The sequence below is a fragment of the Pseudomonas sp. FSL W5-0203 genome (assembly GCF_001896155.1).
Classification (GTDB): domain Bacteria; phylum Pseudomonadota; class Gammaproteobacteria; order Pseudomonadales; family Pseudomonadaceae; genus Aquipseudomonas; species Aquipseudomonas paracarnis.
The window spans coordinates 113,021-170,691 of the sequence record NZ_MPOR01000007.1 but is presented as its reverse complement, the minus strand read 5'-3'; the positions used below and the strand labels follow the sequence as shown (position 1 = coordinate 170,691).

Genomic DNA, 57,671 nt, shown 5'->3' with positions numbered 1-57,671 from the left:
TCCCGGTGGACTACGTAAAGATCGACCAGGCCTTTATTCGCGGGCTTGGCCAGGGGCGCGAGGATGCGGCAATCACCCGTGCGATCATCGCCATGGCCCACGGGTTGGCGCTCATGGTAGTGGCCGAAGGCGTGGAGGATCAGCAGCAGCTGGATTTCCTGCGCGGCGAGCAGTGTGACGAGGTACAGGGTTACCTGATCAGCCCGCCCATGCGGGCCGAGGGGCTGGCAGATTTGTTACGTAAAAATGCAGATTTTTCTTAGCGCAGCGTAGGCCGCCTTTATGGCTACATAGCGCCTGCCCGCTGAATCAGGGGGGAGTAGGGCGATTTAGTGATGCATCACACGGGCAAAACGACAATTCTTGTAGTATAACTACAAGCTTGCTACATCCCTGGCGCCTGCCAATAACAAGAGTCCTGCCCTTTGAACCTGTTGCAACATATCGCCCAGTCGCGCCACCTGTTACGCAAATCGGAACTCAAGGTTGCCGATCATGTGCTGCTTGACCCTGCGGCCGTGATGCACAGTTCCATGGCCGACCTGGCCCACAGCGTGGGCATCAGTGAGCCGACCATCGTGCGCTTCTGTCGCGCCATTGGGTGCTCCGGGTTTCAGGATCTGAAACTCAAGCTGGCGCAAAGCCTGGCTGCTGGTGCGAGCTTCGGCCAGTTTGCAATCCATGAAGACGACTCCGTCGCCGACTACAGCCTGAAAATCTTCGACACCACCTTGCACACCTTGATGGAAGTGCGCGAGAAGCTCGACCCGGTGGAGCTGCAAAAGGCCGTGACCGCGATGTCCCAGGCCCAGCGCGTCGAGTTCTACGGCTTCGGTGCGTCCGGCGCGGTGGCGGCCGATGCCCAGCACAAGTTCTTCCGCCTGCTGCTGACCGCCGCGGCCTACAGCGACCCGCACATGCAGGCGATGTCGGCGGTGACCTTGAAGCCCACAGACGTGGCCATCTGCATTTCCCAATCAGGTCGTTCCAAAGACCTGCTGATCACCGCCAACCTGGTGCGTGAAAGCGGCGCTTCGCTGATCACTCTGTGCCCAAGCCAGACGCCATTGGCGGAGCTCTCCACGGTGAACCTGGCGATCGACGTGCATGAAGACACCGAAATCTACACGCCGCTGACCTCGCGCATTGCCCACCTGGTGGTCATCGACGTGTTGGCAATGGGCGTGGCCATGGCCCGTGGCCCGAGCCTGGTCAACCACCTCAAGAGCGTGAAGCGCAGTTTGCGCAGCCTTCGCCTCTCGCCAAAATCCGTCAAAGCCCTCGACGACTGAGGGTCTGTGGGAGCTGGCTTGCCTGCGATAGCGGTCTGCCAGTTACCCTCTTCATTGCCTGATACACCGCCATCGCAGGCAAGCCAGCTCCCACATGGATTTGCGCCAGCTTCGCAAGATTCATCATCCTGTAACCCCCGCGCCGCCAAACCGTCATCCCCCGCGCCCATCCTGTACTCCCCGTACTCGCATTGGGAGACTCCAAATGACCCGGCCCTACGAAGACAGCAACAGCACCGTCAAGACCCGTCGTCAGCAGGAAGACCAGCGCCGCATGGCGTTCCGTCGCGCCATCGAAGATCGTTGCGAGGAGCGCCAGTTGCTCCAGAGCATCAGTGACTACCCGGAACTGCATTGGCAGGCACCCGTGGCTGCCCAGCGAAACGCTCAGCCAACGCGCTGATCTGCACCCGTTCGCTGCGAATAAAGCCCAGGAACGCATGGGCCACCGGTGACAGGCGTTTAGCCTTGGCCTGCACCAGGCACCAACTGCGGTACAGCGGCAGTTCTTCCACCGGCAGCTCCTTGAGCCCGCCGGTGGCCAGCTCCAGGTTCAAGGCGTGGCGCGTCAGCAGGGCCACGCCCAACCCTGCCGCCACACACTCACGCTGCGCCTCCGCCGAGGCCACTTCTACCGTTTGGGTGAAGTGCACGCGTTTTTCCTTGAAGTATTCTTCGCAGGCCAGCCGCGTGCCAGAGCCCGGTTCGCGGATGAGCAGGGTATAAGGCTCCAGGTCTTGCAGGCGCAGCGGCCCTTGCAGGCTCAAGGGATGATCCGGCAATGCCACGGCCACAATCGGGTTGTTGAGAAACGGCAGGAACTCCAGGCCCATGTCCTGGGGCACCATGGACATGATCACCAGGTCATCACGGTTGTCCGAGAGCCGGCGGATTACCTGGGCACGGTTGACCACCGTGAGCTGCAATTGCACTTCCGGATGCTGGCGCTTGAAGGCGGCGAACAGGTGCGGCACGAAATACTTGGCGCTGGACTCCACCGCCAGTTTCAGTTGGCCTTGCAGTGAACCCTGCATGTCCGACAGCTGCATATCGAGGTTTTCCAGGCGCCCGAAAATATCGCGGCTGGCCCGTTGCAAGGCTTCGGCGGCCTCGGTCATGTAGAGTTTTTTGCCGACATAGTCGAACAGCGGCTGGCCGACCAGTTCTTCCAGCTGGCGAATTTGCAGGCTGACCGCCGGTTGGGTGAGTGACATTTCCTCGGCGGCACGGCTGTAGGAACGCAAATCACACACTTCATTGAAGATCTGCAATTGACGCAATGTCATACGCATCAATGACTTACGCATTTTATAAGCCCTTGGCTCTTCGGTCGTCCGGCCAACTATAAGTCTTTACTTATACACAACCCAATAATTATTGATTTTTGTTAATTCTCCTGTGCGCATAGTGTGTGTCTCGCGACTGTCATGAAACATTTGGTCACGCGCCGACCCGCCTCAAGCGGGTCGAAGAACGCAGCAATCGGCTCAAGGGAATTTCCAAGTGATAAAAAAGATCCTGATCGCCAACCGTGGTGAAATTGCCGTACGAATCGTGCGTGCCTGCGCCGAGATGGGCATTCGCTCGGTCGCGGTTTATTCGGACGCCGACCGCCACGCGTTGCACGTCAAGCGTGCCGACGAAGCCCACAGCATCGGTGCCGAGCCACTGGCCGGTTACCTGAACCCGCGCAAGCTGGTGAACCTGGCGGTGGAAACCGGCTGCGATGCGCTACACCCCGGCTACGGCTTCCTGTCGGAAAACGCCGAATTGGCAGATATCTGTGCCGAGCGCGGCATCAAGTTCATCGGCCCGTCGGCAGAAGTGATTCGCCGCATGGGCGACAAGACCGAAGCGCGCCGCAGCATGATCAAGGCCGGTGTGCCAGTCACGCCGGGCACCGAAGGCAACGTTGCCGACATCCATGAAGCCCTCACCGAAGGCGACCGTATCGGTTACCCGGTGATGCTCAAGGCCACCTCCGGTGGTGGCGGCCGTGGCATTCGTCGTTGCAACAGTCGCGAAGAACTCGAGCAAGCCTTCCCCCGCGTGATTTCCGAAGCCACCAAGGCCTTCGGTTCGGCGGAAGTGTTCCTGGAAAAATGCATCGTCAATCCCAAGCACATCGAGGCGCAGATCCTCGGTGACAGCTTTGGCAACGTGGTGCACCTGTTCGAGCGTGATTGCTCGATCCAGCGTCGCAACCAGAAGCTGATCGAAATTGCCCCCAGCCCACAGCTGACCCCCGAACAGCGCGCCTACATCGGCGACCTGTCGGTGCGCGCGGCCAAGGCTGTGGGCTACGAGAACGCCGGTACCGTGGAGTTCCTGCTCGCCGAGGGCGAGGTGTACTTCATGGAGATGAACACGCGGGTGCAGGTGGAACACACCATCACCGAAGAAATCACCGGCATCGATATCGTTCGCGAGCAAATCCGCATCGCCTCCGGCCTGCCGTTGTCGGTCAAGCAGGAAGACATCCAGCACCGGGGTTTCGCGTTGCAGTTTCGTATCAACGCCGAAGACCCGAAGAACAACTTCCTCCCAAGCTTCGGCAAGATCACCCGTTACTACGCCCCCGGCGGTCCCGGCGTGCGGACTGACACGGCGATCTACACCGGTTACACCATCCCGCCGTTCTACGACTCCATGTGCCTGAAACTGGTGGTGTGGGCGTTGACCTGGGAAGAAGCCATGGACCGCGGCCTGCGTGCCCTGGACGACATGCGCCTGCAAGGCGTGAAGACGACCGCCGCCTACTACCAGGAAATCTTGCGCAACCCGGAATTCCGTAGCGGCCAGTTCAATACAAGCTTTGTGGAAAGCCACCCTGAGCTGACCAACTACTCGATCAAGCGCAAACCCGAAGAGCTGGCCCTGGCCATCGCCGCCGCCATCGCCGCCCACGCAGGCCTGTGAGGAATATAACAATGAGCAAGAAGATCTTCGTAACCGACACCATCCTGCGCGACGCCCACCAATCGTTGCTGGCCACCCGCATGCGCACCGACGACATGCTGCCGATCTGCGACAAGCTCGACAAAGTCGGCTACTGGTCCCTGGAAGTCTGGGGCGGCGCAACCTTCGACGCCTGTGTGCGCTTCCTCAAGGAAGACCCGTGGGAGCGCCTGCGCCAACTGCGCGCCGCACTGCCCAACACGCGCCTGCAAATGCTGCTGCGCGGCCAGAACCTGCTGGGCTACCGCCATTACAGCGACGACGTGGTCAAGGCCTTCGTGGCCAAGGCGGCGGTCAACGGTATCGACGTGTTCCGCATTTTCGATGCGATGAACGATGTGCGTAACCTGCGCGTGGCCATTGAAGCGGTCAAGGCCGCTGGCAAACATGCACAAGGCACCATCGCCTACACCACCAGCCCAGTGCATACCGTGGAAGCGTTCGTGGCCCAGGCCAAGCAATTGGAAGCCATGGGCTGCGACTCCATCGCGATCAAGGACATGGCCGGCCTGCTCACGCCCTACGCCACTGGCGAACTGGTCAAGGCACTCAAAGCCGAGCAGAATCTGCCGGTCTTCATCCACTCCCACGACACCGCCGGTCTGGCCGCGATGTGCCAACTCAAGGCCATCGAAAACGGTGCCGACCATATCGACACGGCCATCTCCAGCTTTGCCTGGGGCACCAGCCATCCGGGCACCGAGTCGATGGTAGCGGCCCTTAAAGGCAGCGAGTTCGACACCGGCCTCGACCTGGAACTGCTGCAAGAGATCGGCCTGTACTTCTACGCCGTGCGCAAGAAGTACCACCAGTTCGAGAGCGAATTCACCGCCGTCGACACCCGTGTGCAAGTCAACCAAGTGCCGGGCGGGATGATCTCCAACCTGGCCAACCAGCTCAAAGAGCAGGGCGCTCTTAACCGCATGAGTGAAGTGTTGGCCGAGATTCCACGAGTGCGTGAAGACCTTGGCTTCCCGCCGCTGGTAACGCCGACCTCGCAGATCGTCGGTACCCAGGCGTTCTTCAACGTGCTGGCCGGTGAGCGCTACAAGACCATCACCAACGAAGTGAAGCTCTATCTGCAAGGCGGTTACGGCAAGGCGCCGGGCACGGTGAATGAAAAACTGCGTCGCCAGGCCATCGGCAGCGAAGACGTGATCGACGTGCGCCCGGCGGATTTGCTCAAGCCGGAAATGACCAAGCTGCGCGGTGAAATCGGCGCATTGGCCAAGTCCGAAGAAGACGTGCTGACCTACGCCATGTTCCCGGACATCGGGCGCAAGTTCCTCGAAGAGCGCGACGCCGGCACCTTGGCTCCTGAAGTGCTGTTGCCGATCCCTGAAGCGGGCGGCGTGGCCCGTGCTGGCGGCGAAGGCGTACCGACCGAATTCGTTATCGACGTGCACGGCGAAAGCTACCGCGTGGATATCACCGGTGTCGGCGTGAAGGCCGAAGGCAAGCGTCACTTCTACCTGTCCATCGACGGCATGCCGGAAGAAGTGGTGTTCGAACCGCTCAACGAGTTTGTCAGCAGCGGCGGCAGCAAGCGCAAGCATGCCACCGAACCGGGCCATGTCAGCACGGCGATGCCGGGCAATATCGTCGATGTGCTGGTCAAGGTCGGCGACGTGGTCAAGGCCGGCCAGGCCGTGCTGATTACCGAAGCCATGAAGATGGAAACCGAAGTGCAGGCAGCGATTGCCGGCAAGGTGAGCGCTGTACATGTGGCCAAGGGCGACCGGGTGAATCCTGGCGAAATCCTGATTGAGATCGAAGGCTGATCACAGCCTTCGAGACTGACGTTTAATCCTCGGGGGGGCAGGTGCTCCCCTTTTTTTTCGCCTGAAATTCAGGCGTTCCCGGGCTTAGAAGCTCATTTTCCACTGGCCCATCAGGCCTTGGTCGTGGCCATGGTTGCCGGCTTGGCTGGTATAGGTCAGGCCGACGCTGTGTTGGGTGGACAAGGCAAGGTCCAGGCCTGCTTGCAAGTCAAAGCTATCGCGGTCCAGGGCGGTGCCAGTGATGGTGTAACCGTCGATCAGGCCTGGCGCATAGCGCGAGGTTTGGCGGACCTGGCTATTGACGTCGCCATACAGGTGCTTCCAGCTCGTACTTAGGTGAGGCGTGAGGCTCATGTTGTTGTCGAAGCGATACAGCGTTGCCAGGCGCAGGCCAAAGGTGCTGTTCAAGTTTCGCTGGGTTTGTGGGCCGACGTTCAATGCGGTTACGCCGCCGCTCTCTTTGAAACGGTCGCGCTGATAGCGTTGGTAGCCGAGGCCGACGAAGGGTTCGACAGTGGAATCACCGCTGCCCAATTGATAGCCGAGTTCGGAGAACAGTGTCTGGCTGCTGGCGTTGTATTTGCTTTTGAGCGAGTCGTGGTAATTGAGCAGGCTGACGCTGCGTTTGTTCTGCCCGGCATGGTTGCTGTAGATCGCCCCCAGGCGCAGGGCGAAGGGGCCGTCCTGGCGCACGGCGTAGCCGCCCAAGTGCCAGCTGTCCAGGTTGGCGGCATAACGCGGGGCATCGAAGTGGCTGGAGGTCTTGGCGCCCATGACACCCACCCGCCAGGCATGGTCGAGCGCCCAGTCGGCGCCCAGCAACAGGCCTTGGGTATCGTGCTTCAAGCCGGCGCTGCCGTGTTGTGCGTCTAGGCTGCCGCCGTTGCCCAGGCCTTGCACCCAGAAGTGGCCGTCGTCGTCAGTAGGCAGTGTGCGCAGGGTGGCGAGCAATTGGCGGCTCAGGTGCTGGGTGGTGGCCTGGGTTGCGGTGGCCAGGTTGGCGTTTTGGCTGGCGGCCAGTTGCTCAAGGGCTGCGCCGATCCCTCCGGGTTGCTTGCTCAATTGCTCAAGTGATTTTTGCAGCTCCTTGAGGTCTTCCGAGTCCAACTCGCCGGAGGCCACCAGTTGAATCACTGCCGGCTCCAGCACCTTGGCGACCTGCAGGCCGTTGTGCGAAGTGGCCTGCTGGGTGAGGAATCCGTCGAAGGGCGGTGGAATGGGCGGCGCTTCGAACTTGGGTATAAACGCCCCGCTATAGTCGGTGGCGTCGTAGGGATGGTTCTCATAGGGCTTGTATTCGATATCGCCTCGCGCGTGGGCGGGCTGAAAACTCGCGGCCACTGCCAGGCCGATGACGATTGCGGTTCTTTGAAGTGTAAAGGGCATGAATTCCCAACCTCTGATGAATGAGGCCGGGAATTTAGGCGAGGTGCGGGGGGATAACTGTCAGGCTATCGACCACCGTTTTGCGGGAGTTGTCTCTAGTACGGTGCGATTAAAAACTCATCTGCCATTGGCCGGTCAGCGCATGGTTGCGGCTGTTGCTGCCCACTTCGCCGGTATAGCCCAGGCCCAGGCGATGACGGACGGATAAGCCTACGTCCAGGCCCGCTTCGAGCAACAGGCTGTCCCGATCCAGCACACTGCCTTGCACATTGAAGACGGTGCCACCGGCCAGGAAAGCCTGGCGTGTGGTGCTGTCGACATCGCCATAGGTGTGCTTCCAGCCAAGGCTGGCGCGGGGTGTGAGGCTGACGCCGTTGTCCAGCTGGCTCAGGTGCGCCAGGCGAAGGCCGAAGGTGCTGCTGAAGTTGTCCTGGGTCTGGCCCTCGACATGCAACGCAGCGGCGCCGCCTTTTTCGTTATAGCCGTCGCGTTGGTAGCGCTGGTAGCCGAGGTTGGCGAACGGTTCTGCGCTCAAGCGGCCACTACCCATGGCGTAGCCCAGTTCAGCGAAAGCCTGCTGGCTGTTGGCGTCATAGTCGCCCTTGGGGCGGTCGTTAAAGCCGTTGAAGGCCACCGTGCGTTTACTGTCGCCCTGATGCCCGCTGTAGGCCGCACCCAGGCGCAAGGCCAGTGGGCCGCTCTGGCGCAGGGCATAGACGCCGGCGTGCCAGCTGTCGACGCTGCCGTCCACACCGGTGGTGTCCAGGTCGGTCTTGGAGTAACCGCCCAGCACACCCAGGCGCCAGTCACTATCCAGCGCCCAATCGGCGCCGAGCACTGTGCCTTTGGTGCGTTGGGTCAAGCCGTTGCTGCCGTGCTCGCCATCGAGCTTGCCGTAGCTGCCGATGCCTTGCAGCCACAGGCGGCCGCGCGCGTTCGGGTCATTGAGGTTGCGCACCTCGGCGGGCACGCCGGTGGCGGCCAGTACCGGCGTATCTTGGTCATTGAGCCCCACCAGCAGTCCCGCACCGCCACCCACCTGGTGCATGGCGGCGAGCATGCTGTGGCCCACTTGCGCACTGGCATTGAGGGTGGCGCTGGTGAGGTTGGCGGTGCTACTGCCCGCCAGTTGCTCGATGGCTGCCCCGGCTGTGGCGGTGGTGGTATTGAGCAGGGCGTTGTACAGCGGGTTGTTCGTGCCCAGGCCTGCCAGGCTGTTGGCGGCGCTGGCGCCATTGCCGGTGCTGGCGAATTGGTTGAAGGCGATGTCGTTACGGGTGTATGTAAGGCCGACCTGAGTGGCGCTGTAATCCAGGGTTGGGGTCAGGAAGGCGTAGTCGCTGGTGACCTTGCCAAACGTGCCATTGATGCTGCCGGCTTGCAGCACGCTGTAATGGCTTTGCCAGGGGTAGGTGCCTTCGCCGGGGTTGACCGCCAGGGTCGCGCCATTGAGGTAAGCGGTGCCGCCGACCTTGATCGGCGCGCTGCTGCCGTCGGCGTTGACGCCATAGGCCAGGGTCGAGCCGCTGCCCATGCGCAAGTCGCGGTTGATGGTGGCGGTGCCCAACGCGGTGTTGGTCTGCAGGGTGCCGTTCACCACCAGGCTGCCCACCGAGCCGCCGCCGGCATACACACCGCCTGTGTCGACCGTCACGTTACCGGTAATCCCGCCTTGGTTGACCAGCTTGGCACCGCTGGAAATCTTGCCGCCGTCGCTGAAATCACCCTGGCCGGTCAACGTCCAGGTACCTTGCTTGACCTCCAGCCATTCAAGGTTGCGGCTGTCGCCAAAACTGCCCCCTGCGACGTCGTCCAGGGTCAGTCGGTCGTAACCGCTGCTGCCGTCCACCGTGCCGATAAAGCGGCTGCCGTTGCGCAAGATCAGCTGGTCATCGCCGCCGCCCAAATCCAGGGCCAGGCCATTACTGCCGCTGATGGTGCCGCTATTGATAACCGTGTCGGCATAGTTGCCGACGAACTTCACGCCAAAGCCATCCAGGCCCTGAATCGTGCCGTGGTTCTCCAGGATGGTAGCCGCGAGCCCCGGCCCGTCGCTGCCGTCGTCCACCAGGATGGCATTGTTGGCACCACTGACCAACGCGCCTTTGGCGTTGTAGAGAGAGCCACCGCCCAGGGCGATCCCTTCGCTGCCGTTGGCAAAGCCGTTCTTGTCGACACCCCCGGCGCCGACACCCTGGATGACGCCGTAGTTTTCGATATGGGCGATCTTGTCGATGTCCACGCCGTCACCGTCGCCATCCGGTTGCAGCCCGGAGAACGCGCCGGTGATGGTGCCGTGGTTGATCACAGTGCCGTCGCCATCGGAACCAAAGCCCGAGCCGTTGCGGCCGATCACCGTGCCGTAGTTGGTCAGCGTGGCGCCCTCGTCCGTGGTGATGCCATGGCGGCCACCGGAAATCAGGCCATAGTTGGTCACCGTCACGCCGCTGGCGGAGTCGATGTCCACGCCATCGAACTTGTCATCGCGGGAGAAGGTGTTGCCGGTGGAGATCTCACCGTAGTTAGTGATAGAGGCGTTGGCGCCAGTCTTCATGCCGTCGCTGGCCTCCCCGCGAATCAAGCCACCGGCACGGTTGATGATCGTGGTGGTGACGTTGCTGCTGCGCAGCGCATCCAGGTCCAGCCCTTGGCCGGTGGCCGAGCGAAGGGTGCCGCTGTTGTCGATCAGCACGCTGCCGCTGACAACGTTACTGTTGATGCGCAACGCATCATTGGCACCTTGAATCACCCCACCGGCAAGGTTGTAAATGCTGTACCTGCGCTCCCCGCTGACGTTCCCCGAACTGTCGATACCCCGACCGCCACTGGAGACCAGCTTGCCCGCGTTAGTCACCACCACCCCCGCACCGCGGGTGCCGTCCTTGAGCGTCACCGCCACCCCGGAGGTTGTAATGCTGCCAGGCGCCGACGTGGTCAACGTATCACTGCCACCCAGGGTTTGCCCCTGTGTCGTAGGCGTGTCGATCTGCAGGGTCTTGGCTGCGGCTGCTTCAATGAAACCGCCGCTGGCCAACAGGGTGATGGCGAGCGCGAGGCGTTGTGGACACGGGGGCATGCTGGGCGACCTTGTTATGGCAAGCGAGTCGACTGGTATAGCGCAAGGTCGTTGCAGAAATGTGTCGCAGTGATGACGGTCAAGTCGTATGCATTAAATTGCATATCTCCAGGTCTTTCCCCTCCATATCTGCATTTTAATGCATATATAAAGACACTCTATGAGTGAAAAATGCACTATATTGCATGTGTTGCTCTCATCACTGCTTAGCTGGTGCACTAAATTGCAGAAAGACACCGCTTACTCTTTGACGCTGCAAATTTTCACCGCCGGGCACTGGCATGATGCTATGCGGCTTGAATTTCCTGAACCGCAACGGGGTTTTGTCGGGCCCTGCAGGTTTCATTACCGCCAGGATTATCTGGCCGATCACCTCGAAGAGATCCAGCAGCCTTTTTGCTACGCGGCCAGTGCCCGGTTCCCGCTGGATTGGGACGTTACGGTGCTCAAGTCAGCCCCCGCTTTTTTGCACGATATCGCGCCAGCCGGCGCGGCCAAGCGCTTTTTGATGCAGCGTCTTGGTCGTGAGAAACCCCAGGCCATCGATGACGACTTGTTCTTGCTGGGGCGCAGTACGTCGGCGCCGATTGGCAACATGCGGATCAAGGAGTCCATCCAAGCCCTGGGCGGTGAAACCCCGATGGGGTTTGCACGACATGAGGTCGTCAGTCGCGATAGCCGTTTCCTGGAATATGCCTATGAACAAGGTGCTGCCATCGGCGGTGCTACCGGAGCAGGGGGCGAGGCACCGAAATTGTTGATGACCCAAGGCGTAGATGGCTTGCTGTATCCAGACGCGATCCTGAATGACGCTGACGTCGCTCAGCACTGGTTCATCAAGTTCGCGCGCAACCAGGCTACGCAGACTGATCAAGATATCCTGCGAAGTGAGTACCACTATTACCGGGCGCTTGAGTCTCTTGGCATCGAAACGGTCGCCACCCAAGGGCTGGCGCTGGAAGAGGCGACAAAACCCAGCCTGTGGATGCATCGTTTTGATCGCAGGCTGGGTGAGGGCGGTGTTGAACGGCTGGCCGTCGAGTCGATCTATTCCTTGGCCGGTGTGACCACCCCTGGCAGCTACATGGATCATCTGGAGGTGGTGAGGCTGTTGGTCGATCAATGGCGAGCAGTGGGACAAGAGGACCACGTCGCAGATCTGGTCGCAGAGTACCTGCGCCGGGATTTGCTGAATAAAGTGCTGGGTAATTCGGATAACCACGGCCGCAATACATCGATCATCCGCGAGCCCAAGGCGCTGCGCCTGGCCCCCATTTATGATTTGGCACCCATGGTAATGGACGCTGAAGCCGTCACTCGAACCACCAAATGGCCCAAACCCTTGGAAATCGCCGGGGATATCAATTGGCGAGCGGTATGCGAGGCTCTGGCCGACCTCGTCGACCCCGAGCAAAGCTTTGAACGCCTGCGACAAACAGCCGAGCACCTGCGTGCATTACCGGATCTTCTGGTGGCCAGTGGCGTGCCCGCTGTGACCTTGAATCACCCAAGCATCCCATTAGGGAAACTGGACCTGCGTCTCAGGCAGTGGGGGTTGAGATGACGATTAGCATGGATGCTCGTGCGTTGTTGATCGACAGCGTCGAACAAGGCTTGGCCGGTGGCTCGCTTGAGCTGGGCTCCGCCGTACGCCGCCTGCGCATCGAAGTGACCGGCCTGCACCAAAGCCAGTTCGCCAGAATGTGCAAAATTTCGGTGCGTACCCTGGTGCATATCGAACATGGCGATGGCAACCCAACCCTGAAATCGCTGAATGCCGTGTTTCGGCCCTTCGGTTTGCAGATGGGCGTGGTCAAGGTGCGGCGCAACAGGCCCTGACCGTCAACCGCGCCGCACGTAGCCCTTGCCGAAATGCCGCTCCATCCGCGCCTGGATCAATTCGAGCCCCAGGGACATCACCCAATAAATGATCGCCGCCGTCGTGAGCATCTCGATATAGCGGTAGCTTGAGCGGCCATAGGACTGCGCCAGAAACATCACTTCCCACACGCCCATCACCGAGATCAGGGAGGAGTCCTTGAGCATCGAGATGAACTGGTTGGTGGCCGGCGGGATGATGGTGCGCATGGCCTGGGGCAGGGTCACGTGCCAGAAGATCGCCCTGTCGCGCATGCCCAGGGCCAGCGCGGCCTCGCGTTGGCCGTGGGGCACGCCGAGGATGCCGGCGCGGAAAATCTCGCTCAGGTAGGCGCCGTAATTCAGTGACAACGCGATGATCCCGGCGACGATGGCGCCTGGCACCAGCCCCAATTGCGGCAGGCCCAGGTAGATCAACAGGATCTGGATCAGCAGCGGCGTGCCGCGAAAGAACGAGGCGTAGAAACTGGCGATGCCGAACGCCACGGCACTTTTGGACAGGCGCCCCAACGCGGTGATAAAGCCCAGCACCGACGACGCGACAATGGCGCACAGGCACAAGAACAGTGTCAGCGCCGCGCCTTGCAGGAAGCCGTTGGGCGCAAGGTGCAGGCCGACCAGGTTGGGCAGCTTGTTGAGGATGATCGAGAACTTCAGGTCAAAGCTCAGGAAGAAACTCGCAAACAGCGCGAACAGCGCCGCCCAGGTCAGGTAAAGCCGTAGGCGAAAACTCATCGGCTGATATCGGCGCCGATCCATTTTTGCGACAGCGCGCTCAAGGTTCCGTCCTGCTTGAGCTGGGCGAAGACCTCACGCACTTTGCTGTCCCACTGCGGGTCGCCTTTCTCGATGGCCACCGAGTTGGGCTCCGAGTACAGCGGCGCACCGGCGAGCTTGAAACGCTTGTCCTGGGTCAGGCGCGGCTGCGCGGTGACCAGGTTGGTGAGGATCGCATCCAGGCGCACGCCAGCGCCCAGGCCCAGATCCTGAAACGCCACGTTGTCGGTGTCGTACGGGGCGATCTGCACCTCCTCGAACGGGTACTGCAACTGCGTGTCTTCGGCGCCTTCGATCACCAGGTTCTTGTTCAGGTAGCTTTCGTAGCTAGAGGCGCTAGTGAGGCCGACTTTCTTGCCGCTCAGGTCCCGGGCGTCGTGGATGCGGTCGTCCTTGGCATTGACCACAATCACGGCGGGCGAGGCGTAGTACTCCACCGGGAAGTCGAACACCTCGGCGCGTGCCTTGCTTGGGGTCATGGAACAGATGCAGATGTCGTAGCGCCCGCTCCAGCGGCCGGCGGCGATCACGTCCCAGGACGGAGTTTCCAGGCGCAACTTCACGCCCAGTTTTTGTGCCACGGCCTTGGCCACGTCCACGTCGAAACCGTCGAGCTGGTTCTGGTCATTGAGAAATGAAAACGGTGGATAGCTTTCCATCAGCACGCCGACCAGTTCTTTTTTCTGCTCGACACGATCCAACGTGGCACCGCCAAAGGCTTGGGTTGAAGCAGCCAACATCGTCAGGCCCAGGGCCAACAGCGGTCTGAATTTCAAAATCGAACACCTGAATAAAAAAGAGGTTGTTATTAACCGAACGGTACGCATTAAATAGTTATAAGAACGACTCTCATAGTGAGTTATTTTCATAAGCATATGAGTAAAAAGCATATGGGCGCAGTAAGCACAGTAATTCTCGATGGTGGCATGGGCCGTGAACTGCAACGCCGTGGGGCGCCGTTCCGTCAGCCGGAATGGTCGGCACTGGCCTTGAGCGAAGCGCCGCAAGCGGTGGAGGCGGTGCACGCGGCCTACATCGACAGCGGCGCCAATGTGATCACCAGCAACAGTTACGCGGTGGTGCCGTTCCATATCGGCGAAGCGCGGTTCGCCCAAGAAGGGCAGGCGCTCGCCGCCCTGGCCGGTGAGTTGGCGCGACGGGCGGTGCAGGCCTCCGGTAAAGCCGTGCAGGTAGCCGGCTCACTGCCGCCGCTATTTGGCTCTTATCGCCCAGATCTGTTCCAGGCCGAGCGCGTCAGTGAGTTGCTCACCCCCTTGGTGAACGGCCTGGCCCCGCATGTCGATCTGTGGCTGGCGGAAACCCAGAGCTCAATCGCTGAAGCACGGGCGATCCATGCCGGGCTGCCTAAGGATGGCAAGCCGTTCTGGCTGTCGTTTACCTTGAAAGACGAAGACACCGACGAGGTGCCGCGCCTGCGCTCCGGCGAACCGGTGGCGGACGCAGCCGAGGCGGCGGCGCAACTGGGGGTGCAGGTATTGCTGTTCAACTGCAGCCAGCCGGAAGTGATCGGCGCGGCGATTGACGCTGCCCGCCAGACCTTCGACCGTTTGGGTGTAGCGATTCAGATCGGCGCCTACGCCAACGCTTTCCCGCCGCAACCCAAGGAAGCCACGGCCAACGATGGCCTGGACCCGTTGCGCGATGACCTCGACCCACCCGGCTACTTGCAATGGGCGGCCGATTGGCAAGCGCGCGGCGCTAGCCATCTGGGTGGATGCTGCGGCATCGGACCGGAGCATATTGCGGTGCTGGCGCAGCGCCTGACCGACTGATTCACCGCTAGTCAAACCTGTGGGAGCTGGCTTGCCTGCGATGGCATCAACTGGTTTTGCCTGATACACCGAGGTGTCTGTATCGCAGGCAAGCCAGCTCCCACACATGTGAGTATTAACCCCGACACTCTGTGAGTGTCTTCAACTGGCCCGACCCACTCTGGTTCGCCTGCGACAACCACGCCTCAAACCCGGCACCGACCTTCGGCCATTCCGAATCCAGGATCGAATACCACGCCGTATCGCGGTTCTGCCCTTTGACCACCATGTGCTGGCGGAACACCCCTTCAAAACTGAACCCCAAGCGCTCGGCTGCGTACTTGGACCGCGCGTTGCCGTTGTTGCACTTCCACTCCAGCCGACGGTAGCCCTGCTCGAACGCATATTTGGCCAGCAGGTACACCGCTTCGGTGCTTTTCGGCGAGCGCTGCATCGGTGCGCCGAAGGTGACGTGGCCGATTTCGATACGGCCTTGCGCCGGGACGATGGACATCAGGCTGAGGATGCCCTGAACCTGGCCCGTTGCGCGGTCGATCACGCTGAAAAAGTACGGGTCGCTGTGGGCGGCGTGGTTGTTCAACCAGGCGTCGAAGGCACTGCGCTCGGTGAACGGGCCGTAGGGCAAGTAATCCCACAGCTTCGGGTCGGCCCCTGGGCCTTCAAGGGCTTGCCACAGTTGATCGGCATGGCGCGCCGGGTCGAGCTTTTCCAAGTGGATAAAACGCCCTTCAAGCAGTTGCGCTGTCGGCGCCGGGACGCCTTTCCAATCAGCGAGGGAAGTGATCATGCTGTGCTCCTTAAAGACCTTTGCGAAATTGGATGAAGCCTGGGCGTTCGGCGATGCGCTCGTAGAGTTGGATCGCGGTGGCGTTGGTCTCGTGGGTCAACCAGTGCACTTTGCAGCAGCCATCGGCCTTGGCGGTGGCGTAGACGAATTCGATCAGCTTGCGACCTACGCCCGTGCCACGTTGGGTCGGGTCCACCAGCAAATCCTGCAGGTAGCAGGAGTTCTCGATGCTCCAGTTGGAGCGATGGTAGATGAAGTTGACCATGCCCACCGCCTTGCCGTCCTGCCAGGCCAGTGCCGAATGGGTCGGCTCGCGGGGGTCGATCAGGCGTTGCCAGGTGCTTTGGCTGACGGCGTCCGGCAGTTCGGTGTTGTAGAACGCCAAGTAGGCCTGCCACAGCGGCAGCCAGGCGGCTTGGTCGGCGGCTGTAACCTGGCGAATGTCGATCAAGCTCATTCTGAAACTCCTTGGGGAATAAAGCGGGCGAGGGTCTGGTCACGTACATCGGCACTGGCGGCCAGGCCGTCACGCACACCGGCCATGTCGGCGGCGCTGCGGTTCTGGCTGAGCTTGCGTTTGCCCACCAGGCGCTCGATCGGCAGGGCAAAGCCGACGATGGCCTTGAGCATGCCGTCAATGTAGTCCGCCGGTGCGTCGCTGACACGCCAGGGTTGGGCGCGGCCGCTTTCATGGCGGTCGGTGAGGGCGGTGACCACCTTGAGCAAGCGCTCGGCGTCGCTGAATACCGCAGGCGTGCCATAGGCGTGCACGGCGATGTAGTTCCAGGTCGGGACCACTTTGCCGTGCTCGGCCTTGGCGGGGTAAAACGCCGGGCTGATATAGGCGTCGGCACCGGCGAAGATCACCAGCGCTTCACCGCCATTTTGCAGCTCGCGCCATTGCGGGTTGGCTTTGGCCAAGTGACCGTACAGCGTGCCATTGGGCCCTTCATCGGGGTTGAGCAGCAAGGGCAAGTGGCTGGCTTGCAGGCCGTTTTCACCCACGGTTACCAACTGCGCCAGACGGGTGTGCTGGATCAGTTGCTGGATTTCGGGCAAGTCATCGAGAGCAAAGGCGCGGGGTGTGTACATGGAGATTTTCCTTGGCGAATGCCTGCATCCTAGGCAGGCTATTGGTTCGTTGTAAGAGCCATCTAGCGCTATTTTTATAGGTCCAATATGCCGCCTGTTTCGCCACCGTTGTCCTTCAACCCCGCCGGTATCGAGCTGGACCGCCGCCAGGGCCTCACGCGCCAGCTGTATGAGGCCCTGCGCCAGCGGGTATTGGATGGGCGATTGGTCAGTGGCACGCGGCTGCCCGCTACCCGTGATCTGGCGGCGGCCTTGTCGATTTCCCGCAACAGCGTGGTGCGCGCCTACGATCAGCTGTACGCGGAGGGGTTTATCGAAAGCCGGGTCGGTGATGGCACCTATGTTGCCCAATTGCCGATGGCCGAAAAACTATCCACAAAAGTATCCACAGGGTTGTCAACAGGCTTATCCCCAGGCTTATCCACAAAATGGGCGAATTTGCCCGAGGATTTAGATGACGAAGTTATCCACAGCGCCGGTTTGGCACGGGTAAAAGACCATCATCTGCCTCAGCCGCCGTTGGGACCGCCCCGGGCATTTCGCGTGGGCGTACCCGCCTTCGATCTGTTCCCGTTTGAGGTATGGGCCAAGCTGAATGGGGCGTTCTGGCGCAAACCCGACCTGGAACAGCTGTGCTATGGCGACCCGGCCGGTGACGGTCGCCTGCGCGGTTTGATCGCCGCGTACCTGCGCAGCTCGCGCGGCATGCAATGCACGGCTGAACAAATTGTGATCACCAGCGGCGCACAGCAGGCCATTAGCCTTTGTGCACAGTTGCTGGTGGAGCCTGGGGATGGCGTGGCGGTGGAAAACCCTGGCTATCGCGCGGCCGGCCATGCATTCGCTTTGGCCGGCGGGCGACTGCATGGCGTGCCGGTCGACGGCGAGGGCATGGATTGCCAGGTGCTCAGTACCCTCAATGATTGCCGCGTGGCGTATGTCACGCCTTCCCATCAGTACCCGCTGGGCGTGGTGATGAGCCTGGCTCGGCGCCTGGAATTGCTGGCCTGGGCCGAACGTTCAGGCGGTTGGATCGTGGAAGACGATTACGACGGCGAGTACCGCTACAGCGGCGCGCCGCTGTCACCGTTGGCCGCGCTGGATCGCAGTGGCCGCGTGCTGTATGTGGGCACCTTCGGCAAGGTGGCGTTCCCGGCGTTGCGCCTGGGTTACCTGGTGTTGCCACCAAGCCTGGTGCAAGCCTTCACCCGGCGCCGCGCCGTGGACGTGCGTCACTCCGAAGTCAGCACCCAGGCGGTGATGGCCGAGTTCATGGCGGCGGGGCACTTCCAGCGCCACATTCGTCGGATGCGTCGTGCCGCGCTCAGCCGGCGCAATGCGTTGTTGGCCGGATGGCCCACCGGGTTGCCCGGGGTCGGCGCGTTGCCAAATGCCGCGGCGGGTTTGCACATCACGGTGCGGGTGGACAGCCTGGCCCGGGAGCAGGCGTTGCTCGCTCAGGCCCGTGCAGTGGATGTCGAGATCAATGGTTTGAGCAGCTATTGGCTGGCTGGCACACGCCCGCCACCGGACCAGCATGCTGGCCTGGTGATGGGGTTTGCCGCCGTGCCGGAGGCGGCCATTGCGCAGGCGCTGGCGCGTTTGCGTCAAGCGTGGAAGGCGTAGCCGATCAGTTCTTGAAGAACAGCGACTTGGCCAGTTGCTCACCGATACTGCGGCGGTGGATTTCTATGATGTCCCAGTCACTGGGCCCGGTACGTTGGTGGGCGCCGCCGAGCCGATGTTGTTCGCGGGTCTTGAGATGATCCTTGGTGAAATTCTCCAATGCAGCGTTCTTGGTTTCATAGTGAAAGTGCGCGTACCACAGCGCCGTGCCATTCTCGTTATCGCGAATCTCGTACTCGTCCAGAAAGTCCTTTCTGGGCCCCTTGAGGGCACGCCGAGTGATGACCTTGACGATGGTGATCAGCCCCTGGCTGTGCAGCCAGTTCACCCGTTCCGCGGTTGGGGGCTGGCGCTTGATCATGTCGATGTAGGTTTCTTTGCCCTGCCGATAGAAACGTTGTGCCGCGTCTTTGAGATGACGATTGGTCACAGCAGCGGAGGTATGTTCGCTTTCTGTGAGATTGCGCTGGGTCAGCGCTTCTTCGATGTTCTTCGACGCGTCTTCCAGCGTCTTCGCATAGTCATCGAACATATCTTGAATGTCTTGCGGAGCATGCCAGGGCTTTGTTGAGAAACCCTTGTATTTGCGAATTTCGGCGTGTTCGCCCTCCAATAGCGTTTGCCCAGCGTTGATGCTGGTGTCCAGGTCCACCGAAACAGGCACGGGTGGGTGCAGCGCAGTTTTGTGCCGTGTGACCCACACCCCTGGCGACTTTTCATGGAATGTGGCGATCACCTTGCCGGTCATGCCGGCCCTGACGTCTACCAGGGAACTGTCGGTTTCACGCGGTTCACCCATTACCAAGCCGTGATGGCGTGTTTTGATTACTTTGCGCCGCGGGCGGGGCTCGGTCTTCGAGCTGCCGGGCTTGGGCTCCAGGGCTTTCTTCGTTCGCAGCAATTGCGCCAGGTCGTGCACGGCCCTTTGGCTGAACTCGCCAATCTGTTGGCGGAAACTTTCCAGGCGGCTTTTGTGCAAGTGTTGTGGGTAATCGGCGTGAAGATCGAGCAGGCGCTGGTCGGCACTGGAAAATTGCTCTACCAGGCTGTTGAGTACATCGATGCGCTCATCCAGTGATGCGCCATTACCGCGTTCCACAATCTCATTGAAACTCTCGACGTTCAGTTCGGCGCTATCGACGATCTGGCCCATCCGCTCGCGCAGCGTGGCGGGGATCTGGCGTTGCTCTTCATCGATACACAAGTAGCGGCCCAGGATGATCTCCAGGGATTTGAGTTCAGTGAGGGTCAGCTGTGGCAACTCCCCGATGGTTTTACGAATGACGGCTGCACCCTCATCTCCCAATGCTCTGAGATCGTTGAAACGGTCGTTGATGAACTGCAGGCGCTTGATGATTGCCTGGTTCAGGGTGGACAGGTCTTGGGCGCTGCGAGCCTGGTTTTTATAGTCGATGTCCACCTCGGCGTCGAGGATTGGGGACGACGACTTCAGGGCCTCCCTATAACTCACCACTTGTTGCTCCAAAGCGATCTGAGTCAGTTGCAATTGCTGTTTCAGGTAACCGCTCATAGTGCTCTGGTAGGTGGGCACCGTGTCGATGATGCTCAAGGACTTCAGTTGGCTGATCGCTTCGTCATACGCCGCCAGCCGGCTGTCGACTTTACCGATGAACGTTGTACGTCGCAGGTCCGTGGACGGGCCAGGGGCAGCGTCCAGCGCAGGCTTTGCCTCAAGCACGTCCAGCTGTTGGCGGGCGGCGACCGCGTCGAAGGCGTTGAGTTGAGTCATAAGTGCCGCAATGCGCGCCGGCTGATCGATCTTGACCGCACGCCGCCGGTTTCGAAGACCGCCGCCGCGTAGCCGCAAACGGACATCGACAAACCATTGCCCCGCGAGGTTGCCGATCAGCGGTGGGCCGGTACGCGAAGGTTCCTTCGGGTCGATGATGACGACGCTGTCGTTGTCATCCACCGTGACCTCGAACCAACGCTCGCTGACCGGTGCGTACCACTTATCTGCAAGCGGATAGAGATTGAGATGGTGACCGGGGTTTTTATTTTGTTCACCGAGTTTTTCGGGCTTGGCGACCTTGAAGCTGTCGAGCGTCTTGGCCAGTCCGAGGCGGCTGTGACTGAGGGCTCCGCGAGTGTGCACGGGGCCTTGATGCTTGGCTGAAAGTTGGCTGTCGGAAATAGTGGCCTGTTGGACTGAAGTAAATGTCTTCTCGGTAACGGACGGCCTGCCTACCGTTTCAATCGTCGTTTTCGTGGGTTCAGTGCCGACCCTGGGGGAAGCGGATCGCTTGGACGCTCGAGGGTGGCGCAGGGCGATGTGCAGCGTTAGGGCCATGCCGAGGTTGAGGAAGACATCCACCAACGCTGTCCAGGAGGCGGGCTGGTCACTCTTGTTCACGGCCTCCTCAGCGGCCTGCAGGTCGTCCATGATTTGCCAGACCCAAGCGGCGATGCCAAGGGTGCGGCCCAGGAAGGGCAGGGCGGCGTGGAAAATTTGCCAGCCGGCCTGTCGAAAGGTCGCCCAGCGTTTCTGTACGTTGGACACCGACTGGCGTGTCGCCAACTCGACCATGGCATTGGCGTTGGCCTTGAACAGCGTGGCAAAAATGTCATTGCCCATTTCTTCATCGCTCAACGTCATCGGGCCACTCATGTACAGCACGGTGAGCGGTTCGACCAGTGCGCGCACCACGGTCCAGGGCGAAGGAAGGGTGTCGGGGAAAACGTATTGGGCGTAGTTGAATCTTTGCGGTTCAGGTAGCCAGGCCAACACCGACTCGCGCAAGGAGCGCTCATGTTTGATGGCATAGAGCAGGTTTTGCCGCGACGCAAATTGCATCAGGGCCGGCTCCAGCAATGGCCGATAGAGTACGCAGGGACCGTTGCCGGAATGCTTCGGGCCAATCACGAACATATTGGTGACCACGTCTTGCTCAGGCCCGGGGCGCAGACTGGGCACGAAGGCCAGGCGGCGGATGACAATGGGGTGCCCGTCGACACGGCGCGCATGTTCATCGGGATGCATGACGGCGGCGACGTAGCGATAACCCAGCTCATCGAAGCCGCCCTGGCTGCGGATTTTCATCTGCAGGGCCAGCAACGGCAGTTGAATCTGCAGGTGGCGGATGTAGAGCTGTTGGCGGTGACTCGACTGGGTGGGGTCATCGAGCAGTTGCTGTTTGACCAGCGCGGGGTAGCGCTGACCGATGTCGATGTCCTCGATCACGTCTTTCAGGTAGCTGTAGGTCAGCCATGCGGGGGCGTCACCGCCCCTGCCGTTGTAGTGCACTGTCACGTTGCCGGTGGGCAGGCCGGTGAGGTTTTCCAAGGCTAGGTCGATCAGGCTGCGTCGTGTGGTGTCCACGGCTCCGGGGACGATAAACGTGCCCCACAGCACTGGGCTCTCGATAACGATTTCGATGTTATCCAGGTTCAGGCGCGCCCCCGCTTGGGGGGAGCGGATAAGGTTTTGCAGCTGTGTCCGGGCGTAGTCACGAATGGCTGGAATGCCGTCATGAAACGTTTCGCCGTGATAATGGCTGTGCAGTTGGGCCAGGTTGATCATATAGCGGCCGTAGGCGGCGATATCGGAGTCCGTTGCCGAAGCCAGCCAGTCTGGAAGTTGTCGGTGAATATCGCGGATATTCGACAGCTGGTGATCGCTCATTTCTTCGATACTGGGCACGATGCGGGCAACCGTGGTCGCGGGCACCTTTGCTTCGGCCAGGTTACCCAGGCCGGATTCGCCATAACTGCCTATGGCGTAGATTTGCAACGAGATCAGATTGCAGGCCAGCGTATCGAAGAAGTTGCCGTCGGGTTCATACAAGCGCCATTGCAAGGTGGCGTCGCTGGCGGGCGCACTCATTCGCGCAGGCAGCGCGGCACCCAATTGTGCCAGTGACTCGAACGTTTCATACCCGCTCACCAACGAGTGCGTCAGGATCATCGGGCGATTGGCGTGCTCGCCCACCAATACGGTGATATCCAGGAAGCTGGCATGGGTGGACCGGCCGGCTTCAAGAATGTCCACGTCGACCAGGTACGCGTGGGTCTTGTAAGGGTCTTTCAGCGAGCGTCTGGCCAGGTCGGGTTCCTGGAAAAATGCACGTGCCATCGCGCTTTCGTGCTCACTCAGGCCTTGCTCTTCGGTGATGTTCCACACCTTCCTCAGTGTGCTGGATAAGGATTGCCAGCGCGGACCGGTGGTGCCATTGGACGCGTTCCAGAAGTCCAGTTGCTGTTCCTGGAATGCAGTGAACAGCAGGTCGGATAGCTCGTTGATCAGGCGTGCGATGGCATCGATTTTCACTGCCAGATGCACAGGAATCAGAGCGTACGGCTGCAAGGTGAGGAAATGTTGGCCGTCGATATAGGTCACTCTCTCGCTGGACAGTGCCTGGCGGGCCAGCACTGAGGTGAGCGATTCGACAGTGGCCGGCGCACGCACGACGTCGTTGCCGACCACCACCCATTGAGGGCTGACGACCATGGCCAGGTCGGGTTCGATATCCAGCGTGGGATATAGCGCCTTGATAGCTGAGCGCAATGCCGTTGCGGCCACTTCGCGGATAGTGGGGCCACTGGTTAACTGGGTCAGCAGTTCATAGGTAGTAGGTGGACGGTGATTGTTGACAGTGTCATTGGGCATGCGCAGCTCCTTTGCATTCAATGGCCCGTACGGGCTTTAAGGAACGCGCAAGGTAGCGAGCGACGTTACCGCAGGGGTGGTAGATACGTCGCGCTGCGGCTGGCTGCGGTCATGAGTCGAGGGCGCGAACGCCCCCGCCTCAGGGGGAGTCATTTCACCGTGAAAAACAACCGCCGGGCCTGGTCTAGATTGATGTCACTGAGATACACCGCGGTTTTCTGCTTCTCGCCAAGGCCGTTGAGGGTGTCGGACTCCGCGCCACGGGCGTGCTCCTGCGGGGTTTTCAGGCGCGCGCGCAGGAATGCCTTGGCGGGCACCCAGTCGGTTGAGTAATGAAAGTGGGCATACCACAGCACGCTATGGTCTTCGCGGTTGTGGATGGTGTACTCGTCCAGATAGTCCTTCTCCGGGCCTTTGAGCCGTCGCCGCGTGACGGTTTTCTTGATGACGACCTCTTGGTTTCTCAGCAGCCATTCCAGAGCATGCACGGTGGGTGGATGCTTTTTGAACAACAACGACTTGTAGCGTGAAGCCTCCTTGTAGAGGGCTTGGGCCGCCTCGTTGAGCTTTCTGTCCACAAGCGCAGCCGAGTCCTTGTGGCTCTCGGTTGCGTTGCCTTGGGTGAGGGCCTCTTTAATATTCGAAGACGCCTGTTCCAGCGCCAATGCGTGCTGGTGAAACAACGTTTCTATGCCGATGGCCGTGCGCTCCGGCTTGGCCGCTTGTTCGGCGGTCCGCTGCTTGAAAGTCTCCAGTGCGTCCAACAGGTCCTGTGCCTGTTTGATGCGGGTGGCAACGTCCACGACAACACTGGGTTGTGTTTCGGCGGGCGTTACGCGCTGTACCCAGACGCCTGCGGGCTTTTCGTGGAAGGTCGCCATGATGTCCTGAGTCAGTGGAGATCTGATATCTACCAGACCGGTTTCCTCGCCTGTTGCTGACAGGCGTGGGTCACCGACCAGCACACCGTTGTAACGCGTATAAATGACTTTTTTCCTGGCTTTAGGCGGGGTCGGCGGCGGAGTTGGCCGGTTTCTGATGGCGTCCCGGTCACTGTGCAGCAGCTCCAGGTGGCCAACGGTTTCGTTGTAGAAGCTGCGGATTTTTTCACGCAGGCGCGTAAGGGGGGTGGTCAGTGCAACGTTGGTAAATTCCGCTGGAAAGTCCTGCAGGCGTTCATCAAGGACATTGAACTGTTCGACCAGGCTGCCCACGGTTTCGATGCGTTCGTCCAGACGCGACTCGCTGCGTTCGAACAGGGTTTCACGCAAGGTCTGAATCGACAGATTGGCGCTGTCGACAATACGGTCGATGGCGTTCCAGGCATCCGGAGCCGTGGTCATGCTGTTTTCGTCCACGCACAGATTGCGCGCCAGGGTCACTTGCAGGAACCTGAGGTCGCGGGCCGTGTAAATCGGCAAGCTTTTGCGGTGTTGGCAGATAGCCTTGAAGCCGGATCGCCCCATCGTTCTAAGTTGAGCGAACCGCGACTCTGTGTAGTTCAGGCGTGCGATCATGTCCTGGCTCATCTCGGTCAAGGTTTGGGCGTCCTCGATATGACGCTCCTCGGGATGGCTGGCCTGGCGCTCAATCTGGTCCAGCACGGTTTTAAGCTTCGGTGTGAACGTGACTTGAGCTTCGCGTATACCGGTTTCCGTCAGGTCCAACTGGGCGCCGACGTAGCGCACGACTTGCTCTTGATAATTCGCAGTCGGGGCAAACACATTCAAGACCTTGAGTTGTTGCAGCGCCGTTTCGTAGTTATTTCGCTGGGCCTCAAGCTTTTGCAGGTAGATCTCACGGCGGGCATCGGCCGAAGTGCTGGCCTGGGGGTCCTCCATCTCAGCGCGGGCCGCCTGTATCTCCAATTGCGTGGCGCTCTTGTCTCGCTCAAATTCTGACAATCGCCGCTGGGCTTCCACTGTCTTGACGTCCGCTTCGGATTTGGACCTTTGCTGTTGTTTTTTCGGGCCGCCGCCGCGCAGACGCAGACGCGTGTCGATGAACCATTGGCCCTGGGCGTTGTGAATCAACGTCGGGCCTGTGCGCTCCGGTTGCTTGGGGTCGATGATGACCACTGTTTCATCGTCATCGGTGTTCACCTCAAACCAGCGCTCCCCCACGGGGGCGTAGTAGCGCTGTGCATGCCGGAATAGGTGCTGGTGCTGGCCTGCCGCGCTTTCAGCGGGGCCCAGGCCGTCGGGCTTATTGATTTTGAAGCTGTCGAGCAGGGTGGCAAGTTCGCCAGGGGCGCGCTTGATTGCGCCACTGATGTGCAAGTGAGGTGAATGTTTGGACGCCAACGCCTGGGTCAGGGACGGCTGTTGTTTGACGGTGACGTCCGTGGCGCTTGTCGGCTGCGGCAGGGTTGGCTGGGCCTTGCGTGGGTAGCCTGGACGGTGGCTGCGGCTGGCGACATGCAGGGTGATGGCCATGCCAAGGTTGAGCAGGACATCGGTGAGCGCCGACCACTCGGCTTGCTGCTCACCGTGCTCCTGGGCCTCGATAAAGTTCTGCAGTTGATCGACCACCTGCCAGATCCACACCGCCGTGCCCACGGTACGACCGAGAAAAGGCAGCACGGCGTTGAATATCAGCCAGCCGGCTTGCTTGAACGTGGCCCAACGGTTTTCGGCATTGGAAACCGATTGCCGATCCGACAGTTCGATCAAGGCATTGGCGTTGGCTTTGAACAGAGTGGAAAATCGGTCGCCGTTAAGCACTTGTTCACCCAGCGCCATGGGGCCGCTCATGGTCCATAGTTTGTCAGGCTCGATCAGGTAATCGGCCACCTGCCAAGGCGTAGGCAGTGCGCCGGGGAATACGTAATTGGCGTAGTCGTTACGCACCGCATCCGGTAGCCAGGCCAGTACCGACTCGCGCAGGGTGCTCGATTGCGAAATCCCATAGATCAGATTGGCCGGAGTCGGGAACTGCATCAGGGGTGGTGTGAACATCGGTCGATACAACAGGCATGGGCCGGCCGTCAGGTCCTCGGGGCCGATCACGTACATGTTGGCAACGGTGTCCAATGTCGCTTCCGCGCGCCGCAGGGGCCGAAACGCCAATGGCCTGAGCACAATGGTTTGCCCGTCAACCTGGCGGTCAGTGGCCTCGTCTTGTAACACCGCCGCCACATAGCGGTAGCCTCGCTCGTCAATGCCTTCTTGCTGGCGAATCTTGGCTTGCAAGGCCTGCATAGGCAGTTGGATACGCAGGTGCTGGCTATAGAGGGTTTTACGGCGTAATGACTCCTGCGGGTCGTCCAGCAGTTTTTGTTTGATCAACGCGGGATAGGCACTGCCGATATCGGCATCGGTGACCAAGTCTACAAAATAGCCTGAGGTCATCCATCCAGGCAGGCTGAACCCCTTATCGATCTCGACAGATCGATTGCCGGTCGGCAGCGCAATCAGGTTTTGCAAGGCCAGTTCTACCACGCTCAAAGAGGTGGTTTCGAACTGACCCGGCACCACGAAGGTGCCCCAGATGACCGGGCTTTTCACCGTCAGGCGGATTTTATCCAAGGGAACGTTGGCGCTGGCAGGATGATCCTTGATCATTTGCGCCTTGATCACCTTCAACGCGTAAGCCTCGATGGAGGGAACGTCGTCGAGGTAAGAGCGGCCGGCGTTCTGGTTGTGCAGGGCGGCGAGGTCCTTCAAGTGCCGGGCAAAGAAGTTCTGGTCGGCGACGGACGCCTTCGTCAGCCAGTCGGGCAACTGGTTCTGATACCAGGCAAGCCCTGGGCCCTTTTCAGGGGCAAGCGGGGCGATGGCTGGCGGCGTGCCGAGGACGACATCGGCGTTATGGGTCTGGCGCAGGTCCGAGAAGTCGATTGCACCCACGGCCTCGACCAGCACGGACACCATTGCGCAGGCCTGATGATCAAAAAAGTCGCCATCAGGCTCGAACAGCCGCCAATGAATTTCCTGGTTCGAAGCAGAGGCTGGCAGGTGCAACGACAATGAATTGCCCAGGTGCTCCAGCGAAGGAAATTTTTCATAGCCCTTGAGCAGTGAATACATGAGGATCGAACGCTGCCCTTCATGTTCGCCGAGCAGTACCGCGATCACCACTTCATTCTGGTGCGTCACGTGGTCAGCGTCGACGCGGTCGATATCGATCAGGCAGGCCTTGAGGTTGTAAGGGTCTTTGCCCTTCCTGTCGGCTTTATCGGGGTGGGTGAACAGGGTGCGCGCCATGGCGCACTCGGTGGCGCTCCAGTCGTCTGCGGTCTCGACATTCCAGACTGCCCGCAACATGCTCGACAACTCGTGCCAATGCGGGCCGCTGCCGTTGGTTTGATTCCAGTAGGCGACCAACTGTTGCTGGAAGGCCCGCAGCATGACAGGAGCCAGCAGGTTGAGGGTTTTGGCGATTTCACAGATACGCACGGGCAAGTGAACCGTCGGCTCGACGATCGGTTGCTGGGTGAGAAAGTGTTCGCCCTCGATGTACAGGGTCGGCACTGACAGAACTGCCTGTTGAGCGAGGATGTCGCTGAGTGCCTGATATTCCGTGGGCCCGGCGACAATCTCGTCGTCAATCAGTCGCCAGGTCGGCGTGCCGACCATGGCGATGTCCGGGTTGATATCCAGCGTCGGGTACTGTTCCCGAAGTGACTGGCGCAACAGAGCCGATGCGGTCTCCCTGAATGAAGGGCCGACATAGAGTTGGGTGAACAGCGCTGAGCGCTCATCCAGCCGTTTGGCGTTCGTGTGGTTATTTGCAGCGGGTGAGGTCATAGAGTGGCTTCCCTGTCTGACCGGTTGATGGAGATAGCCCGAGGTATAGGTTCGGAATTTCCATGCTAGGGCTCGGCCAGACAGGTAGGCGGTGCTTACATAGGCCTGCTGTTAAATGCACGTACGCTTGTACAGCGCTTCACCTCCCGGACTTAATCTTGGTCCAGGCCCTTGTCCTGGCGCGTTCGGCTTTGCTGTCCAGGGGTTTGAGGGTGTAGAGCGTGGTCATGGCCGTGTCGGTCGGGTACAGGTTGGGGTTGTTGCGTATGGCCGGATCGACCCGCTCGGTAGCGTCCTTGTTCGGGTTGGGATAACCGACAAAATCGCTGACCGGTGCGATGACGTCGGGTTGCAACAAATAGTTGATGAAGGTGTAGGCGTCGCCCGGGTTTTTAGCGCCCTTGGGAATGGCGAGCATGTCGAACCAGATCGGCGCGCCTTCCTTGGGCAAGCGCATGTCCACGGTCACGCCATTCTTGGCTTCCTTGGCGCGGTTGGCGGCTTGGGAAAAACTGCCGGAGTAGCCCACCGCCACGCAGATATCGCCGTTGGCGATGTCCGCCATGTATTTGGAGGAGTGAAAGTAGGTGATGTACGGACGGATCTTCATCAACAGCGCTTCGGCCTTGTCGTAGTCCTTGGGGTTGCTGCTGTTGGGGTCCAGGCCCAAGTGCTGCAACGCCAGGGGCAGGATCTCCGAGGGCGAGTCCAGCAGTGCGACGCCGCATTGCTTGAGCTTGCTGATGTTCTCTTCCTTGAAGATCAGGTCCCAGCTGTCCACGGGGGCGTTGTCGCCCAGGGCCGCCTTGACCTTGGCTGGGTTGAAGCCGATCAGGATGGTGCCGTACATGTAGGGCACGGCGTATTGATTGCCGGGGTCGTTGGCCTCGATCAGCTTCATCAGTTTGGGGTCAAGATGGTTCCAGTTCGGCAACTGGCTGCGGTCCAGGGGCTGGAACACACCGGCTTCGATCTGCTTGGCCAGGAACACGTTGGAGGGTACCACCACGTCATAGCCGGAGTTGCCGGTGAGCAGTTTGGCTTCCAGGGCTTCGTTGGTGTCGAAGATGTCGTACACCAGCTTGATCGACGGGTGCTGGGCCTTGAAGTCTTCCAGCGCCTTGGGCGTGATGTAGTCGAACCAGTTGTAGACCTTCAGGGTTTTTTCTTCGGCCTGGGCTGCGCCGCTGACAACCACGGCGCACAGGGCGAGCGACTTGAGTATGTTCATTGGGCTGCTTCCTCGAAACCTTCCAGCACGTTGACGGCGTTGATGCCGATTTCCTCCACCGCGTAGCCGCCTTCCATCACGAACAGCGTGGGCTTGCCCAGGCGGGCAATGCGCGCGCCCATGGCCAGGTAGTCCGGGCTGTCGAGCTTGAACTGCGAGATAGGGTCGTCCTTGAACGTGTCCACGCCCAGGGACACCACGAGGATATCGGCGGCGTAGCGCTCGATCTCGGCGCAGGCCTGTTCCAGCGCCGCGCTCCAGGCCTGCCAGCCGGACCCGGCCGGCAACGGATAGTTGAAGTTGAAACCCACGCCGGCGCCCTCGCCATGCTCATCGGCGTAGCCAAGGAAGAACGGAAATTCTGCCTCCGGATGGCCGTGGATCGAAGTGAACAGCACGTCGCTGCGCGCGTAAAAAATCGACTGCGTGCCGTTACCGTGGTGGTAGTCCACGTCGAGGATCGCGACCTTTTTGCAGCCTTGATCAAGGAATGCCTGGGCCGCGATGGCCGCGTTGTTGAGGTAGCAATAACCGCCCATCACATCGCTGGCGGCGTGATGCCCCGGCGGGCGGCAAAGGGCGAAGGCACTGTGGGCGCCTTGGGCGATGGCGGCCTGCGCGGTAAGGGCCACTTGCGCCGCGCTGTAGGCCGCTTGCCAGGTGCCGGCGGTGATCGGCGCGCCACCATCGAAACTGTAATAGCCCAATTGGCCGTGCAGGCTGGTGGGAAGCACACGGCGCAACGTACGAGCGGGCCAGGTGTAGGGCAACAGGTCGCCGTCCTGGCCATACTCGGTCCAGCGTTGCCAGGCGCCTTTGAAGAAGTCGAGATAGTCGCGGCTGTGAATACGTTGCAGCGGCGCCAGGCCGAAGTCCTGAGGGGCCTGCACGGGGCCCAGTTCACGGTCCTTGACCCGTTGCAGCACGTGATCGGCACGCGAGGGCATTTCGAAGCAGGGCATCAGTTGCCCGTCCATCAGTTCACAGCGGCCATGGTGCAGGTGGTGATCGTCCGAGTAGATCGTCAGCATTTGTTGTTCTCCGCAGGCTGTATTCGTGAGTGCAGTCTTGCGGCGCACGCGCTTTATGAGAACGACAGGAGCGGCCAAAAGGAGATAAATATGGCCAAAGTGTGTGTCCGCAATTCGCCCCTTATTGGCGCGTCATGCTCGAAATTGGCTCGGCGTGACGCCGCTCCAGCGCACGAACGCATGCCTGAAGCTCGCCGTTTCGCTGAACCCCAGCGTCTCGGCAATCCGGTGGATCGGCCACAGGTCGTTAGCCAACAACTGTTTGGCGCGTTCGAAGCGCAGCTCATCGAGCAGTTCCTGATAGCTGCAACCCAGGTTGTGCAGGTGCCGGCGCAGGGTGCGCGCCGAACAGTTCATCTGCTGGGCCAGGCCATCGAGCCCAGGTGCGGCGTGCAATTGTGCAGCCAGCAACTGGCGGATTCGCCCCAGCCAGGCCTCGCGCCCGGTGAATTCGGTGTTCTGTTTGCGACAACGTTCGACCATGGCCTGGTGGGTGACCGCGTCGGCCAGGGGCAAAGGTTGGGCGAGCCAGCGTTTATCAAAGGCGAACGCGTTGGCTATAGCCTGAAACTGGAGCGGGCAGTCGAAGCTCTCGGCGTAGCGGGCCTGATAATCCGGCGCCTCGTGCTCGAACCGAGCGCCCAACAACGGCAGGGGATGGCCGAGCAGGTCGTCGCAAATGACCTTCAGTGATCCCAGGCACAGCTCGACATTGAAGGCAGTCAGTGCCGGGTTTTCGCGGTAGTCGCCGGCCGTGAACCAGATGCGTTCGCCGTCTTCGTCCAGGCTCAGTTCAAAGAGTGTTCCCAACAGCGCCGGATACCGCAGGGCCAGGCGCAAAGCGTCACCGAAAGTGGCACTGGTGAGCAGGGCATAGCCCAGTAGGCCGTACGAGGAAACATGCATACGCCGCCCAACGATCAAGCCGATATCACGCTGATGGGCCACGGCATTGGCGCACACTTGCATCTCCTGATGTGTGGCGATACGCGTGTCGGCGCGGCTCAAATCCGCCGCACAGATGCCGCTGCCGGCCAGCAATGCTTCATGGGGCAAGCCTTCGGCCTCGAAGGTACGCAGCACCAGGGACACGGCATTGAGGGTGGTGAGGTGGGAATGCAGCATGGGAACTTCCAGCCAGGGGATGGCTGGAAGTGGAGCAAGTTACATGCCGGTCAGCTCAGCTCGCCGCACAGGTCCAACTCCACCAGGCGGCGGATTTCTTCGCTGTCCAGCCCCGCGCCGATCAAGGCGTTGAGCTTGCCGAAGGCTGCTTCTCGGGTCATGCCGCCGCCGGACAGTACACCCACGCTGCGCAGGCGGCTGCCGGCTTCGTAGACATCCAGTTCCACGCCGCCTTCATGGCATTGGGTGATTGCAACCACTACCACCTCTTGATCCTGCGCACGTTGCAGGCTGGCGAGGAAGGCCGGATTGTCACTTGGCCCGGTGCCGCTGCCGAAGCATTCGAGTACCAATGCCTGGATGCCGCTGTCGATCAATGCATCCAGTTGCGCGGCAGCAATGCCCGGAACGAGCGGCAGGACGCCAACGTTGGCCGGGGCCTTGTCGTTGCGGTAGGCCAGCGCGGCGGGAAGCCTGTCTGCCAGGGCGACACCGCCGTTGCGCTGCAGTGCGGCAAACGGGTTGCGCCCAAAACTGCGAATCTTCGCGCAGCGAGTCGGCGCCATCAGCGCGCCGTGGAAGTACAGGTGCACACCCGGCTTCAGGCCTTCGCCCAAGGCCGTCAACGCACCGCTGACGTTTTCCCAGGCATCGCTGTCGGGCACACCGGCCGGCAGCATCGAACCGGTGAACACCACCGGCGCCGGGAGGCCCAGCAGCTGGAAGCTCATGGCCGCTGCGCTGTAGGCCAGGGTGTCGGTGCCGTGCAGGATCAGTACGGCATCGCAGCCGGCGTCTACCGCCTCGACCACGGCGCTGCGCAGGCGTTGCCAGTAGGCGGGGTTCATGTTGGCGCTGTCGATCAGTGGTGACATTTCCCGGAAGCGCCACGCGGGCAGGTCTGCGTCGGCAAACTGTTCTCGCATACGCACTTCAAAACCAGACGCGGGCGCCAGGCCATTGGCGCTGGCCTGCATGCCGATGGTGCCGCCGGTGTAGAGCACCATGACGTTGTTAGCTGATTGCATCGAAAATCTCCTGAACGAAAAACGCCGCCGGGCCCAGAGCATGCCCAAGGCCGGGCGGCGTGTCATCTAGCCGTGATTAACGTTGCGCTTGAGCGCTCAGTTCAGCTGCCGGAGCCGCCTCGGTTTTCACCGGGTTGGCTGGCCATGCCTTGCGGTCCAGGTCCAGGTCGGGGAACTGGCTGGAGTCGAACACCGGGGTCTTGATGCCCGCTGCGCGCTGGTTGTCGTAGTCATTGAGGATGCGCATGGCAATCTTGAACAGGAACGCCAGGGCAAACAGGTTGACGAACGCGAGCATGGTCATGGTGATGTCGGCGAAGGCGAACACGGTGCTCAGGTTCTCGATCGAGCCCCAGAAAATCAGCACCAGCACCAAGGCGCGATAGCCCATCAGCACCTTGCGGTTATTGCCGACCAGAAAGCGCAGGTTGCTCTCGCCCAGGTAGTAGTTGTACATGATCGAGGTGAACACGAACAACGCCAGGGCCACCGAGATGAACATGCGGCCCCAGTCACCCACCACCGCCGCCAGGGAGTTCTGGGTCAGGGCAATGCCGTCGCCTTCAAAGCCTGGGGTGTAGAAACCCGACAGCAGGATCAGCAACGCAGTACAGGTGCAGATCACGAAGGTGTCGAGGAACACGCTGAACGCTTGCACCACGCCTTGGGCGATAGGGTGTTCTACCGACGCCACTGCCGCCACGTTAGGCGCACTGCCCAAGCCTGCTTCGTTGGCGAACACGCCGCGTTTTACACCCATGATGATCGCGCTGCCCACCAGGCCACCGAAGGCTTGGTCGAGGCCGAACGCGCTCTTGACGATGGTCGCGAGCATGGCCGGTACGTGGTCGAATTGCAGCACGATCACGTACAGGGTCACGGCGATGTACACCAGAGTCTTGACCGGTACCAGCAGGTCGGCAATCGAGGCAATACGCTTGATCCCGCCAATGAACACCAGGCCCAGCAACACCGCCAGCGCCAGGCCGGTGTAGGTGGTGTCGAGGCCAAACGCGTTATTCAACGAGTGTGTTACAGCGTGGGCTTGCAGGCCATTGAAGGCAAAGCCGAAGGTCACCAGCAGCAGGAACGCCATGACCATCCCCAGCCAGCGTTTCTGCAGGCCGTGCTGGATGTAATACGCCGGGCCGCCACGGTAGGTGCCTTCAGCGTCGGTGCGCTTGTACAACTGGCCGAGGGAGCACTCGATAAAGCTCGAAGACATGCCCACCAGCGCGGTGACCCACATCCAGAACACGGCACCCGGGCCACCCAACGTCACGGCAATGCCGACTCCGGCGATGTTACCGGCACCCACTCGGCCGGCCAGGCTGAGCATCAGCGCCTGGAACGAGCTGAGTTGGCCGGCGCTGCTCTTGAGGCTGTCTTTAAACACCGAGAACATGTGGAAAAAGTGACGCAACTGCACGAAACGCGAGCGGATCGTGAAATAACCGCCGAGCCCGACTATGAGCACGATCAGTACTTTCCCTGAGAGGAAGTCGTTGATGACTTCGAGCATGGAGTGTTCCTCGCTGATTTTTCTAATGGCAAACGCAGGACGGTCCGACGCATCGCTCGGCACCAGGCAGTGCACGACGCTCGATCCCCATCCTTTTGCGGGTGTTGTTATTCATGCGCTTTCGCGTGGTTCCCGGGCCTCGTTACCGACAGCCGCAGACGCGAAGAGGGGCGGCACTATACCTAGGCGAGCGTGATCCGTCTGCACGGGGCGATTAAAGGTTTCAGCGCGGTCGCGCAAGGCGAGGAAGGTTTGCGGTGCGATATTAGATTTTTTATGGGCGTCATGGAGCAACCTCAAGGCAAAAAAAAGGGCCTGAAGAACGAGCCTTCAGGCCCTCAAAAGGTGAGAGGTGTCTAGTCCCTCAACCTGGTGAGCGGTGCAACAAACGCTTAGGCCTTCAGCGGGACCAAACGTGGGGCAATCATGTTTTCCGGGCGCAGGATGTCGTCGAGCATGGCGTCGTCGAGCAAGCCTTCTTCACGCACCAGTTCCAGCACGCCGCGCCCGCTTTCCAGAGCGATACGCGCAATGCGGGTGGCGTTTTCATAGCCGATGTACGGGTTCAGCGCGGTGACCAGGCCGATGGAATGCTCCACCAGTTCGCGGCAGCGCGCTTCGTTGGCGGTGATGCCGACGATGCAGTGCTCGCGCAGCATGTCCATGGCGCGTTGCAGCAGGCGGATCGAGTCGAAGATCTTGAAGGCGATCAGCGGCTCCATCACGTTCAACTGCAGTTGGCCGCCTTCGGCTGCCATGGTCAGGGCCAGGTCGTTACCGATGACCTGGAACGCTACCTGGTTGACCGCTTCCGGGATTACCGGGTTGACCTTGCCGGGCATGATCGAGCTGCCTGGCTGGCGAGCCGGCAGGTTGATCTCGTTGATGCCGGTGCGTGGGCCGCTGGACAGCAGGCGCAAGTCGTTGCAGATCTTCGACAGCTTCACGGCGGTACGCTTGAGCATGCCGGAGAACAGTACAAAGGCGCCCATGTCGGAGGTGGCTTCGATCAAGTCGGCCGCCGGTACCAGCGGCTGGCCGCTGATGGTGGCCAGGCGTTGTACGGCCAGGGCCTGGTAGCGTGGGTCGGCGTTGATGCCGGTACCGATGGCGGTGCCGCCCAGGTTCACTTCGGTCAGCAGCTCCGGTGCCAGGGTTTTCAGGCGGGCCAGGTCTTCACCCAAAGTAGTGGCGAAGGCGCGGAATTCCTGGCCGAGGGTCATCGGCACGGCGTCTTGCAACTGGGTGCGGCCCATTTTCAGCACATGGCTGAACTCGGCGCCTTTGGCGGCGAACGCCTGGATCAGGCTGTCGAGGCTGGCCAGCAGCGCGTCATGGCCCAACAGCAGACCCAGGCGGATCGCGGTCGGGTAGGCGTCGTTGGTCGACTGCGCCATGTTCACGTCGTTGTTGGGGTGCAGGTACTGGTATTCGCCTTTCTGGTGACCCATGGCCTCCAGCGCGATGTTGGCGATGACTTCGTTGGCATTCATGTTGGTTGAAGTGCCGGCGCCGCCTTGAATCATGTCCACCACGAACTCTTCGTGGAAATCGCCGCGGATCAGACGCGCACAGGCTTCGCTGATGGCAGCGTGCTTGGCTTCGCTGAGCTGGCCCAACTCGCGGTTGGCGTCAGCGGCCGCTTGCTTGACCATTGCCAGACCGACCACCAATTTCGGGTAATGCGAAATCGGAACGCCCGAGAGGCGGAAGTTATTCACCGCTCGCAGGGTCTGGATGCCGTAATACGCTTGAGCCGGTACTTCGAGTACGCCAAGCAGGTCTTTTTCGGTACGGAATGATGCAGCAGAGGACATGACGGAAATCATCTCAATATGGACCCGGAACTGGCCGGAACGCTGCGAATGCTAGGCTTGTAGAACTTTTTGGGCCAATGCTGTTAAACACTGGCCTATGCACAAACGGCATAATGTGGATGTGACCCGGTTATCTTGGCGGGCGTGTGTGCCAAAATGGTGCATTCCGTGGGAGGCAGTGATGAACCTTGAGAGCAAGTGGTTGGAAGACTTCAGCGCCCTGGCGGCGACGCGTAGTTTTTCCCAGGCGGCTGAGCGGCGCTTTGTCACCCAGCCGGCGTTCAGTCGGCGTATCCGCAGCCTGGAAGCCGCGTTGGGGCTGACGTTGGTCAACCGTTCACGCACGCCGGTGGAACTGACAGCGGCCGGGCAGTTGTTTCTGGTGACGGCGCGCACCGTGGTCGAACAGCTCGGTGAAGTACTGCGCCATTTGCATCACCTGGAAGGCGGGCAGGGCGAAGTCATGCAAGTGGCGGCCGCCCACTCCCTGGCCTTGGGGTTCTTCCCGCGCTGGATCGCGCAGTTGCGCAACGAGGGCTTGAATATCGCCACGCGGCTGGTGGCCACCAACGTCGGCGACGCCGTGCACGCCCTGCGCGAAGGCGGTTGCGACTTGATGCTGGCGTTCTACGACCCGGACGCGGCGATGCAAATGGACGCCGAAATTTTCCCGTCGCTGCACCTGGGCAACACCGAAATGCTCCCGGTGTGCGCCGCCGATGCCGACGGCAAGCCGCTGTTCGACCTGGAAGGCGAGGGCAGCGTGCCACTGCTGGCCTACAGCGCCGGCGCGTTCCTTGGCCGCTCGGTGAATTTGCTGCTGCGCCAGAGGGCTCTGCGCTTTACCACCATCTATGAAACCGCCATGGCCGACAGCCTCAAGAGCATGGCGCTCGAAGGCTTGGGAATCGCCTGGGTACCGCAGTTGAGCGTACGTGCAGAGTTGGCGCGCGGCGAACTGGTGGTGTGTGGCGGGCCGCAATGGCACGTGCCGCTGGAGATTCGTCTGTATCGCTGCGCGTTGGTGCGCAAGGCGAATGTGCGGTTGTTGTGGAGGAAGCTTGAAGGTGGGGCGGCGCAAAGCGCTTGAGCCCAGCGCAGAACACATGTGGGAGCTGGCTTGCCTGCGATAGCGGTGTGTCAGCCAACCTATTTTGCGCTGATCCACTGCTATCGCAGGCAAGCCAGCTCCCACAGGATTTCGTGGTGTTTTCGCTGACTCTTAAGTCAATAAAACCGCCACTTTGCGCCGCTAGACAGATGGTCATCCCAGGGGCTGTTTATCTGGATTATTACGGTATACTGCGCGGCCTTCGGCCGGTCCAACCGGCCTTAATTCGTACACCAAGCCACGCCGGTCTCCCGCGTGGCTTGTTGTTTTTTGACGCGCCTGCGGGCGCCCAGAGAGAAGAGGCACGACGATGAGTGCATTGGTTGGCGTGATCATGGGCTCCAAGTCCGATTGGTCCACCCTTAGCCACACCGCCGATATGCTGGAAAAACTCGGCATTCCGTACGAAGTGAAGGTGGTCTCCGCCCACCGCACCCCGGATTTGCTGTTCCAGTATGCCGATGAAGCAGAATCCCGTGGCATCGAGGTGATCATCGCCGGTGCCGGCGGCGCGGCGCACTTGCCTGGCATGTGCGCGGCCAAGACTCACCTGCCCGTGCTTGGCGTGCCGGTGCAGTCGTCGATGCTCTCGGGCGTGGATTCGCTGTTGTCCATCGTGCAGATGCCGGCTGGCATTCCGGTGGCAACCCTTGCGATCGGCAAGGCCGGCGCGATCAACGCAGCCTTGCTGTCCGCCAGCATCCTGGGCGCCAAGCACCCGCAGTTTCATGCGGTGCTGAAAAAATTCCGTGCTGAGCAGACAGACAGCGTGCTGGACAATCCAGACCCACGCATCGCCTGAGGTTGTTATTGATGAAAATCGGTGTAATCGGTGGCGGCCAACTGGGCCGCATGCTGGCTTTGGCGGGTACGCCGCTGGGGATGAACTTCGCTTTCCTGGACCCGGCGCCGGACGCCTGCGCTGCGGCCCTGGGTGAACACCTGCGCGCTGACTACAGCGACCCGGACCACCTGCGCCAACTGGCCGATGAAGTCGACCTGGTGACCTTCGAATTCGAAAGCGTCCCGGCCGAAACCGTGGCCTTCCTGTCGCAGTTCGTGCCGGTGTACCCGAGCGCCGAAGCCTTGCGCATCGCTCGCGACCGCTGGTTCGAAAAGAGCATGTTCAAGGACCTGGGCATTCCGACGCCGGCCTTCGCCGACATCCAGTCCCAGGCAGACCTGGACGCCGCGGTCGCCAGCATCGGCCTGCCGGCGGTGTTGAAAACCCGCACCCTGGGTTACGACGGCAAGGGTCAGAAAGTCCTGCGTACCGCGGCCGATGTGGTCGGCACTTTTGCCGAGCTGGGCAGCGTTGCCTGCCTGCTGGAAGGCTTCGTGCCGTTTACTGGCGAAGTCTCGCTGATTGCCGTACGCGCCCGTGATGGCGAAACCCGCTTTTACCCGTTGGTGCACAACACTCACGTCAACGGCATCCTGAAAGTGTCGGTAGCCAGCACTGACCACCCGCTGCAGGCCCTGGCCGAAGACTATTCCAGCCGTGTGCTCAAGCAGCTGGATTATGTTGGCGTGATGGCGTTCGAGTTCTTTGAAGTCGACGGTGGCCTCAAGGCCAATGAAATCGCCCCACGCGTGCACAACTCCGGGCACTGGACCACCGAAGGCGCCGAGTGCAGCCAGTTCGAAAACCACCTGCGGGCGGTGGCGGGCTTGCCGTTGGGCTCCACGGCCAAGGTCGGCGAGAGCGCCATGCTCAACTTCATCGGCTCTGTACCGCCGGTGGAGCGTGTGATGGCGATCGACGATTGCCACGTGCACCACTACGGCAAGGCCTTCAAGGCCGGGCGCAAGGTCGGCCACGTCAACCTGCGTTGCAAGGATCGTGCGACGCTGCAGGCGCAGATCCTCAAGGTTGAAGCACTGATCGCCGTACAATAAGCCTGGCCACGGCGGGAACCATTGGGGTTCTGCGTCTCTCTGATTGCAGGATGCCAAAGCCTGACTAGGCTTTGGCATGACTCATACCAATCAGAGGGAAATGCCATGGGTATCATCGGAACCATCTTTATCGGCTTGATCGTCGGCCTTCTGGCGCGCTTCCTCAAGCCTGGCGACGACAGCATGGGCTGGATCATGACCATCCTGCTGGGTATCGCCGGTTCCCTGGCCGCGACCTACGGCGGTCAGGCCCTGGGGATCTACCAGGCAGGCCAGGGCGCAGGTTTCATCGGCGCGCTGGTGGGTGCCATCGTGTTGCTGGTGATCTACGGCCTGATCAAAAAGAAGTAATCAGCCGACAAAGTCCTCTGCGCTGCGCAGGCGCAGAGGGCTAGAATGCTCGGCACTTGTATTTGCCGAGCCTCTCCATGCGCCGTCTTCTGTTAACGCTTCTTCTGCTGGGCTCTGGCCTGGCGCACGCTGGCGAACTGCCGGAAACCGACTGGCTCGACCTGATGCCGCTGTCGGATCAGAAAGCTCTCGAAGCCATGCCCGAGATCGACCATAACTCTCCCGAAGCTCAAGGCACGTTCACCGAAAAGGGTGGCTTGAAGCAGAGCAAGGGCCTGCCTGCGGTGATGTATTCCACCAAGACCGTCGCAGCCATGAACGGCAAAAATATCCGCATTGGCGGCTATCCGGTGCCGCTTGAAACGGACGCCAAGGGCCGCAGCACATTGTTCTTCCTGGTGCCTTACCCGGGCGCCTGCATACACGTGCCACCACCGCCGCCTAATCAACTGGTGCTGGTGCGCTATCCCAAGGGGTTGAAGCTGGATGATATCTACACGCCGCTGTGGGTCACGGGCACGTTGAAGGTGGAGAAGGTCAATAACGACTTGGCGGATGCCGCGTATGCGCTGGAGGCCGGGAAGGTTCGGGTGGTGCAGGAGTCTGATCTCTAAAGCCCAAAGCATAACCCCTGTGGGAGCTGGCTTGCCTGCGATAGCAGCGCCTCGGTGTTCCTGACACATCGAGTTGTCCGCATCGCAGGCAAGCCAGTTCCCACATTGGGTTGGGTTTACAAGGCCTGGGCCGTGATGCTCACGCCCAAGGTGTGGCTTTCCCCGGGCGCCAGGTTCACCACATCGTCCAGCACGTTGGCCGTCTCGATGCACAACATACCCTGCCAGCCGTCATCGGCCATATCGTCGAAAGCCTTGGCGCGTTCGGTCCAGGGGTTCCAGACCACGGTGGATTTCGAGCCTTCGCTGGTGAGCTGGATACGGCGCTGCCAATCGCTATCGACGATATTCAGCTGTGCCGGCGTATTCAGGTAAATGCGGTCTGTTTCGGCGCTGAAGTGCAGCAGCCCGGCTTGCTGTTTCTCGGCCCACCCGTCGGCGGTATCGATGTAAGCCACGCCATCCAGGCCCTCGACCTGAACCTTGCGCACATCGCTCACGGCGAAGTAGGTGTGCAATGCCTGGCTGAGGGTCACGATGTCGGCGCCGCGGTTGTGGCTGGTCAGGCGGATGTGCAGTTGGTCATCCAACAGCAGGCTCAGCGTCAGGTCTACCTGATGGGGCCAGCCTGGAAAGCCGCCAGCCGGCACCGGCAATACCAGGTCCACTCGCAGCGTCTGGCCGTCGAGTTCGGTGGTGGCCAATTCCCAGCGGGCGGTGCGCACAAAACCGTGGGCGCCGGCAGGCTGATTACTCTGGCGCATGGCTTTGACACTTTGCGGGTTGCGGTCGAACACCCCGAACCACGGCCAGCACACCGGTACGCCAGTACGAATGCCTTTGCCCTGCTTGAACACGGCCTCAGGGTTCGGCCAGATCAGCGGCTGTTCGCCCTCGCGCTGGTAACTGAAGATATGCGCTCCCTGTTGGGCCACCATCAACTCGGCGCCGTTGTGGCGGATGCGCCAGCAGTCCAGCTCGTCGATTTTTACCGTCTCAACGTGGGGCGTAGGCATGACAAAGCTCTCTTAGTGGCAGGCAATGGGGCAATTGACCGTTAAAACCCGGCGAGGTTTAACGCGCCCGTGACGGTACCGAGCGCGTGCGGCCGCTGCCATCGATGGCGACGAACACAAATACGGCTTCGGTCACCTTGCGCCATTCGCTGGACAACGGATCGTCGCTCCACACTTCGACCATCATCTGGATCGAGCTGCGGCCGATTTCCAGGGCCTGGGTATAGAAGGAAAGCTGCGCGCCCACGGCTACCGGCACCAGGAACGCCATGCGATCAATGGCCACGGTGGCCACGCGCCCACCGGCGACCTTGCTGGCCATTGCCGTGCCGGCCAGGTCCATCTGCGCGACCAGCCAGCCGCCGAAGATATCGCCAAAACCGTTGGTTTCACGCGGAAGCGCGGTGATTTGCAGGGCGAGGTCGCCTTGCGGGATAGGATCTTCTTGTTCGAGTTCGATCATGCCGAGGGTGCCTCTGACCCGTGACGCTTCATGGGTATTTCAAGTGGATAGCCGTCTTCTCAGAAAAACGTTTCAGCACCAACATACACCGCTCGATGCGTTTCTCGTAAGGCGAACTAAAGGGAAACTCTGCCAAATCGGCTGGATGGTACCCAACAGCGTTTTGGCACAGCAGCCCCTCAAGACAGCGGGTCTGGCGCTTGCACCGGCGAGTATATCGAGACCCTGGCGCCACGACGACCTTCCGACGCTCATTTGGTCGGTAAATAGACGCTGTATTGGGGCTTTTGCGCGCAACTGTGCTCCTGGCGCTGTGCTTTTTCAGGCGATTTGCTATCTTGCCAAACCCGCCGCAAGTCACGGGCGTGCAGTCCTTTACGATGATTACTATAAGAGAAGCCTTGCCATGTCCTCCGTGCCTGCAAGCAGTGCGCAACCCTCGCGCCCGCTGACCCGCAACGACTACAAAACCCTGTCGCTGTCTGCCTTGGGCGGGGCGCTGGAGTTCTACGACTTCATCATCTTTGTGTTTTTCGCCACCGTGGTCGGGAAACTGTTCTTCCCCGTCGACATGCCCGAATGGCTGCGCATGATGCAGACCTTCGGCATCTTCGCCGCCGGCTACCTGGCCCGCCCCTTGGGCGGCATCATCATGGCGCACTTTGGTGACCTGCTGGGCCGCAAGAAAATGTTCACCTTGAGCATCTTCATGATGGCCGTGCCCACCCTGATCATGGGCTTGCTTCCGACCTACGCGCAGATCGGCCTGTGGGCGCCGGTCCTGTTGCTGCTGATGCGCATCATCCAGGGCGCTGCGATTGGCGGCGAAGTACCGGGCGCCTGGGTGTTCGTCTCCGAGCACGTGCCGCCGCGCCACATCGGCTACGCCTGCGGCACCCTGACCAGCGGCCTCACCGCCGGTATTCTGCTGGGCTCGTTGGTGGCTACCGCCATCAATAGCGCCTATACACCGGAACAGGTCTCTGATTACGCCTGGCGGATTCCTTTCCTGCTCGGCGGCGTATTCGGCCTGCTGTCGGTGTACCTGCGTCGTTGGCTGCATGAAACCCCGATCTTCGCCGAGATGCAGCAACGCAAGAGCCTGGCCGCTGAACTGCCCTTGCGCGCCGTATTGCGCGATCACCGTGGCGCCATTGTGCTGTCGATGCTGTTGACCTGGCTGCTGTCGGCCGGCGTGGTGGTAGTCATCCTGATGACCCCGACCGTGCTGCAAACTATCTATCACTTCAGCCCCACGGTGGCACTGCAGGCCAACAGCCTGGCCATCGTGACCTTGAGCCTGGGTTGCATCGCCGCAGGCGCGCTGGCCGACCGTTTTGGTGCCGGTCGCGTGCTGGTCACCGGTTGCGCACTGCTGCTGGCGACCTCCTGGACGCTGTATCACAGCCTGATGGCCCACCCGGACTGGCTGTTCCCGTTGTATGCCCTGACCGGCTTGTTTGTCGGCACCATCGGCGTGGTGCCCTACGTGATGGTCAAAGCCTTCCCGCCGGTGGTGCGCTTCAGCGGTCTGTCGTTCTCCTACAACGTTGCTTATGCCGTGTTCGGCGGGTTGACGCCCTTGGCGGTGTCGCTGCTGATGAAGGAGAGCCCGATGGGCCCGGCTTACTATGTGGCCGTCCTGTGTGTGATGGGGATGCTGGTGGGCGGGTATCTGTGGAAACGCGGTCGCTGAAGCCTGCACATTCAGATAGTGGCCTTTCATCTAATTGTCATATTTCAGACATAGAGTGTTCACACGGCCTGCCGATACTTGGCCCCGATCCAATTATCCCTATCTGCTAGGAGCAAGGCATGAAACTGAAACGTTTGATGGCGGCAATGACTTTTGTCGCTGCTGGCGTTGCGACCGCCAACGCGGTGGCCGCTGGTGTTGATCCGGCAATCCCGGCTTACGTCAAGACCACTGGTGTGTCGGGCAACCTGTCCAGCGTCGGTTCCGATACCCTGGCTAACCTGATGACCCTGTGGGCCGAGGGTTACAAAAAGGAATACCCGAACGTCAACATCCAGATTCAAGCTGCCGGCTCTGCCACTGCGCCACCTGCGTTGACTGAAGGCACCTCCAACCTGGGCCCGATGAGCCGCAAGATGAAGGACACCGAACTGGCGGCCTTCGAGCAGAAGTACGGCTACAAGCCAACGGCAATCCCGGTTGCGGTGGATGCCCTGGCGGTATTTGTGCACAAGGACAACCCGATCCAGCACCTGACCATGGAACAGGTCGATGCGATCTTCTCCTCGACGCGTCTGTGCGGCGCCAAAGCCGATGTGAAAACCTGGGGTGACCTGGGCGTGACCGGCGACCTGGCCAACAAGCCAGTGCAACTGTTCGGGCGTAACTCGGTATCCGGCACCTACGGCTACTTCAAGGAAGAAGCCCTGTGCAAAGGTGACTACAAGCCAAACGTGAACGAACAACCGGGCTCGGCTTCGGTCGTGCAGTCGATCAGCTCCTCGCTGAACGGCATCGGTTACTCGGGCATCGGCTACAAGACCGCCAGCGTGAAGACCGTGCCATTGGCCAAGAAAGGCAGCACTGACTACATCGAAGACTCCGAAGAAAACGCCCTGAACGGCAAGTATCCGCTGTCGCGTTTCCTCTACGTGTATGTCAACAAAGCCCCGAACAAGCCACTGGCACCGCTGGAAGCTGAGTTCGTGAAACTGGTGCTGTCCAAGCAGGGCCAGGAAGTGGTGGTCAAAGACGGCTACATCCCGCTGCCAGCCAAAGTCGCCGCCAAGGCCCTGGCTGACCTGGGTCTGAAAGAAGGCAACTAAGCCTGCGATACCTGATGTAGACGCATGCTTTTCTGTGGGAGCGGGCTTGCCCGCGATGCTGGCGACGCGGTTTAGCGTTGAAACCGTGTTGATGCCATCGCGGGCAAGCCTGCTCCCACATAAGCAGTCTGCATCCCTAATTTTTTATCCGCTGCCAGCCCTGCTTCGCGGCGGATTTGTTGCGTCACTGCACTGTCATCTTTCTGTCATACAGGATCGCTAGGGTGTGCGCATGAATGATCTGGCCAATTCCACCATGACGACGACTTCCCCTCCCAAGCGCATTGATTTCAATACGCCTGAGCTGCAACGCAAGCGCCGCATCCGCGCGCTCAAGGATCGCTTCACCCGTTGGTATGTGCTGGTCGGCGGCCTCGCCGTGCTGGCCGCCATTACCCTGATCTTCTTCTTCCTCGCCTATGTGGTTGCGCCATTGTTCCAGGGCGCCTCGTTGACCAAGGAAGACGCGTTGACGCCCGCTTGGATGCAGGACGCCGGCAAGCCGTTGATGATCTCCCTCGAAGAACAGAACCAGGTCGCCATGCGGGTTTCCGACAAGGGCCAGGCGCTGTTCTTTGCCGTGGACACCGGTGCCGAGCTCAAGCGTGTCGACCTGCCGATTCCGGCCGGTACCAGTGTTGCTTCCATTGGTGAAGATCAGCCGGGCAGCCCGCTGGTGATTCTCGGCTTGTCCAATGGCCAGTCTTTGGTGTTCCGCCACACCTATAAGGTGTCGTACCCGGACGGCAAGAAAACCATCACCCCAGCGATCGAGTACCCCTACGGCGAAACGCCGATCGTGCTGGATGACACCGGTCGTCCCCTGGTACACGTTGCGCTCAACGCCACCGACACCTCCCTGGTGGTGGCAGGTTCCGCCGGTTCGCACTTGAACGTGCTGACCCTGAGCCGTGAAGAAAACATGATGACCGGTGAGGTCACCAGCGAGCAGAAGCGTGTCGAGCTGCCGCAGATGACAGAGCCGGTGAAGGCGATCTTCATCGACCCACGCCAGCAGTGGCTGTACGTGATCAACGGCCGTGCCCTGGCCGACGTGTTCAGCCTGCGCGACAAGAGCCTCAACGGGCGCTACAAGCTGCTGGAAGACGCCGACACGGAAATCACCGCCAGCACCCAGTTGGTCGGCGGCATCTCGCTGATCCTGGGTAACTCCAAAGGCGGCCTGGCCCAGTGGTTCATGGCCCGTGACCCGGATGGCGAGCAACGCCTGAAGCAGATCCGCACCTTCCAGATGGGCACTGCACCCATCGTCGAAATCAGCGCTGAAGAGCGCCGCAAAGGCTTCACCGCCCTGGATGCCGCTGGCCAGTTCGGCGTGTTCCACAGCACCGCTCACCGCACCTTGCTGGTCGACCCGGTGGTCGACGGTCAGGGTCTGTTCGGCATGTCGCCACGGGCCAACCGTGTGATCGTCGAGGCGGGTGGCAAGCTGCAACCGTTGTTGCTCGACAACCCGCACCCGGAAGTGTCGTGGAGCGCGTTGTGGAGCAAGGTCTGGTACGAGAACTACGACGAGCCTAAATACGTCTGGCAATCCACGGCCGCCAACACCGATTTTGAACCCAAGATGAGCCTGGCCCCGCTGACCTTCGGCACCTTGAAGGCCGCGTTCTACGCCATGTTGCTGGCGGCGCCACTGGCGGTTGCTGCAGCGATCTACACCGCTTACTTCATGGCGCCGAGCCTGCGCCGCAAGGTCAAGCCGGTGATCGAACTGATGGAAGCCATGCCGACGGTGATCCTCGGATTCTTCGCCGGCCTGTTCCTGGCGCCGTATGTGGAAGGGCATCTGCCGGGCATTTTCAGCCTGTTGATGCTGTTGCCGATTGGCATCCTGGTCGCCGGCTTTGTCTTCAGCCGCTTGCCTGAGTCGATCCGCCTGCGCGTTCCCGATGGCTGGGAAAGCGCGATCCTGATTCCGGTGATCCTGTTCGTGGGTTGGCTCTCGCTGTACATGAGCCCGTACCTGGAAACCTGGTTTTTCGGCGGTGACATGCGCATGTGGATCTCCCACGATCTGGGCATTACCTACGACCAGCGCAACGCGTTGGTGGTCGGCCTGGCCATGGGTTTTGCCGTGATCCCGAACATCTACTCCATCGCCGAAGACGCCGTGTTCAGCGTGCCACGCGGCCTGACCCTGGGGTCCCTGGCACTGGGCGCCACGCCGTGGCAGACCATGACCCGCGTGGTCATCCTCACCGCCAGCCCGGGCATCTTCTCGGCGCTGATGATCGGCATGGGCCGCGCCGTGGGCGAGACCATGATCGTACTGATGGCCACCGGTAACACCCCGGTGATGGAGATGAACCTGTTCGAGGGCCTGCGCACCCTGGCGGCCAACGTTGCGGTGGAGATGCCCGAGTCGGAAGTGGGCGGCAGTCATTACCGCGTGCTGTTCCTCTCGGCGCTGGTGCTGCTGTTGTTCACCTTCATCATGAACACCCTCGCCGAGCTGATTCGTCAGCGTCTGCGCAAGAAATACTCGTCGCTTTAAGAAAGGTAGAAGTCTGTGAAACAGAACTCCCTGAATGGATGGTTCAAGAGCGGCGCCCCCGGCGTCTGGATCAGCGGTGGCGCGGTGTCCATCGCGGTCATCATGACCATTGGTTTGCTGGCTGTGATTGCGGTGCGGGGCCTGGGCCATTTCTGGCCGGCCGACCTGATCCAGGCCAACTACAACGTGCCAGGCCAGGCCAACCACATCGTCATCGGCGAAGTGGTCCAGAAAGAAGAAGTGCCGCGTGAGCGTCTGAAAAGCGCGGGCCTGCCAGTGCCGGACCAAGGCCCGGAATTCATGACCCGTGAGCTGATCAAGGTCGGCAACCGCGATTTGAACGGCAACGACTTCACCTGGATCGTCGGCGAATGGTTGAAGGACCAGACCAAACCGACCAACCTGATGGCCATTGAGCGCCGTGAATGGGGCAATTTCTACGGCACCCTGGTCAACGTCAAGCAGGACGGCAAGGTGATTGCCGAAGGCGAGGCCGCGTGGCCGGAGCTGCAAGCTCGCGTGGACCGCGTGAACAAGCTGGCCGCTCAGCTCAAGAGCCTGGAAAAAACCGATATTGGCGCGATCAACGCCGGGTTGGAGCGCATCCGCCTGCACGGTCGCAAACTGGAACTGGAAGGCAAGCTCGACGCTGCCGCCCAGGCCGACATGGACGCCGACCGCGCCGAGCTGAATGCGCGCTACCAGGACATCGAAGCGCGCCTGGCCGACCTGCATGCCCAATTCAACCGCGACGCCCTGACGGCGCGTGACGGCAACGGCAAGGAAGTGGAAATCGGCATCGGCAAAGTGGTGCACGCCTACCAGCCGAACGCCATGGGCACGATGACCAAGATCGGTTTCTACTTCAGCAAGGTCTGGGAATTCCTCAGCGATGACCCACGGGAAGCCAACACCGAAGGCGGGATCTTCCCGGCCATCTTCGGCACCGTGATGATGACCCTGATCATGGCAATGATCGTGACCCCGTTTGGCGTACTGGCCGCGGTGTACCTGCGTGAATACGCCAAGCAGAACACCCTGACGCGCATCATCCGCATCGCCGTGAACAACCTGGCCGGTGTACCGGCGATCGTCTACGGCGTGTTCGGCCTTGGCTTCTTCGTGTATGTATTGGGGGGCTCGGTCGATCGTCTGTTCTTCGCTGAAGCGCTGCCTGCGCCGACCTTCGGTACGCCGGGGCTGCTCTGGGCTTCGCTGACCCTGGCGCTGCTGGCGGTGCCGGTGGTGATCGTGGCCACCGAAGAGGGCCTGGCGCGGATCCCTCGAACCGTGCGTGAAGGCTCCTTGGCACTGGGCGCGACCAAGGCGGAAACGCTGTGGAAGATCGTGCTGCCGATGGCCAGCCCGGCCATGATGACCGGCATGATCCTCGCCGTGGCCCGCGCCGCCGGTGAAGTGGCGCCGCTGATGCTGGTGGGTGTGGTGAAACTGGCGCCGTCGCTGCCGCTGGACGGCAACTACCCGTACCTGCACCTGGATCAGAAGATCATGCACCTGGGCTTCCATATTTATGACGTCGGCTTCCAGAGCCCCAACGTCGAAGCGGCACGGCCTCTGGTGTACGCCACCGCGTTGCTGCTGGTGCTGGTGATCGCCACGCTCAACCTGTCGGCAGTGTGGATTCGTAACCACCTGCGCGAAAAATACAAAGCGCTGGACAGCTAATGCGATCCAATGTGGGAGCTGGCTTGCCTGCGATGCAGACGACGCGGTGTATCAGTAAGACCGCAGTGATGCCATCGCAGGCAAGCCAGCTCCCACAGACACAGAATTTGAGTAAGCCGCCCCGGCGGTTCAACGAATGAATTGGTAGCACAGGGAGCATCCCATGCAACACGAAACCCAATCCCACGGCATCAACATGTCTGCCCTGGGTCGCGACAAGCAGAGCCTGAGCCTGGCCCAGGAAACCGTGGCCATCGAAGTACCGGGCCTGAGTCTGTACTACGGTGACAAGCAGGCGCTGTTCGACGTCAGCATGAACATCCCAAAACAGCGTGTGACCGCCTTTATCGGCCCGTCGGGCTGCGGCAAGTCGACGTTGTTGCGTACCTTCAACCGCATGAATGACCTGGTGGACGGTTGCCGTGTGGAAGGCGCGATCAACCTCTACGGCACCAATATCTACCGCAAGGGCGAGGACGTGGCCGAGCTGCGTCGCCGCGTGGGCATGGTGTTCCAGAAGCCCAACCCGTTCCCCAAGACCATCTACGAAAACGTGGTCTACGGCCTGCGTATCCAGGGTATCAACAAGAAACGCATCCTCGATGAAGCCGTTGAGTGGGCGCTCAAGGGCGCGGCATTGTGGGACGAGGTCAAGGACCGCCTGCACGAATCGGCACTCGGCTTGTCCGGCGGCCAGCAGCAGCGTCTGGTGATCGCCCGTACCATCGCCGTAGAGCCGGAAGTGCTGCTGCTCGACGAACCGTGCTCGGCCCTCGACCCGATCTCCACCCTGAAAGTCGAAGAGCTGATCTACGAGCTCAAGTCCAAGTTCACCATCGTCATCGTGACCCACAACATGCAACAGGCGGCGCGGGTTTCCGACTACACCGCGTTTATGTACATGGGCAAGCTGGTGGAGTTCGGCGACACCGACACCCTGTTCACCAATCCGGCGAAGAAGCAGACCGAAGACTACATCACCGGTCGCTACGGCTAGGAAGCTGTGGTTCTGATTGCACTGACGCTGCGGTTTTCCGCACCTTACCGGACGCTCCAAGGACGCCAACATGATTAGCAAAGAAGGCCTTACCCACCACATCTCCGCGCAGTTCAATGCCGAGCTTGAGGAAGTGCGCAGCCACCTCCTGGCGATGGGCGGGCTGGTGGAGAAGCAAGTCAATGATGCGGTCACCGCGCTGATCGAGGCCGACTCGGGCCTGGCTCAGCAGGTGCGTGAGATTGACGAGCAGATCAACCAGATGGAACGCAATATCGACGAGGAGTGCCTGCGCATTCTTGCCCGCCGCCAGCCAGCGGCCTCGGACCTGCGTTTGATCATCAGCATTTCCAAGTCGGTGATCGACCTGGAACGCATCGGTGATGAAGCCACCAAGATTGCCCGCCGCGCCATCCAGCTGTGCGAAGAGGGTGAAGCCCCCCGTGGCTACGTGGAGGTGCGCCATATCGGCGATCAGGTGCGCAACATGGTGCGCGATGCCCTCGACGCCTTCGCCCGCTTTGACGCCGAACTGGCGTTGTCGGTGGCCCAGTACGACAAGATCATCGACCGCGAATACAAGACCGCGCTGCGCGAGTTGGCCACTTACATGATGGAAGACCCGCGCTCGATCTCGCGGGTCTTGAACATTATCTGGGTGCTGCGCTCCCTGGAGCGTATCGGCGACCACGCGCGCAATATCTCGGAATTGGTGATTTATCTGGTGCGCGGCACCGATGTGCGGCACATGGGCCTCAAGCGCATGAAAGCCGAAGTTGAAGGGACTGCTGATCTAATCCCTAATGTTTCGGGCGAATCTGACGATAAGTAAGGTTGCCCGAGAAATTAACGCCCGGCCTCTGGCCGGGCGTTTTCGTTTGTGGCATCTGAATTTTTTGCACAGCAGGCGCCATAAAGTCCTTCTGTGACCCGCGAGTTTTGGCAAAATGCCATCAGTCAGGCGTTTTGCAGACGTTTTTATAGGATGAAGGGTCGATGAGTAAAGTCAGTGTGTTGGTGGTGGATGACGCCTCGTTTATTCGCGACCTGGTGAAGAAGTGCCTGCGCAATTACTTCCCCGGAATCAAGATCGAAGATGCGGTGAACGGCAAAAAGGCGCAATCCATCCTGATGCGCGAAACCTTCGACCTGGTGCTGTGTGACTGGGAAATGCCGGAAATGTCCGGTATTGAGCTGTTGACCTGGTGCCGCGAGCAAGCGCACCTGAAGGCCATGCCGTTCGTGATGGTGACCAGCCGTGGCGACAAGGAAAACGTGGTGCAGGCCATCCAGGCCGGCGTTTCCGGCTACGTGAGCAAGCCGTTCACCAACGAGCAGTTGCTGAACAAGGTCAAGCAAGCCCTGCACAAGATCGGTCGCCTCGATGCGCTGATTGCCAGCGCGCCGACCAAGATGAACTCAGCCTTTGGCAACGACTCCCTGAGCGCCCTGACCGGCGGCAAACCCGAAGCGGTCAAGCCGGCCCCGGTGGCGGCGCCCAGCAAAGGTTTGCTCAATACACCGCCAGTCAAGGCCCCCGCCGCAGCGGCGCCGGCTGGCAGTCGCGGTCAGGGCCAGTTGCGCCTCGCAAGCGGCACCCAGCAATGCGTGATCAAGGCCCTGAGCATCAAGGAAGCGTTGCTGGTGGTAAAGCGTGGCGAGGTCCTGCCTCAGGTGCTGGAAAGCGCCGTGCTCGACCTTGAGCAGGGCGACAACGCCGAAGTCGCACGGCTCAACGGCTACCTGCACGCCATCGTCGCCTACGAGCCCAAGCCCGACAGCGACTGGTTGCAGCTGACCTTCCGCTTTATCGACCAGGATGCGCAGAAGCTGGACTACATTTCCCGCCTGATCGCCCGTGGCACGGCGCAGAAGCATTTCGTGCCGGGTGCGTGACCCTTCAAGGCGACGCTTAGTCCATGTGGGAGCGGGCTTGCCCGCGATAGCAATCTCTCAGTCAACGATGCGCTGGCTGACCCACCGCTATCGCGGGCAAGCCCGCTCCCACACGCAGCACTGCGCCTGCAGTCAGTCCAGCAGCAGCACCTTGGCCAATACGATCTTCGGCCCTTTCATCTTCTTGATGATGATCCGCAAGCCTTCAACTTCCAGCACTTCTTCTTCTTCCGGCACGCGCTTGAGCGTGTCGTAGATCAGGCCGGCCAGGGTTTCGGCTTCGATGTGGTCCAGGTCGACGCCCAGCAGGCGTTCCACCTTGAACAACGGCGTGTCCCCACGCACCAGCAGTTTGCCGGGCTGGTAGGCGAGGATGCCGCGCTCGGCCTTGCGGTGTTCGTCCTGGATATCGCCCACCAGCACTTCCAGCACGTCTTCCATGGTCAGGTAACCGATAATCTTGCCGTCGGCCTCTTCCACCAGGGCGAAGTGCGCGCCGCCTTTGCGGAACTGCTCCAGCAGTTGCGACAACGGCATATGTCGCGATACGCGTTCCAATGGGCGGGTCAATTCGGCCAGGTTGAACGATTCGGGGATATGGTCCAGGGCCGCCAGTTCCAGCAGCAAATCCTTGATGTGCAGCAAGCCGACGAACTCGTTGCGCACCGCGTCATACACTGGGTAGCGGCTGAATTTATGGCGACGGAACAGCGCGAGGATTTCCTTGAGCGGGGCGTTGAAGTCCAGGGTCACCAGGTCTTCCCGGGAGTTGGCCCAGTCCACTACTTCCAGCTCGCCCATTTCCACGGCGGAGGCCAGTACGCGCATGCCTTGGTCGCTGGGGTCCTGGCCACGGCTGGAGTGCAGGATCAGCTTGAGTTCTTCGCGGCTGTAATGGTGCTCATGGTGGGGGCCAGGCTCGCCTTGGCCCGCGATACGCAGGATCGCGTTGGCACTGGCGTTGAGCAGGTAGATAGCCGGGTACATCGCCCAGTAGAACAAGTACAGCGGCACGGCCGTCCACAGCGACAGCAACTCGGGTTTGCGAATCGCCCAGGATTTTGGGGCCAACTCACCGACCACGATGTGCAGGTAGGAAATCACGAAGAAGGCGGCAAAGAACGACACGCCCTTGATCACTTCAGGCGACTGCACGCCGACCGCGCCCAGCATCGGCTCGAGGATGTGCGCAAAGGCCGGTTCACCGACCCAGCCCAGGCCCAGGGACGCCAGGGTGATACCCAACTGGCAAGCCGACAGGTAGGCGTCGAGCTGGCTGTGCACGGTACGCAGGATCTGCCCGCGCCAGCCGTTCTTATGGGCGATGGCCTCGACGCGGGTGGCGCGAAGTTTGACCATGGCAAATTCCGCCGCAACGAAGAAACCGTTGAGCAGTACCAGGATCAGTGCAAAAAGAATCATGCCGAAATCGGCGAAGAGTGTAGCGAGGGTAATGCCAGGGGAAGGGTCCATGATGGGGTTTTGCAGGTTCCGTGTGTTCAATAAGGGTGACAGGTAGGCCTGAAAGGCAGGCGCAAGTCGGCCAATGTAGCGGCTGACGGGGCGCTTGCCTAGTGCCCGCTGCCGGGCGGGGCTGCAAAGTCGTGTCGCAGAACCCGTGTGGGAGCTGGCTTGCCTGCGATGGCGGTCTGCCTGCTACCGATAATTTGGCTGACCCGCCGCCATCGCAGGCAAGCCAGCTCCCACAGTGGGCCGTGCTCACTTCAAATTAGTCATCGGCCTCGACCGCTCGCGAACGGGTGACCTGCGCCGGCGGAAAATGACAGGTAAAGGTACTGCCATGCCCCAGCACGCTGCTGATTTCCAGGCGGGCCCGATGGCGCAGCAGCACATGCTTGACGATGGCCAGGCCCAGCCCGGTGCCGCCGGTATTGGAGTTACGGCTGGAATCGACACGGTAGAAGCGCTCGGTCAGGCGCGGCAGGTGCTTGGCGTCGATACCGATACCCGAGTCCTGCACACTCAGGTGTGCGCCATGCTCGTCGGCCCACCAGCGAATGCGGATATTGCCCTTGTCCTGGGTGTACTTCACCGCGTTGAACACCAGGTTGGAGAAGGCGCTGCGTAGTTCGCCTTCACTGCCCTTGAGCAATACGGTTGGGTCGGCCTCCAGCGTGATCTGCTGCCCGCGTTCGCCTGAGAGCGCCTGGGCATCGTTCTTGATCGTCTGCAACAGGCTCTGCACCGCCACGGGGTGGTTATCCGAGGGGTAGTCCGTGGCTTCAAGCTTGGCCAGCAACAGCAGGTCGTTGAGCAGGGTTTGCATGCGTGAGCCTTGTTGCTGCATCTGCTGCAGGGCGCGGCTCCAGCGCGGGTTGATCTCATCGACATTGTCCAGCAACGTCTCCAGGTAGCCGCAGATCACCGTCAAGGGCGTGCGCAACTCGTGGGAGACGTTGGCGACGAAGTCCTTGCGCATCTGTTCCAGCTGGTGGATACGGGTCACGTCACGTACCAGCATCAAGTGTTCGTTATTGCCGTAGCGGGTCAGGTACAGCTGGATGCGCACGCGGTCGTTGGTGGGCGAGGGGATTTCCAGGGCTTCTTCGTAGTTGTCCTGCTCGAAGTACTCCTTGAAGCGCGGGTGGCGTACCAGGTTCGTTACCGGCTGGCCGCTGTCCTGAGGGGTCTTGAGGCCCAGCAGGGTCTCGGCGGCGCGGTTCCACCATTCGAGGTTGCCGTCGCTGTCGAGCATGATCACCGCGTCCTTGAGTGCGGCGGTGGACTCCTGCACCCGGTCGATCACCGCTTGCAGGCGCCCGCGTACCCGTTGGTCGCGGCGTTGCAGGTGGTAGATGCTGTCGAACACCTCGCCCCACAGGCCATAGCCATCGGGCGGTGCTTCGTCGGGTTTGTGCTGGCGCAGCCATTCATGCAGGCGCAGCAATTGGTTGAGGGTCCAGCCCAGGTACAACGCGATGCCGGCGGCCAGGCTCCAGCCGTAATAGCCACTGATCAGCCCGACCAGCAGGCAGGCAGTGATCAACAGAAGCATGTGGCGGATCAGGGTGCCGTGCCAGTTCTGGTTCACTTAAACATGCGTCCTTGTCAGCTGTTAAGGGAGGAAAGGGACTGGCTCAGCCTTTGGTAGAAAACCGATAGCCGGTACCGCGCACGGTTTGTACCAGATTCTCGTACGCATCGCCCAAGGCTTTGCGCAGGCGGCGGATATGCACGTCCACAGTGCGCTCTTCCACATAGACGTTGCCGCCCCATACCTGGTCGAGCAGTTGGCCACGGGTGTAGGCGCGCTCCTGGTGGGTCATGAAGAATTGCAGCAGGCGGTATTCGGTCGGTCCCATCTCGGCAGGCTTGCCGTCGATGGTCACGCGGTGGCTGATCGGGTCCAGGATCAAGCCGTCGACTTCGATAGGCGCTTCGCCATCGGTCGGGCCGGCGCGGCGCAGCACGGCTTTGAGGCGCGCCACCAGTTCCCGTGGAGAGAACGGCTTGGTGATGTAATCATCGGCGCCGACTTCCAGGCCCTGGATCTTGTTGTCCTCTTCGCCCTTGGCGGTGAGCATGATGATCGGGATATCCCCGGTCAGCTCGTCACGCTTGAGACGGCGGGCCAACTCGATGCCTGAGGTGCCGGGCAGCATCCAGTCGAGCAGGATCAGGTCCGGCTTGCGGTCGACGATAATGGCGTGGGCCTGCTGGGAGTTCTCCGCCTCCAGGCAGTCATAGCCGGCCATTTCCAACGCGACGGCGATCATTTCGCGAATGGGCGCTTCGTCGTCAACGATCAGAATGCTCCTGCCAACCATGCTCAATCCTCTTGTCATTTAACTGTCTTGCGCCGCATTAGATAACGGAATTATTGCAGTCGTGTGACAGTAATTTAGTCGCTTGGGCAATTAACGGCACTCTGGACTACCCTTTGGGTCCGAATCCTGACAACCACAAAAGGAAGGTTCCGATGACTTACAGCACTGTTTCCTGGAAAGCCCTGCTGGTATCTGCGGTGTTGACGCTGCCAGGCCTGGCGTTTGCGGCAGAGCCGGCGATGACCCAAGACGGGATGTTAGTGGATCACAAGGGGATGACGCTCTATACCTTCGACAAGGACGCTGATGGCAAATCAGTGTGCAAGGACCAGTGCGCGACCAACTGGCCACCGCTGAAGGCAGAGTCCACTGACACCAAGACCGGCGATTGGACGGTGATCACCCGCGACGACCAGACCAGCCAGTGGGCCTACAAAGGCAAGCCTGTCTACACCTACAAGGACGACAAGAAAGCCGGTGACAAGACCGGTGATGGCAAGGGTAGCGTCTGGCACATCATCAAGCCTTAAGTCTGCGGCGCTGCTGAATCCATCGGGGGCAAGCCCCTCCCCATTTTTTGATCTGCGAATACAGTCAAAATGTGGGAGCTGGCTTGCCTGCGATGGCGTCCCAACAGCCACCACAGAATCCTCAGCGAACCGCGTAATCCACCACGATCCCGACAAAAATCGCCAACCCCGCCCAGTGGTTATGCAAGAACGCCTTGAAGCACTTCATGCGGTCCCTGTCACGCGTGTACCAGAACTCCCAGACAAAGCAGCCCGCTGCCGCCAGCAACCCCAGGTGGAACCACCCGCCCAACTCGAACCGCGCGCCGGCCAGCAACAGGCATGCCAGCGCCAGGCCTTGCAGGGTGAGGATGATCACGCGGTCAGCGTCACCGAACAGAATGGCGGTGGATTTCACCCCGATCTTCAAGTCGTCATCGCGGTCGGTCATGGCGTAATAGGTGTCGTAGCCCACCGTCCACAACAGGTTGGCGATGTACAGCAGCCACGCGGTGGCAGGCAAATGGCCGGTCTCGGCGGTAAACGCCATCGGCATGCCCCAGGAAAACGCTGCGCCCAGCACCACTTGGGGGTAATAGGTGTAGCGCTTCATGAACGGGTAGCTCGCCGCCAGAGCCAGGCCGCCCAAGGAGAGCAGGATGGTGCTGGCGTTGGTCAGCAGCACCAGCAGGAAACTGATGCCCATCAGCACGGCAAAAAACACCAGCGCTTCTTTCGAACTGATCTTGCCGCTCACCAGCGGGCGTTGCTCGGTGCGTTTCACATGGCCATCGACCTTGCGGTCGGCCCAGTCGTTGATCACGCAGCCGCCGGCCCGGGTGAGCACCACGCCCAGCACGAAAATCACGATATTGATCAGCGACGGCGAACCCTTGCCGGCGATCCACAGGGCCCACAGCGTCGGCCACAGCAGCAGGTAGATGCCGATGGGCTTGTCCATGCGCGTCAACTGAATGAAATCCCAGGCCCTGGGGTTCAGGCGGTTCAAGGACTTGAGCAGACGTTGGTACATCAGCAGTTCTCCGGATGATCATGCAGCGCGTGCCAGAAACTCGGCAGGAAGACTTCCGCCACCAGCACGCTCAGCGCCCCGCGGTCGAAGCGCGAGCGGCGCGCCCACAGATTATCGGCCTGGTCCGCTGTCGGCAGCCAGGCACGAGGGTAGTGACACACTTCGATGGCCTGGCGGGTAAAGGCGCGGTCGCAGAACAGCAACTCGCCCAGCGAACGGCTGCCCAGCTCGTCCATGTGCAGGCCATCGCCCTGCAAAGCACTGCGGGCCGCCACGCTGCGGGCGAACACCCAAGGCAGGCCGTGCCCGCGCAAATACACCTCGCGTACCCAGCCGATACTGGCCGGCGGCAGGTCCAGGGCGGCGCATTCATCATCGCGCAACGGTTGCCAGCCTTCGAACAGCGGCGTCACGCTGAAAGCCTCGTTGGACAGCCACGTCAGCCGTCGCGTCAGCGAGCCTTCGTCAAATAGCCAGTTGAGGGTCAAGGGCGTGGGCAAGGGGCTCAGAAGGCTCTGGGTCAGCCATTGGCAAGCATCGGGAAGGGCGATTGAGTGCGGCACGGTGAGTCAGTATTGGCAGCAAAAGAGGCGGCGAGCTTACCATGGCACCCTGAACTTTTGCCGCGCCAAACCGGCCGTTTGCGTCGAACGTGCTTGCATCTGCCGGCCCCGATCAGTACAAAACGCCCTGAGCCGCGCGGCAACGCTGGATCCATCGACCGCCGGCCAACACGCCTGAACCTGAGGAAGCACGTAATGAAGAAGTGGCAATGTATCGTCTGTGGCCTTATTTACAACGAAGCGGACGGCTGGCCGGATGACGGTATTGCACCAGGCACTCTGTGGCAGGACGTCCCGGAAGACTGGCTGTGCCCGGACTGCGGCGTGGGTAAGTCGGACTTCGAAATGATCGAAATCGCGTAATCCCGAATTTAAGAAACGTACTACAAGGAGAAAGGAATGAACGCACCTGTCGTGATCATCGGCACAGGATTGGCCGGTTACAACGTCGCCCGGGAGTTTCGCAAGCTCGACAGCGAGACCCCATTGCTGCTGATCACTGCCGATGACGGACGCTCCTACTCCAAGCCCATGCTCTCCACCGGCTTTGGCAAGAACAAGGAAGCCGATGGCCTGAGCATGGCCGAACCCGGCGCCATGGCCGAGCAGCTCAAGGCCCAGGTGCGCACCCATACGCGTATCAGCGGCATCGACCCAGGCCACAAGCGTCTGTGGATCGGCGAGGAAGCGGTGACCTATCGCGACCTGGTCCTGGCCTGGGGCGCAGAAACCGTGCGCGTACCGGTCGAAGGCGATGCGGCTGATTTGATTTTCCCGATCAACGACCTGGAAGACTACGCACGCTTTCGTGCCGCTGCTGCTGGCAAACGGCGCGTGCTGCTGCTCGGCG

Annotated in this window: 47 protein-coding genes (2 of these 47 running past the window's edge); 24 read left to right on the top strand and 23 right to left on the bottom strand. The window is 60.9% G+C overall.

What is annotated here, in order from left to right:
- The 3 genes from BOP96_RS09415 to BOP96_RS09405 all read left to right on the top strand — a co-directional run.
- Positions 1 to 263, top strand: partial view of a putative bifunctional diguanylate cyclase/phosphodiesterase gene (locus tag BOP96_RS09415; RefSeq protein WP_073452535.1) — the final stretch only. It extends 2,611 nt beyond the left edge of the window; 263 of the gene's 2,874 nt are visible here — the last part of the coding sequence; the start codon falls outside the window, past its left edge; the stop codon is at positions 261 to 263.
- A gap of 162 nt (positions 264 to 425) precedes the next feature.
- The gene (hexR, locus tag BOP96_RS09410) at positions 426 to 1,292 is read left to right on the top strand and encodes a transcriptional regulator HexR (protein WP_003177007.1); all 867 of its coding nucleotides are present in this window, start codon (positions 426 to 428) and stop codon (positions 1,290 to 1,292) included.
- A 205-nt stretch (positions 1,293 to 1,497) separates the two neighbouring features.
- Positions 1,498 to 1,695, top strand: a complete 198-nt coding sequence (locus BOP96_RS09405; RefSeq protein ID WP_020302818.1) for a PA3496 family putative envelope integrity protein — start codon at positions 1,498 to 1,500, stop codon at positions 1,693 to 1,695.
- Here the strand turns inward: BOP96_RS09405 and BOP96_RS09400 are convergent.
- Entirely contained in the window at positions 1,625 to 2,599 is a 975-nt protein-coding gene (locus tag BOP96_RS09400; protein ID WP_014720552.1) for a LysR family transcriptional regulator, read from the bottom strand. The genes BOP96_RS09405 and BOP96_RS09400 overlap by 71 nt on opposite strands.
- Before the next feature lie 196 nt (positions 2,600 to 2,795).
- On the opposite strand from BOP96_RS09400, the gene BOP96_RS09395 reads away from it, so the two are divergent.
- Together BOP96_RS09395 and oadA are read left to right on the top strand one after the other, a co-directional pair.
- Positions 2,796 to 4,211, top strand: coding sequence for an acetyl-CoA carboxylase biotin carboxylase subunit (locus BOP96_RS09395; protein WP_003195732.1), 1,416 nt, complete (start codon positions 2,796 to 2,798; stop codon positions 4,209 to 4,211).
- 11 nt (positions 4,212 to 4,222) lie between these two features.
- Positions 4,223 to 6,031 (top strand): sodium-extruding oxaloacetate decarboxylase subunit alpha, encoded by a 1,809-nt coding sequence (gene oadA / locus BOP96_RS09390; protein ID WP_073452533.1) that lies wholly within the window; start codon positions 4,223 to 4,225, stop codon positions 6,029 to 6,031.
- Positions 6,032 to 6,115: 84 nt separating this feature from the next.
- Here the strand turns inward: oadA and BOP96_RS09385 are convergent, their stop codons facing one another.
- Positions 6,116 to 7,417 (bottom strand): autotransporter outer membrane beta-barrel domain-containing protein, encoded by a 1,302-nt coding sequence (locus BOP96_RS09385; RefSeq protein WP_032901867.1) that lies wholly within the window; start codon positions 7,415 to 7,417, stop codon positions 6,116 to 6,118.
- 109 nt (positions 7,418 to 7,526) lie between these two features.
- The gene (locus BOP96_RS09380) at positions 7,527 to 10,493 is read right to left on the bottom strand and encodes an autotransporter outer membrane beta-barrel domain-containing protein (protein WP_073452530.1); all 2,967 of its coding nucleotides are present in this window, start codon (positions 10,491 to 10,493) and stop codon (positions 7,527 to 7,529) included.
- 223 nt (positions 10,494 to 10,716) lie between these two features.
- On the opposite strand from BOP96_RS09380, the gene BOP96_RS09375 reads away from it, so the two are divergent.
- Both BOP96_RS09375 and BOP96_RS09370 read left to right on the top strand, forming a co-directional pair.
- Positions 10,717 to 12,057, top strand: coding sequence for a type II toxin-antitoxin system HipA family toxin (locus BOP96_RS09375; RefSeq protein ID WP_038452025.1), 1,341 nt, complete (start codon positions 10,717 to 10,719; stop codon positions 12,055 to 12,057).
- Positions 12,054 to 12,332 (top strand): helix-turn-helix domain-containing protein, encoded by a 279-nt coding sequence (locus BOP96_RS09370; RefSeq protein ID WP_014720548.1) that lies wholly within the window; start codon positions 12,054 to 12,056, stop codon positions 12,330 to 12,332. The genes BOP96_RS09375 and BOP96_RS09370 overlap by 4 nt, the downstream gene beginning before the upstream one ends.
- Before the next feature lie 3 nt (positions 12,333 to 12,335).
- Here BOP96_RS09370 and BOP96_RS09365 read toward each other — a convergent pair whose 3' ends face one another.
- Positions 12,336 to 13,106 (bottom strand): amino acid ABC transporter permease, encoded by a 771-nt coding sequence (locus BOP96_RS09365; RefSeq protein ID WP_073452529.1) that lies wholly within the window; start codon positions 13,104 to 13,106, stop codon positions 12,336 to 12,338.
- On the bottom strand, positions 13,103 to 13,924 hold the full coding sequence (locus BOP96_RS09360; protein WP_014720546.1) for an ABC transporter substrate-binding protein: 822 nt from the start codon (positions 13,922 to 13,924) through the stop codon (positions 13,103 to 13,105). Before BOP96_RS09360 ends, BOP96_RS09365 begins: the two co-directional genes overlap by 4 nt.
- A 114-nt stretch (positions 13,925 to 14,038) precedes the next feature.
- Between BOP96_RS09360 and BOP96_RS09355 the strand changes: the two genes are divergently transcribed.
- Positions 14,039 to 14,941: a homocysteine S-methyltransferase family protein gene (locus BOP96_RS09355; RefSeq protein ID WP_014720545.1), complete on the top strand. Its 903-nt coding sequence runs from the start codon at positions 14,039 to 14,041 to the stop codon at positions 14,939 to 14,941.
- A gap of 115 nt (positions 14,942 to 15,056) precedes the next feature.
- Here BOP96_RS09355 and BOP96_RS09350 read toward each other — a convergent pair whose 3' ends face one another.
- Genes BOP96_RS09350 through BOP96_RS09340 form a run of 3 tightly spaced genes read right to left on the bottom strand, consistent with a single transcriptional unit; the run spans position 15,057 to position 16,820 of the window.
- A complete protein-coding gene (locus BOP96_RS09350; RefSeq protein WP_014720544.1) occupies positions 15,057 to 15,728 on the bottom strand; it encodes a GNAT family N-acetyltransferase in 672 nt (223 codons plus the stop codon).
- A gap of 10 nt (positions 15,729 to 15,738) precedes the next feature.
- Entirely contained in the window at positions 15,739 to 16,185 is a 447-nt protein-coding gene (locus BOP96_RS09345; protein ID WP_014720543.1) for a GNAT family N-acetyltransferase, read from the bottom strand.
- Entirely contained in the window at positions 16,182 to 16,820 is a 639-nt protein-coding gene (locus tag BOP96_RS09340; protein WP_019818148.1) for an FMN-binding negative transcriptional regulator, read from the bottom strand. The genes BOP96_RS09345 and BOP96_RS09340 overlap by 4 nt, the downstream gene beginning before the upstream one ends.
- A gap of 87 nt (positions 16,821 to 16,907) precedes the next feature.
- Between BOP96_RS09340 and pdxR the strand changes: the two genes are divergently transcribed.
- The gene (gene pdxR / locus BOP96_RS09335; RefSeq protein WP_073452526.1) at positions 16,908 to 18,446 is read left to right on the top strand and encodes a MocR-like pyridoxine biosynthesis transcription factor PdxR; all 1,539 of its coding nucleotides are present in this window, start codon (positions 16,908 to 16,910) and stop codon (positions 18,444 to 18,446) included.
- A gap of 4 nt (positions 18,447 to 18,450) precedes the next feature.
- Here pdxR and BOP96_RS09330 read toward each other — a convergent pair whose 3' ends face one another.
- The 8 genes from BOP96_RS09330 to aspA all read right to left on the bottom strand — a co-directional run bounded on the left by BOP96_RS09330 (position 18,451) and on the right by aspA (position 35,575).
- The gene (locus tag BOP96_RS09330; protein ID WP_073452524.1) at positions 18,451 to 23,073 is read right to left on the bottom strand and encodes a dermonecrotic toxin domain-containing protein; all 4,623 of its coding nucleotides are present in this window, start codon (positions 23,071 to 23,073) and stop codon (positions 18,451 to 18,453) included.
- Between the two features lie 149 nt (positions 23,074 to 23,222).
- Entirely contained in the window at positions 23,223 to 27,821 is a 4,599-nt protein-coding gene (locus tag BOP96_RS09325; RefSeq protein WP_073452522.1) for a dermonecrotic toxin domain-containing protein, read from the bottom strand.
- A 139-nt stretch (positions 27,822 to 27,960) separates the two neighbouring features.
- On the bottom strand, positions 27,961 to 29,052 hold the full coding sequence (locus BOP96_RS09320; RefSeq protein ID WP_019818144.1) for a polyamine ABC transporter substrate-binding protein: 1,092 nt from the start codon (positions 29,050 to 29,052) through the stop codon (positions 27,961 to 27,963).
- Complete coding sequence (locus BOP96_RS09315) at positions 29,049 to 30,083, bottom strand: histone deacetylase family protein (RefSeq protein WP_073452520.1); 1,035 nt, start codon at positions 30,081 to 30,083, stop codon at positions 29,049 to 29,051. The genes BOP96_RS09320 and BOP96_RS09315 overlap by 4 nt, the downstream gene beginning before the upstream one ends.
- A gap of 132 nt (positions 30,084 to 30,215) precedes the next feature.
- Positions 30,216 to 31,208: an AraC family transcriptional regulator gene (locus BOP96_RS09310; protein WP_014720537.1), complete on the bottom strand. Its 993-nt coding sequence runs from the start codon at positions 31,206 to 31,208 to the stop codon at positions 30,216 to 30,218.
- Positions 31,209 to 31,258: 50 nt separating this feature from the next.
- Positions 31,259 to 32,236 (bottom strand): asparaginase, encoded by a 978-nt coding sequence (locus BOP96_RS09305; protein WP_073452518.1) that lies wholly within the window; start codon positions 32,234 to 32,236, stop codon positions 31,259 to 31,261.
- A 76-nt stretch (positions 32,237 to 32,312) separates the two neighbouring features.
- Entirely contained in the window at positions 32,313 to 33,758 is a 1,446-nt protein-coding gene (locus tag BOP96_RS09300; RefSeq protein WP_019818140.1) for an alanine/glycine:cation symporter family protein, read from the bottom strand.
- 392 nt (positions 33,759 to 34,150) lie between these two features.
- Positions 34,151 to 35,575 carry an aspartate ammonia-lyase gene (aspA, locus tag BOP96_RS09295; protein WP_003195657.1) on the bottom strand — a complete coding sequence of 475 codons (1,425 nt, stop codon included), beginning with the start codon at positions 35,573 to 35,575 and terminating at the stop codon, positions 34,151 to 34,153.
- Positions 35,576 to 35,756: 181 nt separating this feature from the next.
- Here aspA and BOP96_RS09290 point away from each other — a divergent pair, with 181 nt between their 5' ends.
- The 5 genes from BOP96_RS09290 to BOP96_RS09270 all read left to right on the top strand — a co-directional run bounded on the left by BOP96_RS09290 (position 35,757) and on the right by BOP96_RS09270 (position 39,550).
- Positions 35,757 to 36,665, top strand: coding sequence for a LysR substrate-binding domain-containing protein (locus BOP96_RS09290; RefSeq protein WP_014720521.1), 909 nt, complete (start codon positions 35,757 to 35,759; stop codon positions 36,663 to 36,665).
- A gap of 331 nt (positions 36,666 to 36,996) precedes the next feature.
- Positions 36,997 to 37,488, top strand: coding sequence for a 5-(carboxyamino)imidazole ribonucleotide mutase (gene purE / locus BOP96_RS09285; protein ID WP_003195648.1), 492 nt, complete (start codon positions 36,997 to 36,999; stop codon positions 37,486 to 37,488).
- Positions 37,489 to 37,499: 11 nt separating this feature from the next.
- Positions 37,500 to 38,585, top strand: a complete 1,086-nt coding sequence (locus BOP96_RS09280) for a 5-(carboxyamino)imidazole ribonucleotide synthase (RefSeq protein ID WP_073452516.1) — start codon at positions 37,500 to 37,502, stop codon at positions 38,583 to 38,585.
- Positions 38,586 to 38,690: 105 nt separating this feature from the next.
- A complete protein-coding gene (locus BOP96_RS09275; protein ID WP_005792540.1) occupies positions 38,691 to 38,936 on the top strand; it encodes a GlsB/YeaQ/YmgE family stress response membrane protein in 246 nt (81 codons plus the stop codon).
- Between the two features lie 77 nt (positions 38,937 to 39,013).
- Entirely contained in the window at positions 39,014 to 39,550 is a 537-nt protein-coding gene (locus BOP96_RS09270) for a DUF3299 domain-containing protein (RefSeq protein ID WP_014720519.1), read from the top strand.
- Positions 39,551 to 39,666: 116 nt separating this feature from the next.
- On the opposite strand, the gene BOP96_RS09265 is transcribed toward BOP96_RS09270, so the two are convergent.
- Both BOP96_RS09265 and BOP96_RS09260 read right to left on the bottom strand, forming a co-directional pair.
- Entirely contained in the window at positions 39,667 to 40,566 is a 900-nt protein-coding gene (locus BOP96_RS09265; protein ID WP_019818138.1) for a D-hexose-6-phosphate mutarotase, read from the bottom strand.
- 58 nt (positions 40,567 to 40,624) lie between these two features.
- Positions 40,625 to 41,029 (bottom strand): acyl-CoA thioesterase, encoded by a 405-nt coding sequence (locus tag BOP96_RS09260; protein ID WP_003176975.1) that lies wholly within the window; start codon positions 41,027 to 41,029, stop codon positions 40,625 to 40,627.
- A 406-nt stretch (positions 41,030 to 41,435) separates the two neighbouring features.
- On the opposite strand from BOP96_RS09260, the gene BOP96_RS09255 reads away from it, so the two are divergent.
- The 7 genes from BOP96_RS09255 (at position 41,436) to BOP96_RS09220 (ending at position 50,928) form a co-directional block, all read left to right on the top strand.
- Positions 41,436 to 42,725, top strand: coding sequence for an MFS transporter (locus BOP96_RS09255; protein ID WP_014720517.1), 1,290 nt, complete (start codon positions 41,436 to 41,438; stop codon positions 42,723 to 42,725).
- Between the two features lie 119 nt (positions 42,726 to 42,844).
- Complete coding sequence (locus BOP96_RS09250; protein WP_003195633.1) at positions 42,845 to 43,831, top strand: phosphate ABC transporter substrate-binding protein PstS; 987 nt, start codon at positions 42,845 to 42,847, stop codon at positions 43,829 to 43,831.
- Between the two features lie 484 nt (positions 43,832 to 44,315).
- Positions 44,316 to 46,349: an ABC transporter permease subunit gene (locus BOP96_RS09245; RefSeq protein ID WP_175562983.1), complete on the top strand. Its 2,034-nt coding sequence runs from the start codon at positions 44,316 to 44,318 to the stop codon at positions 46,347 to 46,349.
- Between the two features lie 15 nt (positions 46,350 to 46,364).
- Positions 46,365 to 48,035: a phosphate ABC transporter permease PstA gene (gene pstA, locus BOP96_RS09240; protein WP_020302831.1), complete on the top strand. Its 1,671-nt coding sequence runs from the start codon at positions 46,365 to 46,367 to the stop codon at positions 48,033 to 48,035.
- A 163-nt stretch (positions 48,036 to 48,198) separates the two neighbouring features.
- On the top strand, positions 48,199 to 49,032 hold the full coding sequence (gene pstB / locus BOP96_RS09230; RefSeq protein ID WP_003195626.1) for a phosphate ABC transporter ATP-binding protein PstB: 834 nt from the start codon (positions 48,199 to 48,201) through the stop codon (positions 49,030 to 49,032).
- Positions 49,033 to 49,102: 70 nt separating this feature from the next.
- Positions 49,103 to 49,864, top strand: coding sequence for a phosphate signaling complex protein PhoU (phoU, locus tag BOP96_RS09225; protein WP_003195624.1), 762 nt, complete (start codon positions 49,103 to 49,105; stop codon positions 49,862 to 49,864).
- Positions 49,865 to 50,028: 164 nt separating this feature from the next.
- Complete coding sequence (locus tag BOP96_RS09220; protein ID WP_014720514.1) at positions 50,029 to 50,928, top strand: response regulator; 900 nt, start codon at positions 50,029 to 50,031, stop codon at positions 50,926 to 50,928.
- 132 nt (positions 50,929 to 51,060) lie between these two features.
- Here the strand turns inward: BOP96_RS09220 and BOP96_RS09215 are convergent, their stop codons facing one another.
- From BOP96_RS09215 to phoB, 3 genes are all read right to left on the bottom strand, one after another.
- Positions 51,061 to 52,401, bottom strand: a complete 1,341-nt coding sequence (locus BOP96_RS09215) for a hemolysin family protein (protein ID WP_003195620.1) — start codon at positions 52,399 to 52,401, stop codon at positions 51,061 to 51,063.
- 256 nt (positions 52,402 to 52,657) lie between these two features.
- Entirely contained in the window at positions 52,658 to 53,944 is a 1,287-nt protein-coding gene (gene phoR, locus BOP96_RS09210) for a phosphate regulon sensor histidine kinase PhoR (protein ID WP_238346833.1), read from the bottom strand.
- Between the two features lie 82 nt (positions 53,945 to 54,026).
- Positions 54,027 to 54,716 (bottom strand): phosphate regulon transcriptional regulator PhoB, encoded by a 690-nt coding sequence (phoB, locus tag BOP96_RS09205; protein ID WP_003195617.1) that lies wholly within the window; start codon positions 54,714 to 54,716, stop codon positions 54,027 to 54,029.
- Positions 54,717 to 54,868: 152 nt separating this feature from the next.
- On the opposite strand from phoB, the gene BOP96_RS09200 reads away from it, so the two are divergent.
- The gene (locus BOP96_RS09200; RefSeq protein WP_014720512.1) at positions 54,869 to 55,246 is read left to right on the top strand and encodes a COG4315 family predicted lipoprotein; all 378 of its coding nucleotides are present in this window, start codon (positions 54,869 to 54,871) and stop codon (positions 55,244 to 55,246) included.
- Between the two features lie 121 nt (positions 55,247 to 55,367).
- Here BOP96_RS09200 and ubiA read toward each other — a convergent pair whose 3' ends face one another.
- Positions 55,368 to 56,258, bottom strand: a complete 891-nt coding sequence (gene ubiA / locus BOP96_RS09195) for a 4-hydroxybenzoate octaprenyltransferase (protein WP_014720511.1) — start codon at positions 56,256 to 56,258, stop codon at positions 55,368 to 55,370.
- On the bottom strand, positions 56,258 to 56,821 hold the full coding sequence (locus BOP96_RS09190) for a chorismate--pyruvate lyase family protein (protein WP_073452510.1): 564 nt from the start codon (positions 56,819 to 56,821) through the stop codon (positions 56,258 to 56,260). The genes ubiA and BOP96_RS09190 overlap by 1 nt, the downstream gene beginning before the upstream one ends.
- Before the next feature lie 195 nt (positions 56,822 to 57,016).
- Between BOP96_RS09190 and BOP96_RS09185 the strand changes: the two genes are divergently transcribed.
- Together BOP96_RS09185 and BOP96_RS09180 are read left to right on the top strand one after the other, a co-directional pair.
- The gene (locus tag BOP96_RS09185) at positions 57,017 to 57,184 is read left to right on the top strand and encodes a rubredoxin (protein ID WP_014720509.1); all 168 of its coding nucleotides are present in this window, start codon (positions 57,017 to 57,019) and stop codon (positions 57,182 to 57,184) included.
- Between the two features lie 36 nt (positions 57,185 to 57,220).
- Positions 57,221 to 57,671, top strand: partial view of an NAD(P)/FAD-dependent oxidoreductase gene (locus tag BOP96_RS09180; RefSeq protein WP_019818134.1) — the start only. 698 nt of this gene lie beyond the right edge of the window; the window shows 451 of its 1,149 coding nt (coding positions 1-451); it begins with the start codon at positions 57,221 to 57,223; the stop codon falls past the right edge of the window.

What these genes read in the sequence shown, in the direction of transcription:
- BOP96_RS09365 (WP_073452529.1), bottom strand. Translation starts at nt 13,106, where the DNA reads ATGAGTTTTCGCCTACGGCTTTACCTGACCTGGGCGGCGCTGTTCGCG.
- BOP96_RS09305 (WP_073452518.1), bottom strand. Translation starts at nt 32,236, where the DNA reads ATGCAATCAGCTAACAACGTCATGGTGCTCTACACCGGCGGCACCATC.
- BOP96_RS09255 (WP_014720517.1), top strand. Translation starts at nt 41,436, where the DNA reads ATGTCCTCCGTGCCTGCAAGCAGTGCGCAACCCTCGCGCCCGCTGACC.
- phoB (WP_003195617.1), bottom strand. Translation starts at nt 54,716, where the DNA reads ATGGTTGGCAGGAGCATTCTGATCGTTGACGACGAAGCGCCCATTCGC.
- pstB (WP_003195626.1), top strand. Translation starts at nt 48,199, where the DNA reads ATGCAACACGAAACCCAATCCCACGGCATCAACATGTCTGCCCTGGGT.
- BOP96_RS09315 (WP_073452520.1), bottom strand. Translation starts at nt 30,083, where the DNA reads ATGCTGACGATCTACTCGGACGATCACCACCTGCACCATGGCCGCTGT.
- BOP96_RS09200 (WP_014720512.1), top strand. Translation starts at nt 54,869, where the DNA reads ATGACTTACAGCACTGTTTCCTGGAAAGCCCTGCTGGTATCTGCGGTG.
- BOP96_RS09260 (WP_003176975.1), bottom strand. Translation starts at nt 41,029, where the DNA reads ATGATCGAACTCGAACAAGAAGATCCTATCCCGCAAGGCGACCTCGCC.
- BOP96_RS09275 (WP_005792540.1), top strand. Translation starts at nt 38,691, where the DNA reads ATGGGTATCATCGGAACCATCTTTATCGGCTTGATCGTCGGCCTTCTG.
- BOP96_RS09325 (WP_073452522.1), bottom strand. Translation starts at nt 27,821, where the DNA reads ATGACCTCACCCGCTGCAAATAACCACACGAACGCCAAACGGCTGGAT.
- BOP96_RS09340 (WP_019818148.1), bottom strand. Translation starts at nt 16,820, where the DNA reads ATGTACACACCCCGCGCCTTTGCTCTCGATGACTTGCCCGAAATCCAG.
- BOP96_RS09380 (WP_073452530.1), bottom strand. Translation starts at nt 10,493, where the DNA reads ATGCCCCCGTGTCCACAACGCCTCGCGCTCGCCATCACCCTGTTGGCC.
- BOP96_RS09280 (WP_073452516.1), top strand. Translation starts at nt 37,500, where the DNA reads ATGAAAATCGGTGTAATCGGTGGCGGCCAACTGGGCCGCATGCTGGCT.
- BOP96_RS09290 (WP_014720521.1), top strand. Translation starts at nt 35,757, where the DNA reads ATGAACCTTGAGAGCAAGTGGTTGGAAGACTTCAGCGCCCTGGCGGCG.
- BOP96_RS09220 (WP_014720514.1), top strand. Translation starts at nt 50,029, where the DNA reads ATGAGTAAAGTCAGTGTGTTGGTGGTGGATGACGCCTCGTTTATTCGC.
- BOP96_RS09350 (WP_014720544.1), bottom strand. Translation starts at nt 15,728, where the DNA reads ATGATCACTTCCCTCGCTGATTGGAAAGGCGTCCCGGCGCCGACAGCG.
- BOP96_RS09370 (WP_014720548.1), top strand. Translation starts at nt 12,054, where the DNA reads ATGACGATTAGCATGGATGCTCGTGCGTTGTTGATCGACAGCGTCGAA.
- purE (WP_003195648.1), top strand. Translation starts at nt 36,997, where the DNA reads ATGAGTGCATTGGTTGGCGTGATCATGGGCTCCAAGTCCGATTGGTCC.
- BOP96_RS09400 (WP_014720552.1), bottom strand. Translation starts at nt 2,599, where the DNA reads ATGCGTAAGTCATTGATGCGTATGACATTGCGTCAATTGCAGATCTTC.
- ubiA (WP_014720511.1), bottom strand. Translation starts at nt 56,258, where the DNA reads ATGTACCAACGTCTGCTCAAGTCCTTGAACCGCCTGAACCCCAGGGCC.
- pdxR (WP_073452526.1), top strand. Translation starts at nt 16,908, where the DNA reads ATGCCGCCTGTTTCGCCACCGTTGTCCTTCAACCCCGCCGGTATCGAG.
- BOP96_RS09185 (WP_014720509.1), top strand. Translation starts at nt 57,017, where the DNA reads ATGAAGAAGTGGCAATGTATCGTCTGTGGCCTTATTTACAACGAAGCG.
- BOP96_RS09245 (WP_175562983.1), top strand. Translation starts at nt 44,316, where the DNA reads ATGCAGGACGCCGGCAAGCCGTTGATGATCTCCCTCGAAGAACAGAAC.
- BOP96_RS09355 (WP_014720545.1), top strand. Translation starts at nt 14,039, where the DNA reads ATGGGCGCAGTAAGCACAGTAATTCTCGATGGTGGCATGGGCCGTGAA.
- phoU (WP_003195624.1), top strand. Translation starts at nt 49,103, where the DNA reads ATGATTAGCAAAGAAGGCCTTACCCACCACATCTCCGCGCAGTTCAAT.
- BOP96_RS09320 (WP_019818144.1), bottom strand. Translation starts at nt 29,052, where the DNA reads ATGAACATACTCAAGTCGCTCGCCCTGTGCGCCGTGGTTGTCAGCGGC.
- BOP96_RS09250 (WP_003195633.1), top strand. Translation starts at nt 42,845, where the DNA reads ATGAAACTGAAACGTTTGATGGCGGCAATGACTTTTGTCGCTGCTGGC.
- BOP96_RS09270 (WP_014720519.1), top strand. Translation starts at nt 39,014, where the DNA reads ATGCGCCGTCTTCTGTTAACGCTTCTTCTGCTGGGCTCTGGCCTGGCG.
- BOP96_RS09310 (WP_014720537.1), bottom strand. Translation starts at nt 31,208, where the DNA reads ATGCTGCATTCCCACCTCACCACCCTCAATGCCGTGTCCCTGGTGCTG.
- BOP96_RS09345 (WP_014720543.1), bottom strand. Translation starts at nt 16,185, where the DNA reads ATGAGCTTGATCGACATTCGCCAGGTTACAGCCGCCGACCAAGCCGCC.
- BOP96_RS09265 (WP_019818138.1), bottom strand. Translation starts at nt 40,566, where the DNA reads ATGCCTACGCCCCACGTTGAGACGGTAAAAATCGACGAGCTGGACTGC.
- BOP96_RS09405 (WP_020302818.1), top strand. Translation starts at nt 1,498, where the DNA reads ATGACCCGGCCCTACGAAGACAGCAACAGCACCGTCAAGACCCGTCGT.
- BOP96_RS09215 (WP_003195620.1), bottom strand. Translation starts at nt 52,401, where the DNA reads ATGGACCCTTCCCCTGGCATTACCCTCGCTACACTCTTCGCCGATTTC.
- aspA (WP_003195657.1), bottom strand. Translation starts at nt 35,575, where the DNA reads ATGTCCTCTGCTGCATCATTCCGTACCGAAAAAGACCTGCTTGGCGTA.
- phoR (WP_238346833.1), bottom strand. Translation starts at nt 53,944, where the DNA reads ATGCTTCTGTTGATCACTGCCTGCCTGCTGGTCGGGCTGATCAGTGGC.
- oadA (WP_073452533.1), top strand. Translation starts at nt 4,223, where the DNA reads ATGAGCAAGAAGATCTTCGTAACCGACACCATCCTGCGCGACGCCCAC.
- BOP96_RS09385 (WP_032901867.1), bottom strand. Translation starts at nt 7,417, where the DNA reads ATGCCCTTTACACTTCAAAGAACCGCAATCGTCATCGGCCTGGCAGTG.
- BOP96_RS09330 (WP_073452524.1), bottom strand. Translation starts at nt 23,073, where the DNA reads ATGCCCAATGACACTGTCAACAATCACCGTCCACCTACTACCTATGAA.
- BOP96_RS09300 (WP_019818140.1), bottom strand. Translation starts at nt 33,758, where the DNA reads ATGCTCGAAGTCATCAACGACTTCCTCTCAGGGAAAGTACTGATCGTG.